This window comes from Micromonospora sp. B9E7 (assembly GCF_039871815.1).
Lineage (GTDB): Bacteria > Actinomycetota > Actinomycetes > Mycobacteriales > Micromonosporaceae > Micromonospora.
Window position 1 is genome coordinate 229902 of sequence record NZ_JBDPLX010000002.1, and the last position, 55230, is coordinate 285131.

Genomic DNA, 55230 nt, shown 5'->3' on the forward strand with positions numbered 1-55230 from the left:
TCGGTGAACCACAGCCGGACGAACCGGATGTCCCGCTCTTCCAGCGTGCGGAGGACGAACTCCTGCTGACGGTCCACTTCCCCAACCCCTCGCGACGCTCATTTGTCCGCATTGGCCGGGCTGTACCCGGCCTGATCGCCCAGTCTTCCCGGGCCTGGTTACGCAGACGTTACGCGAACTGCCGCCGGCCGTCCCCTCACCTCCCGCCCGGCGGGCGGGTGCCCACCGCCGCCGAGCCCGTGCCGCACTGCTCGGCGAGCCCGGAGCCGCACCGCCGGCAAGCCTGGGCCCCACCGCCGACGGCTGCGTCGGCCGCAGCGTGGCGGCCATCTCGTCCGAGGGGTGGGATTCAGCTGCGGAGGCTGGGGCAAGATGAGGACATGCCCACCCTGCGTCTCGCCCTGTCCCAGGTCAACCCGAGCGTCGGCGACCTCGCCGGAAACGCCGACCTGGTCCGCAGCTGGACTCGCCAGGCCGCCGATGCCGGTGCCCAGTTGGTGCTCTTCCCGGAGATGATGCTCACCGGCTACCCGGTCGAGGACCTGGTCTTCCGGCGCTCCTTCGTGGCCGCGTCCCGGGCTGCCGTGGACCGGCTCGCGGCCGACCTCGCCACGGACGGCCTCGGTGAGGTGCCGGTCGTGGTCGGCTACCTGGACGCCGACGGGCCGCCACAGGTCAGCGGGGACGCCGAGCCGGGCCGGGGTGCCCGCAACGCCGCCGCGCTGCTGCACCGGGGCACCGTCGCCGCCCGCTACTTCAAGCACCACCTGCCCAACTACGGGGTCTTCGACGAGGACCGCTACTTCGTCTCCGGTGACACGTTGACCGTGGTGCGGATCGGCGGCGTGGACGTCGCGCTGACCATCTGCGAGGACCTGTGGCAGGCCGGCGGCCCGTTCGCCGCCGCCCGGCGCGCCGGCGTCGGCCTGGTGGTCAACATCAACGGCTCGCCGTACGAGCTGAACAAGGACGACATCCGGCTGCCGCTGGTACGCCGCCGGGCCGCCGAGGCGGGTGCCGCCATCGCGTACGTCAACATGATCGGCGGCCAGGACGAGCTGGTCTTCGAGGGCGACTCGATGATCGTCACCGCGGACGGTGACCTGCTCACCCGGGCCCCCCAGTTCGTCGAGCACCTGCTCGTGCACGACGTCGAACTGCCGGCCGCCACCGACCTGCCGGCCACCGAATCCGTCACGGACGGCATGCGGATCGTGCGCAGCACGCTCGACGGGATTCCGGGCACACCGACCGGGCCGGCCGCCACCGGCGGTCTGATCGAGCCGGTGGCCGACGAGGCCGAGGTGTGGCAGGCACTGGTCCTCGGTCTGCGCGACTACGTCAACAAGAACCGGTTCCCGTCGGTGGTGCTCGGTCTCTCCGGCGGCATCGACTCGGCGGTGGTGGCCGCGTTGGCCGTCGACGCCCTGGGGCCGGACCGGGTGGTCGGGGTGTCGCTGCCCAGCCAGCACTCCTCCGAGCACTCCCGGGAGGACGCCGCCGACCTGGCCAAGCGCACCGGCCTGGACTACCGCGTCGAACCGATCCAGCCGATGGTGGACGGTTTCCTGGCCAACCTGTCGCTGTCCGGCGTGGCCGTGGAGAACCTGCAGGCCCGGGTCCGTGGCGTGATCCTGATGGCGCTGTCGAACCAGGAGGGCCACCTGGTGCTGACCACCGGCAACAAGAGTGAGCTGGCCGTCGGCTACTCCACGCTGTACGGCGACTCGGTGGGCGGCTTCAACCCGGTGAAGGACGTCTGGAAGACGCTGATCTGGCGGCTCGCGAAGTGGCGTAACACGGACGCGGCCCGGCGCGGTGAGACCGCCCCGATCCCGGAGAACTCGATCGGCAAGCCGCCGAGCGCCGAGCTGAGCCCGGGCCAGCTCGACAGCGACAGCCTGCCCGACTACGACGTCCTGGACCCGATCCTGATCGGCTACGTCGACGGCGACCTCGGCCGCGACGGGCTGGTCGAGTCGGGTCACGACCCGGCGATCGTGGACAAGGTGCTGCGGCTGGTGGATACCGCCGAGTACAAGCGACGGCAGTCCGCGCCGGGCACGAAGATCTCGATGAAGGCGTTCGGCCGGGACCGCCGTCTGCCGATCACCAACCGGTGGCGCGAGCACGGCTGAGCCGTACACCGTGGGGTGTCGGGTCGGTGGCACGGGCCGGCACCGCCTCGCGGCGCTGTCCGCGGCGGCCTCGCGTCGCGGTGGAGTGACATCTTGCACTGGGCCCTGCCATCGCCCCGTCTCGCGGTGCGACGATCGCGACGGAACCCGGGGACCGCGCACGCGGCCTCGAGGAAGGGAGACAGAGATGGTGGAGTCCACTCCGAACGAGGTGACCGCGCTCTACGGAGGTCCGGCCACCCGACGGGTCCGCACCCGGGACCTGATCGCCGCCAAGGAACGCGGCGAGCGGTGGCCGATGCTCACCTCGTACGACCAGTACACGGCGTCGATCTTCGACCAGGCGGGCGTCCCGGTGCTGCTGGTCGGTGACTCGGCCGCGAACAACGTGTTCGGCTACGAGACGACCCTGCCGATCACCGCCGACGAGCTGCTTCCGCTGGTACGGGCCGTGGTGCGGGCGACCCGGCAGTCACTGATCGTCGGTGACCTGCCGTTCGGCTCGTACGAGGAGGGGCCGGCCCAGGCGCTGCGCACCGCCGTCCGGTTCATGAAGGAGGGCGGCTGCCACGCGGTGAAGCTGGAGGGTGGCCGTCGCTGCGCCGCGCAGATCGCCGCGATCGTCGGCGCCGGGATTCCGGTGATGGCGCACATCGGCTTCACCCCGCAGAGCGAGCACACCCTGGGCGGCTACCGCGTGCAGGGCCGGGGCGACGCCGCCGACGAGGTGCTCGCCGACGCCCGGGCGGTGGCGGAGGCGGGCGCGTTCGCGGTGGTGCTGGAGATGGTGCCCGGTGAGGTGGCCAAGCGGATCACCCACGAACTGCCGATCCCGACGGTCGGCATCGGCGCCGGCCCCGACACCGATGCGCAGGTGCTGGTCTGGCAGGACATGGCCGGCCTGCGTACTGGGAAGGCGCCACGCTTCGTCAAGCGGTACGCGGACCTGGCCGGCGCCCTCACCGACGCCACCCGCCGTTTCGCCGACGAGGTCCGGGGCGGGGAGTTCCCCGCCGCGGAACACACCTTCTGACGCGGCCGACGGCCTGATCGACTCGGTGCTGCCGAGGTCGGGGTGTGCCCGGGGCAACGGGACACCCCGATCTCAGCAGGTCGTCGCGAGCAGGGGCGTCAGATGTCGGTGACGCGGATGCCGGCGTGTGCCTTGTAGCGCTTGTTGATGGCGATCAGATTGGCGGTGAACGCCTCGATCTGGTGGGCGTTGCGCAACCGGCCGGCGTAGATGCCGCGCATCCCCGGAATCCGGGCGGCGAGCGCCCCGACCACGTCGACCAGCTCGCGGTCCTCGGTGCAGATCAGCACGTCCAGGTCGATCCGGTCGACTTCGGGGTCGGCCAGCAGCGGGGCGCTGACGTGGTTGAACGCCGCGCAGACCCGGGAGTCGGGCAGCAACGCGGCGGCCTGCTGCACGGCGCTGCCCTCGGCGACGGTCAGCGCGTACGGGCCCTGCTTGTCGAAGCCGAGCGGGTTGACGCAGTCCACGACAATCCGACCGGCGAGCGGTTCGGCGAGGGCGGCGACGGTGGCCGCGTGCCCGTCCCACGGCACCGCGATGATCACCACGTCGCTGCGCCGGGCCACCTCGTCGTTGGCCGCGCCGGTGACACTGCCGTTGGCCGGCACACCCGGCAGGGCGGCGATCTCGGCGGCGGACTCGGCGGCCCGCTCGGCGGAGCGGGAACCGATCAGCACCGTCTGCCCGGCCCGCGCGAACCGGTAGGCGAGGCCCCGCCCCTGGTCGCCGGTGCCACCGATGATGCCGACGGTCAGCCCGGACACGTCGGGAAGCGTGCTCGCGTCGTATGCCATGGGTTCATCCTCGCAAACCGTCCGGTCCGGCAGCGCGTCAGGCCGTCGGCGGGCGGGTCGGTCAGGCCAGCTCGAACAGGACGGTGCGGGCCGCCGGGTCGGCGGTGACCAGGCGGACCCGGACCCGTTCGCCGAGCGGTAGTTGGCCGAGGCAGCGGGCACGAACCGGCGGGGTGTCCAGGGCGACGGTGCCGCCGGGCGGTCGGGGGCGGGACCGACCGTTGGGCGGGGCGTCGACGTCGAGGACGGCCGCGTCGAACGTCTCGCCCACCCGGTGCTCCAACACGGCGGCCTCGGCCAGCTCGACCGCACCCCGGGTAGCCGCCGAGGCGGTCCGGTCGGTGCTCGCCATCACTTCCGGCAGCCGGGGCAACGCGGCACGGGCCCAGTCGGGCACCGGCTGTCCCGCGTGCAGCGCCAGGCAGACCTCGGTGGCGTACCGGTCGGCCAGACGCCGCAACGGCGCCGTGACGTGGGCGTACGTGGCTGCCACGCCGCCGTGCTCCGGCTGCTCCGGCAGCGTCCCGTCGAAGGCGGTGTACGCCGCGCCGCGCATCAGCTCGGCCGCCTGGTCGATGAACGCGGCGGCGCGCGGCTGAGAGGCGTCCAGACCGGCGATCACCTGCCCCGGGCCCACCTCGTCCGGCCAGTGCACGCCCAGCGGTGCGGCGGCGGCCCGTAGCCGCTGCACCGCCTCCGGTTTCGGTGCCGGCATGGTCCGCAGCAACCCGATCCGGCCGGCCAGCATGATGTCGGCGGCGGCCATCCCGGTCAGCAGCGAGATCTGGGCGTTGTGCTCCTCCATGGGCACCGGCGCGCGCAGCACCAGCCGCCAACCCTCGCCGTCGGGCTCCAGGTCCTGCTCGGGCAACGGCAGGTTGATCGCGCCACGGCGCAAGCCCCGGGCCGTCAGCCGTTCGCCGATCTCCGGCAGGAGCGCGATCGGGTCGGGTAGCCGGCCGGCCTCGGCTGCCGCCTGCACCCCGGCGTAGTCGAGTTTGGCCCGGCTGCGGACCAGGGCGCGTTCCAGCTCGACCGCCACGGTGCCGCCGTCGGCGTCCAGGTCGATCGTCCAGATCACCGCGGCCCGGTCGTCGTCGGGCAGCAGACTGGCCGCGCCCTCGCTGAGCGTGTGAGGGTGCAGCGGCACGTTGCCGTCGGGCAGGTAGATGGTCTGCCCCCGCCGCCAGGTCTCCGTCTCCAACGCGCCGCCGGGCCGGACGTGCGCGGCGACGTCGGCGATCGCGTACCGCACCCGGTAGCCCCCGCCGGGGCGGCGGGCGAGGTGCATCGCCTGGTCCAGGTCGCGGGAGGTCGCCGGGTCGACCGTGACGAACGGTACGTCGGTGCGGTCGACGGGCGGTCGCGGCGGCGCGCTCGCCGCCTCGTCCGCCGCACGCTGGGCGTCGGGCGGGAACTTCTCGGGCAGGCCGAGTTCGCGGCGCAGCGCGCCGAAGTCGATGCGGGGCGCGAGTACGCGTCGGATGACCACGGGTCAATCCTGACAGCGCCACCGGTGATCCGCTTCCGGTGACTGGCCGAGATGTCCGCCCGGCGAACCCGGGGCGGCCCGCTCAGCCGGTCGCCTTCCGGGCGGTGCTGCGCGTACCCCGGGGGGCGGTGGCGCGTGCGGCGACCGGGCGGGCCGGCGACTTGCGGGCGGTGACCTTGCGGGCCGGGGCCTTGGCCGCGACGGTCTTCTTCGCCGGGGCCTTCTTCGCCGCCGCCTTGCGCGCGGTGGTCGACGAGGTGCCGGTCACCTTCGCGGCGGGGGCCTTCTTGGCCGGGGCCTTGCGGGCGCCGCCGCTGGGTCGGGTGGACGCGGCCTTCTTCGCCGGAGCCTTCTTGGCCGGGGCCTTCTTGACGGCTGCCTTCGTCGCGGCCGTCTTCTTCGCCGCCGTCTTCTTGACGGCGGACGCCTTCGCCGCGGTCTTGCGCGCCGGTGCCGTCGTCGCGGTCTTGCGCGCCGGTGCCTTCGTCGCGGTGGCGGTCTTGCGGGCCGGCGCCTTCGCCGCGGCGGTGGTCCTCTTCGCCGCCGAGGCGGTGGTCTTCTTCGCGGCGCTCACGGTCTTCTTCGCGGCGCTGGTGGTCTTCTTCGCCGTACCCGTGGTCTTCTTCGCGGCGGCGGTGGTCTTCTTCGCGGTCGCGGTGCTCTTGCGCGTCGCGGGCCGCGTCGCGGCGGCGGTGGAGGTGCGGGATGCCGGGGCTCGCTTCGCGGCGACGGTCGTCGTGCGGGTGGTGGTCTTCTTCGCCGGGGCCTTCTTCGCCGTCGTGGCCCTGCTCGTCGTGGTGGTCCTGCTCGTCGTGGTGGCCTTGGTCGCGGCCTTCTTCGCGGGGGCCTTCTTGGCCGCCGTTGTGGTCTTCCTGGCCGGGGCACGCCCCGCGCCGCCGGCCGCCTTGCGTGCCGGGGCCTTCGCCGCCGTCGCACCCGCGGTGGACTTACGGACGGGGGTGGTCCGGCTCGCCGCCGTGTTGCGCTCCGCCGCGGCGGTCTTCTTCGCGGTGGTACGTCGGGCAGCCGGGCGGGTGGTGGCCTGCTGTGCTTCGGCCATCGTGGTTCCCTCCTTGGGGACGTGCTCTCGCGTGCGTCCTCGCGGAGCACGAAATGCCTCGGCGCGAGCCGTCCCGCGCCGCCTACCTGTCCTCCCCGGCCCAACGAGCGTCCTCGGCATCCCACGCTTCGTTCCGCTCCTGCACTCGTTGCAGGGCGTTCTCCGCGTCGGCCGCCGAGTCGTACGGGCCGAGTACGTGCTTCGCCGGACACACGTCGGCGTCCGTCTCGACCCGGTGATGCCGGGTGCACCAGTAGAACTGCCCACCACGTCCGCTGTCGCTCATGGGAATCACTGTGCACCGCGATCCGGCCGGCCGCCACCGGATCGCACAAGTCGCCGACCCTCTCCACAGTAGATATGCATTGCGTCCGTCGGGCCGGAACGGCAAAAGAAGCCCAGGCAGGGACACTTTTCGCTCCGCCGCCGGCCTTCGCCTGACGACGTGGCGTGACGGGACGGCGCTGGCCGGTGGGCTGGTGCCTATGATCGCCGGATGGGAACACCGGACTACATCGTGGGCATGCGCAAGCATGTCGGGCACGAGATGCTCTGGCTGCCCAGCGTCAGCGCGGTGGTCCGCAACGACGCCGGTGAGCTGCTGCTCGGTCAGCGTGCCGACGACGGCCGCTGGTCGGTGATCAGTGGTTTCGTCGAGCCGGGCGAACAGCCGGCCACCGCGCTGGTCCGCGAGGTGCGGGAGGAGACGGGCCTGGAGGTCGCTCCGGTCCGGCTGTCCAGCGCCGTCTCGCATCCGCACACCTACCCCAACGGGGACCGCTGCGAATACCTGAACCTGGGCTTCCTGTGCCGGGTGGTGTCCGGCGTCGCCCGGGTCAACGACGACGAGTCGCTGGCCGTGCGGTGGTTTCCGCTGGACCGGCTGCCCGAGCTGGACAAACACGCCCTGCTGGTGCTCGCGTACGCGTTGCGCGAGAACCAGGTGACCGGGTATCTGGAGCCGGGCACCACCTGGGACGACGTACCCGACTGAGGTTCACACCGGGGTTGCCGCGAGGGCGACCGGTTCGGTAGGGGCGGACCGGGCCGCCCGGATGGTGTACGCGAGCGCGTACGGCGTGCAGGCCAGATAGAACATGGGCTCCACCAGCACCTCGTCGGTGATCAGGAAGATCTCCCAGCGGGTGGGCCGGGGCAGGCCAAAGTTCCAGTCGGTCCAGCAGGAGAAGAGCCACAGCGGTGCCGAGATCCGGTCGACGGAGTCCCCCGCCGTACCCTCGATCACGGGGCCGGAGCCGGGGATGTTGTCGACCACGAGCAGGATTACGGCGAGGTCGGCGACGACGAGCGCGCCGAGGATGCCCAGCCACCAGGCTCCCCGGACTCGGCCGCGCGCGACGAGGTCAGCCGCGGCCCAGAGGACCAGAGTCAGGCCAGCCAGCCAGAGCAGCAGACCGGGTACGGTGCCGGCCATGTTGTCGGGGTCGAGGGTGTACCCGGCCAGGGCCATGACCGCACAGATGGGGAGCATCACCCCGAGCGCGATTCGCAGCGGGCCGCCGAGCGCGCTGTGCCGGGCCCAACGGGCGGCGTACACCGCGAGAAGCGCCGCCAATCCAGCGGTCAACAGCGACCAGAGCGGCAGCTGTACCTGTGGCGGCAGTCCCGCCGACTCGAGGACCACGTTCATCAGCACCGCGCTGGCGAGCACGATCACGGCGCAGGCGAGCGGGGACAGCAGCAGCGCGGCTGCCGTGCGGCGGGCCCGCCGGTGCAGCAGACTGCGGTCGACCACTGGCGCGCCGGCCCGGCTCACCGCGAGGCTCGCGGCGAAGCCGAGCATTTTCGTCCAGCGGCCGGTCTCGGCGAGCACGTGCAGCTCGGCGGCCCACTCGCGGCGCAGGTCGTCGCGGACGTCGACCGGCCAGCGGCGCGCGGCCATCTCCAGCAGCAGCTCGGCAACCCGTCGGCTCACCATGCCGGCGCTCCGGTGGGCTCGGTGCCGCCCCACGAGCGACGGCCGTCGGGGATCGCGGCGCGCAGGTCGGCGAGCGCCCGTCGGGCCTGTGTCACCCCGACTGCGGTGAGCCGGTAGTAGCGGCGGGCCGGCCGACCGGCCGCGACGGGATCGATCTCCTCCCAGTCGGCGGCCAGCCAGCCGGCCTCGGTGAGCCGGTGCAGCACCGGATAGAGGGTGCCGCTGGGCAGGTCGGTCATCCGCATCAGGTCCAGCCCGTAGCGCTGCGCGTCGGGTTCGGCGAGCAGCGCCGCGAGCACCTTGGCGACCGGAATGGTCATCCGCATCCGACCACTGTATCGGAACTCTACATAGGGGTGGGCACCCGTTCGACGGGGATCCACAGCTCGGCGTCCGCCTCGGTGCCGTCCGCGGACACCCGGACCCGGGAGATCTCCGGTCCAGGTCGGCTGCGGTACGGGTTGGACGGAAACCACTGGGTGAACACGTCACGCCACAGGTACTGCACCGCCTGCGGGAACGCACCCGAGGTGGTGAACACCGCCCACGTGCCGGCCTGCACCGGCAACGCGTCCAGGTCCTCCGGCGGGACGGCACCGGTCACCACCCCGTGCCAGTAGTCCAACTCGGTGCCCTCGGCCCGACTGTCGGCGAGGTTGTCGCTGACGTTGACGATCCCCTTCGGCTCCTGATCGGAGAGCGCCTCGATCCGCCCGGTCGTCTCCTTGTCGATGCCCTTGATGAACGCGACGATCGCCGGGTTCATCCCCTCGTGCACCAGCGGGACCCGGGCCTTGCGCCCCACCAGCGCGAACGCGTCCTTGTCGACGATTCGGTACTCCATGCTGCCGCTCCCTTCGACGGTGAGTTTGAAGGACATCCGGGGCTGGGCACGCAGCGCTGCCCCCGTACGCCGAGCCTCTCCGGGCCCCACGCCGTGCACGGCGTGGAACGCCCGGGCGAACGCCTCGGTCGACCCGTAGCCGTAGTGCACCGCGACGTCGAGCAACGTCCGCTCCCCCGCCAGCACGTCCGCCCCGGCGACGGTGAGCCGACGCCGACGGATGTACTCCGACAGCGGCATCCCGGCCAGCGCGGAGAACAGCCGCCGGAAGTGGTACTCCGACGTCAGCGCGATCCGCGCCAGTTCGGCCACCTCGATCTTCTGGTCGAGGTGCCGCTCGATGTACGTCATGGCCTCGTTGAGCCGCTCCAGCACCAGGATCTCCTTCCCTTTCGAGCACTGACGCTAGGTCGAAGGGGCGGTGGCCCACCCGACATCCGGTGCCCGCATCGGTCGGGTCAGCCCGCACCGATCGTCGTGTCGTAGCCTGGCGGACTTTGCTTTCCGAGGAGGTTGACGTGGCCGAGTATCCGCAGAACGTCGTGCAGCGTTTCCACGGCACCCCCGAACAGGTGGACGCCGGCCGGGTGGGCGAGCCGCCGCGGACCTGGGCGTCCGTCGTCATCGAGGAGTACGACGCGGCCTGGGCGCAGCGGTTCGTCGCCCTCCGCATGTCGATCATCGCGGCGCTCGGAGACGCGCCGGTCCCGCTAGCGGGGCGGCTGCTGCATGAACCAGGTGGGCACGGGCTTGGCCAGGGAGCCGACGACCTCCCAGCCGGCCCGGCGGTACAGCTCGACGTTGCCCGGGTTGCTGGTCTCCAGGATCGCCGGGAGTCCGTCGGCGGCGGCGCGATCCAGCCCGGCCCGCATCACGGCCCGGCCCCAACCGCGTCCGGCGCTGTCGGGGTGGGTGCCCAGCACGCCGAGATACCAGAACGGGAAGGTCGGCAGGGCGGCGTGCACCGTCTCGTCGTAGCTCTCGACCCGGGCCAGCACGTCGGCGGGGTACCGGGCTTCCGCCGGCGATCCGTGCCCGGCGGCCGGCGACCCGGCCGGCGCCTGACCCGGTGACCCGGCCGGCGGTTCCCAGATCGCCACGGACGCGCCGCCGCCGATCGTCCAGATGGACGACCGCTGCACCCGCTTGTCGAAGAGGTGCCCGAAGAAGGCGGCGGCGTACCGCGGGTAGGTGTCGTCGTCGGGGAACAGGTAGCGCAGGACGGGGTCCTTGACGAACGCGGCAACCAGGGAGCCGACCACCGCGTCGCGGTCCGCCGGGGTGGCGATGGTGATCTCGGGGATTGTCATGGCAGTCGACGAGATTGTAGGCCGACGCCACCCCACGGACCCGACGCAGGGAGGCAGACTCGTCTCATGAACGTCGATGACTACCGGCAGCACTCCCCGTACAGCGACCCCGGTCGGCATGCCGCACTGCTCGACGCGGTCCCGGCTGACATCGCCTCGGTGGCGGCGACCGTCCGCAACGTGATCGTCCATTACCGCGCTGGTGGCGTCGAGTTGCCCACCGACCGGCTCGAAGAGGTCAACCGCCGCTGGGTGGACCGCATCCTCGACACCGACCAGTCCCGATTTCCGCTGCCCCTGGCCGCCGAGCGTCCGGCCGTCGACCGGGTGGCCGGCTGCTGTCGGGACCACACGCTGCTCTCGGTGGCGGTGCTCCGTCAGCACGGCATTCCCAGCCGCAGCCGGGTCGGCTTCGCCTCGTACTTCGTGCCCGGCTGGCACCACGACCACGTGCTGGCGGAGTACTGGAACGGCCACCGGTGGGTCTGGGCCGACCCGGAGATCGACCCGGCCGGCGACTGGGGGTTCGACGGCTACGACATCGACCCGAAGGCCGGCCTCTTCGACTCGGCGGCGCGGGTGTGGTCGGCGTACCGGGCCGGGACGATCGACCCCGAGGTGTACGGCGTGAGCCCGGAGCTGCCGATCCGTGGCGACTGGTTCATCCACGACTACGTCCTGCTGGAGCTGGCCCACCGGCAGAAGTACGAGCTACTGCTCTGGGACCGCTTCGGCGCGATGACCGAAGACCTCGCCACGGCAGACCTCACTCTCGTGGACGAGATCGCCGCGTTGCTGCTCGCCGCCGACGACGGCGACGAGGCCGCGGAGAAGTCCCTCGCCGACCGGTACGCCAGCGACAGCCGGCTCCGTCCCGGCACGCAGGTGCACAGCATCTCGCCGGTCTCCGGGGCCCTCAGCACGGTCGACCTGCGCCGCTGAGCGGCCCGGGCGGGTGCCGAAGCCCCGGCCAGGGGTTCGACACCCGCCCTACCCGAAGGTGAAGGCGTATGCCGCCGCCCCGGGCTCGCCGAACGTGATCTCCAGGGTCCGCTCGCGGACCGCGTCGTCCTGGCGGACGAGCTGGTAGAGGCGACCGTCCTGGAGCACCCCGGTGCCGTCGGCGTCGACGTCGACGCCGTGGGACGGGCCGGGAGCCGCCCCGTCGAGAAGCACCCGGAACGGGATCGGCCGTCCCGCCCCGGGGGCCAGCACGAGGTGCGCGTCGCGGGCGTGGAACCGGAAGGCGATGCTGCCGCCGGCCTGGTCGACCACCACGCTCTCCGCCCCGATCGTCCACTCCCCCGCCAGCGCCCACTGGTTGAGGCCGAGGCGTTCCGGCAGTTGGTAGGCGCGGCGTTGGTCGAGCGCCGGGCCGTTGGGCGACGCGAAGTGTTCGCCGCGACTGAAACCGAGGTACGTCTCGGGCGTCCGCAGGCTGTCCCAGTCGGCCTCCGCCTCCGGCCCGACACCGTTGACGGGTACGGGATCCCGCTCGACGCCGAGCAGTTGTTGGAGCGCGCGCTCGGACTGCTCGTAGCGTCCCTCGCCGAAGTGCTCGTCCCGGATGACCCCGTCGGTGTCGACGAAGTAGAGCGCCGGCCAGTAGTGGTTGTCGAGGGCCTGCCAGATCGCGTAGTCGTTGTCGACCGCGACCGGGTAGTCGATCGACCGCGCCGTGACCGACCTGCGCACCTGGTCGACCTCGTGCTCGAAGGAGAACTCCGGCGTGTGCACCCCGACGACGACCAACCCGTCGTCGCGGTACGCCTGCGACCAGGCCCGGACGTACGGCTCCTGGCGCAGCCAGTTGATGCAGGTCAGCGTCCAGAAGTTCACCAGGACGACGCGTCCGCGCAGGTCGGCGGGGCCGAGTGGCTCGGAGTTCAACCACTCGGCCGCCCCGTCGAGCGGGGGCAGGTGCACGGCCATCTAGCGAAGCGACCGGAAGGCGGTCCGAAGCTCCTCGGAGAAGATCTTCGGCTGTTCCCATGCCGCGAAGTGCCCGCCCACGTCGAGCTTGTTGTAGTGGATGAGATTGGAGTACGCCTGCTCGGCCCAACTCTTTGGTGCCTCGTACAGCTCGTCGGGGAAGACGCTCACGGCGACCGGGACCTTGACGCCCTTGGCGGCGAAGAACGAAAGCTTGTTCTCCGCGTACAGACGGGAGGCGGAGATCGCGGTGTTCGTCAACCAGTAGAGCGAGATGTTGTCCAGGATGTCGTCGCGGGTCAGGCCCGCTTTGGCGCCGTCGAAGACCTGCGCGATCAGCGCGAGACTCTTCGCGTCGTGGTCGAGCAGGAAGGACGCCAGGCCGACCGGGGAATCCGCCAGCCCGGTCAGCGTCTGCGGACGCGTCGCCATCATGAGGGCGTACGCGACGTGCTTCCAGACGTAGTTGGCTTCCTCGGCGGCACGCATCTCGTCGGCGGACAGGCCGGATGGCAGCGAGCCCATGGCGTTGTTCGCACCGGTGGTGTCTCCCTGGAACAACAGGTCGATCTCGGGTGGGATCGCGCCGGGCATGTTGGTGTGGATGCCGAGCAGTTCCGGAGGTGCCTGTAGGCCCATCTGGTCCACGATGACCGCGCCCCAGTCGCCGCCCTGCGCGACGAACCGCGAGTAGCCGAGGCGCTTCATCAGCTCGATCCAGGCGGTCGCGATCTTCTGCGGGTTCCACCCCGACGTTGTCGGCTTGCCGGAGAAGCCGTGCCCCGGCAGCGACGGGATCACCAGGTGGAAGGCGTCCGACGCGCTGCCGCCGTGGGCGGTGGGGTCGGTGAGCGGTTCGATGATCTTCATCTGCTCGATCACCGACCCGGGCCACCCGTGGGTGACGATGAGCGGCAGGGCGTCCTCGTGCTTGGAGCGCACGTGGATGAAGTGGATGTCCACCCCGTCGATGGTCGTCATGAACTGCGGCACGGCGTTCAGCCGAGCCTCGACCTTGCGCCAGTCGTACTCCTTCTCCCAGTAGCGGGCGACGGCCTGGATGGTCGCGAGTGGCACGCCCTGCGACTGGTCGTCAACCGTTTCCCTGTCCGGCCAGCGGGTGGCGGCGATGCGCCGTTTCAGGTCGTCCAGGTCGGCCTGGGGAATGTCTACCGAGAACGGCCGGATCTCCGTTGTGCCGGGGCGGGTCTTGGTTTTGACAGCCATGCGTGGTTCCTCTCCGTCTAGGTTTACGCCTTGCGAGGAGAAAACGTGGGTCTGTGCGCCATTTCAGAATGGGCAGGCCGCCGCCATATCTCGGAGCCTAGAACGCCGCGCCCGGGGCCCGTGGTGATACGGCGCTCAGGGCGCTGCGACCGCCTGCTCGGCGGCTCGACTGACCTGTTCCCACCCCGCCCAGGTGTCCATTCGGCGGCGGGAGATGTCGAACGCGAGGTCGTACACCATGCTCCCGAGCAGGAGACGCAGCGGCGGGTCGTCGCTGTCGACAAGTCGTAGCAACGCCTCGGCGGCCAGCCGGGGTTCGCTGTCGATCGAGCCTTCCGCCCACTGTCGTTCCAGTTCGGCGCGCAGCGGCGCGTACGCCTCCAGTGGGGTGGTGGCGGCGATGCTGGTGTAGAGGTCGGTCCAGTATCCGCCCGGCTGCACGATGCTGACCGTGATGTCGAAGGCCGCCGCCTCCATGGCCAGGGCCTCGCTCATGCCTTCCAGGGCGAACTTGCTCGCGCTGTACATGCCGGTGCTCGGGAAACCACCGAGCGCGGCGATGCTGGACACCTGCACGATGTGGCCGGACCGCTGGGCGCGCAGGTGCGGCAGCACGGCCTGACCGACCCAGAGCGCGCCGAAGAAGTTGACCTCGAACTGGGCGCGCGCTTCGGCCTCGGTGAACTCCTCGACCATGCCCATCGACATGGTGCCGGCGTTGTTGACGACGATGTCGAGCCGTCCGAAGTGCGCGACGGCGGTGTCCACGGCGGCGACGACCGCCGCCCGGTCGGTCACGTCGAGCGGCAGGGCCAGCAGTCGGTCGGCGTACCGCTCGTCGAAGTCGCCCTGGCCGATGCTGCGGGACGCGGCGACCACCCGGTCGCCACGGTCGAGCGCGGCGTCCGCGAAGGCACGGCCCAGGCCACGGCTTGCGCCGGTGATGAACCAGGTGCGCATGTCGATCTCCCCATTGATCGTTGCGAGACGAGACGGTCCGTCTCGTGTTGATGAGGAGATTAGGCCCCCTGGCCGTCGCAGTCAAGACGAGACGGTCCGTCTCGTCGCTGGTATCGTGTCGTGCCATGACGCCCAACACGGCCCGCCGCAACGAGACGTCGCGGCGCGCCATCCTCACCGCGGCCTTCGACCTGCTCCAGGAGGTCGGGTACGCGAAGGTCAGCATCGAGGGCATCGCCACGCGGGCCGGCGTCGGCAAGCAGACCATCTACCGCTGGTGGCCGTCGAAGGGCGCGGTCATCTTCGACGCCTTCCTCCTGCTCAGCGAGGGCGCCGAGGGCGAGCCACCGACACTGCCGGACACCGGCGACCTGGCCGCGGACCTGAGCCTGGTGCTCCGCGCCACCGTCGAGGAGATGAACGATCCACGGTACGAGCAGCCGATGCGCGCGCTGGCCACCGAGATCACGCTCGACCCCGAGCTGGCAGCGGCGTACGCCGAGCGGTTGGACGGGCCGTTGCGGGAGGCCAAGCGGCAACGCCTGCGCAGTGCCCAGCAGGCCGGGCAACTCGCCGACGACCTCGACCTCGACGTGGCGGTGGACCTGATCTGGGGCCCGGTGCTGAACAGGTGGCTCTACCGCAGCGGTCCGCTCACCACCGAGTACGCCGACCGCGTCGTCACCACCGCCCTCGACGGACTACGCCCCCGCCGATGACCACCGTTTGATCCACTCGGCTGCCCTGAAACCGGTCCATCCCCGGCCACTGGACACCCCGACTTCCTGAAAGCCGAGTGGACCTGGTGAGCCCCGGCGTTGTTGCGCTGCTGGGAGGTGGTGCGGCAACATCAGGCGCCGTGACGGCACCAGGCACGGAACCGCAGAACGACACCCCGGCCAGCACACCCCGGATGAGTCGGCGGGTCCGGCACTGGTTGGCCGGCGCCGGCATCACCGCCCTGGCCGCCGCCCTCGGCATCACCCTCGCCGTACGCGGCGGCGCCACCCCGGCCTGCGCCGCCCCACCGTCGGGGAACACCGTCCACAAGGGAAAGGCCAGCTTCTACGACGCGGGCCGCTCCGGCGGCAACTGCTCCTTCCCGGGCCCGCCGGCGGACCGGCTCTACGTGGCCCTCGGCTCGTCGCAGTACTCCGGAGGAGCGGCCTGCGGCAGTTACCTGGACGTGACGGGCCCGAAGGGCACGGTCCGGGTCATGGTCATGGACCGGTGCGGCGGCTGCGGACCGACGAAGATCGACCTCTCCACCGAGGCGTTCACCCGGATCGCCGACCGGTCCCAGGGCATCGCGTCCGTCACGTACCGGGCGGCGCTCAACCCGCCGCTCGACGGAGGGCTCACCTTCCGGATCAAGGGTGGCGCCTCGCAGTACTGGTTCGCCGTGCAGGTCGGCAACCACGGCAACCCGCTGCGCTCGGTCGAGGCGAAGGGGACCAGCGGCGGCTTCCGCAAGGCCGCCCGCCAGACCGACAACTACTGGACCGTCGAGGGCGGGCTCGGCCCCGGGCCGTACCGCATCAAGGTCACCGACGTGTACGGGCACCAGGCGACGGCCACCGACATCCGGATGGTCACCAAGCAGGTGCAACGCAGCACGGTCTCCCTGGTCAGCCCCGTCACGCCCAGCAGCTCACCCTCGGCCCCGGCCTCGCCGAGTGCTACCGCTTCGCCGTCGCCGACTCCGGCCGAGTCGGTCACGCCGACGGCGACAGTCGAAGCGCTCGCCGGTGGCGCACCGCTGGCCGCTCCCCGCTGCTGACCTCGGCGCACCCCCGCTGACCAGGGAAGGTGCCTCGGTCACCGCGATCTTTGTCCCAGCGGCGGGATACCCTGCCTGCGGTACCTCGAACGCGTGACCGGAGGAGTCGATGCTGGGATGACGGCACAGCGAGCGATGCCCACACAGGACGACGTACTCGGCTACTTCGACCTGCTGTCGAACTGGGGACGGTGGGGCGACGACGACGAGTTGGGCACGCTGAACCACATCACCGACGACGTCCGGCTGGCGGCGGCGCGGGCCGTGCGGCACGGCAGGAGCGTGTCGTGCGCGTGGGAGGTTGCCGTACCGCAGGACATGGAGCGGTCGACGACCACGTGCCCGTGCGCCGCCGACATGCCGGGCGGCGAGAACCTGCCGGCCAGCTTCCACGCCGACCGGCGCTGGGGCTTCTCATCCGAGCGACTCGGCATCACCTTCCACGGCAACACCCTCACCCACCTCGACTCGCCGTGCCACATCTTCTGGGACGGTCAGTTGTACAACGGACGGTCGCACTCGTTGGTCGACCCGGCGACCGGATCGGCGTGGGCGGCCGTCACGGCGGCGGCGAACGGCATCATCACCCGGGGTGTCCTGCTGGACGTCGCGAGGGCTCGCGACGTGCCGTGGTTGGAGCCGGGGCAGGGTGTGTTTCCCGACGATCTCGAGGAGGCCGAGCGTCGCCAGGGTGTCCGGGTGCGGCCCGGCGACGCGGTGCTCCTACGTACCGGTTACGGCCGATTCCGACACGAGGCCGGCACGGCCATCGGTTTCACACAGGCCGGCTGGCACGCGTCCTGCCTGCCCTGGCTGCACGAACGGGGGGTCGCTCTGATCGGCGCGGACACCCCCCAGGACGTCCAACCATCGGGGTACGACGACGTGCTGATGCCGGTGCACGCCGTGAGCCTCGTCGCGATGGGCCTGTGGCTGCTCGACAACTGCGACCTGGAGGCGTGCGCAACGACGGCGGCCGAGCTGAGCCAGTGGGACTTCCACCTCGCAGTCGCACCGGTCCGCTTCGCCGGCACCTCCGGCAGCCCGGTCAACCCGATCGCCACGTTCTGACCGCGGCCCACCGGACACAGAACATCACCACCAGGCTGGACACCATGCCGGTGTTCAAGAAGCACTGACACGGCGTTTCCGACACCGGCCGGGTGCGGCAACCCACCAGGCCGGTGCCTTGGCTCAGAGTCGAGGTGACCGGCGAGGCCGACGGGCCAGGGACAACCACCCGAGAAACCTGGCGTGCATCACGGGCAGATCCGGGCGCAGACCCAGTCCGTACACGTCGTCGATCGCCTCCTGCATCGACGCGGCCAGGTAGAACGCCAGCGCGATCGAATGCCCGTAGAACTCCGCCGCGAGGTCGAGCTGAGCCGGGCCGCACGGCCAGGGCGCGGCACAGTTGCGGCACAGCCATGCCGGGCGCATCGGCAGGTGCGGGCGAGGACGGACGGTCATCCGACCCGCACCGAACGCCGCCGACGTTTGGCGGGCCTGGTGGGCCTGGTGGGCTTGACGGGCAGGGCCTGAAACCGCACGCCCGCCCGCATCACGTACAGCTCGCGTCGCGCCACCGCGTCGCCCGCCGCGTTCAACTCGTAGCCCTCAATCCAGACCCAACCGTCGTACGTATGCCGCTCAGGCAGCTCGCGGATGACGCGCACGAAGATCGGGCGCAGGAACTGCACGCTCGCCGCCGTGGTCAGGTGGACCACGTCACCGGCCGTCATCGTCCCGATCTTCTCGGGTTTGTCGTCGGGCACGGTCTCCCCCTTGGTGCCGTTGGGAAGGGCCGCTCCCGTGAGTGCTCGCCCGTCGGGAGCGGCCCCGCTACGAACGCGACCACCGGATCTCGTGGGCCTGCCAGCCGCGCCGCCTGGTGACACTCTGCTGTGGAGACCGTTACGCTCGGAAGGTGCTTCCGGCGATCGAGATGACCTGGCCTAACAGGGCCTCTGGGTGTGGCACCTCGGGTAGTCGATCTTTGAGTTGAGGAGCGCTGCATGGCTGACGTATCAGGGCCGTTATCGGCGTTCATCGTTGGTGAGGTTCGCCGCGCCCGAGGGGCTTCCGGCATGACGCAAGAGTCATTCGGCCGCGCTGCGGGTTTCAGTGCCTCGCACGTCAGCGCCGTGGAAGGCGGCACGCGCGCGCTGACGATCGACTTCATCAAGGGCGCCGATCGGGCGTTTAACAACGGCGGACTCTTCGAGCGCCTGGCGACGAAGTTCGGCGCACCGTCCTGGTTCCTGCCCTGGCTGGACGCTGAGCGCGAAGCAACACAGCTTCGCTCCTTCGAGCCCAACCTGATCCCCGGCCTACTACAGGTGGAGCACTACGCCCGCACCGTCCTTCGGACAGTCGAAAGCCTCACCGATGACGAGGTCGAGCAGCGCGTGCAGGGGCGCATGAGCCGGCAGGCGGTCCTGACCGGGGAGCGTCGGCCACAGTTTGTCGCCGTGCTGGACGAAGCCGCGATACGGCGCACGGGTGATGGTCTGGGCGGGATCATGGCCCAGCAAGTCGCCCACCTGATCGCGATGGCCGAACTCCCCCACGTTCACGTCCACGTCATTCCGATCGGCAGCGGTCTGCACATCGGGCTGTCCGGACCGTTCGCGCTGGCTCGGTCCAGCGAGGGCGTGTGGGTTGGCCACCTCGAAAACCAGCTTGGCGGGGACGTCATCGACAAGGACGATGATGTGGCTACGCTTCAGGCAAGGTGGGAGAGCATCCGAAACGAGGCTCTACCGCGCCGGCAGTCCATCGACCTGCTGAAGGAAGTTGAGAGCCATCATGGACCTCAGTAACGCCCGGTGGCGCAAGTCCACCCGCAGCGGCGCGAGCGGCGGGAACTGCGTCGAGGTGGCCAGCAACCTGCCCGGTGTTGTGGCCGTGCGTGACTCGAAAGACGTCACCGGACCGGCGCTAACCTTCGGCCCGGCAGCCTGGACCGCATTCGTCGTCCAGATCGCCGAGCGGCCCTAACCGCCGCAGCGCATCGCGTTTCACCCCTGTCGGTTGGGAAGTTACGCCGGTGATGCCCTTAACCTCCGGCGTGCAAGCGGGTTGACTCAATCAGCACGAGCATGGGCAACGACCAGTGAAGCGCGGGTCCCGCCGCGCCTTCATCAGCATCCCCACGTCGGAGCGGAGCTCAGCCCAACGCGGCTTCGTCCGGGAAGCGCTCGCGAAGCGCGGCGATCGTATGGCGCAGGCAGTAATCAAGGCTGTTGCCGTCGACCCTGATCGCCGCACCATTAAGCCGCTGGCCCGAGATCACCACGGTCCAGGGCTTGCGCTCCCGCTCCCCGTCGATCTTGACGAGCCCGACCAGACCCATCTCCCCCAGGTGCGCCAGCAGCTCCGGCACGTACCCATCCCATCCCATTTACGGATGGGACCACGGAGGGCGCTGCGGAAGCCAGCGGGTCGGCCTGGTCTTGTGGTCGGGGCTTCCATCTGTCGCGTGAGTCCGGCGCCGGGACTGACTTGTCGCCGGGTCGCCCCTAAGAACCAGGAGCCATCCCCGGCGACGCCGTGACGGAAGCTGGGCGGGACTGGCCGTCGTCGTGGTGAGGGCTTCCGGCTGCCGCGCCAGCCCAAGACGCGGACTGGCTTGCCACCGAGTCACCCGGCCGGCCGCCAACTCCACCGCCAGCACGTGCCCGGCCCCCCTCCTCCACGTCGCCCACCGCCCACAGAAGGGGCTGCCACGGAGCCCGTACTCACTCGGCCTGCGGAGCCTCGCCAGGCCGCCCATGCCCACACTCCAGGACATTGCCGGACCGGCCGTCGACGACCTGCACCTCGTAGGGGTCGCCAGCGTTCGCCCAGACAATCACGTGATCGGACATGACGCTGACTGAGAATTCGGGATCGACGGCACCGCCAACCACGACAAAGCACTCCTCCGGCTGCAACCAGAAGTCCTCCCCGAAGGGCTCGACGAAGAGGCAGACCACCTGGTCGCCGACGTTACTCACGGGCAGCCTGCGTCTACCATCCACGCCCGGCAGGGGCTCATCCACAACCCGGCACCGTAACGCCTACCTACGCCCGGCCACCCACCGACCGCCGCGCCAAGGAGAGGCACCACTCACCGCCCCATAACGGGGATCAAGAGACCAAGCCGCCTATTCCTGGTCCGTCAAACGGCACCCAGCGGTGACCAAGGTCAACCGACGATACCGACATAGAACCAGCTCAGAGCCTTGATCAGGTCTCTGAGCTGGTGGGCGACGGACGAGTCGACCTGTACGCCGGATTCTGTGCGCGGCGCGTACCCCGAGGGGTTTGCGCCGGCGGCGGTCATCCATCTCGGCCTGCCGTTGCCGACAGGCTCTAGCGGCCTACCCGCAGACATCGGGCGGGCAGCCCTCAAGCGTCTGCGCCGGGTCGTCATCTTGCGGTGACGGCCCTTGCTTGGCCTTGCTCCGGGTGGGGTTTACCGAGCCACCCCGGTCACCCGGGGTGCTGGTGGGCTCTTACCCCACCGTTTCACCCTTACCGTCCCCGTTGGGGTCGGCGGTCTGTTTTCTGTGGCACTGTCCCGCGGGTCGCCCCGGGTTGCCGTTAACAACCACCCTGCCCTGTGGAGTCCGGACGTTCCTCGGCGGCGGGCCGGAGCCCGCCGACGCGACCGCCCGGTCGACTCGTCCGTCGCGCTCTCATCCTAACGACGAGCGTGCTGCCGGTATTGCCGCCCCGCCTGAGCAAGATCGCGCAGCTCAGGGGCGGTCCGGCTAAGCGGGCCCGGAGGGCGACGGCTAGCCTCGTGGGGCTATGGATCTCTCCCACGCCGCGCTGCTGCTCGCCGCCGGTCTCGCCGCTGGCACGGTCAACGCGGTGGCCGGTGGTGGATCGTTGATCACCTTTCCGGCGATGATCGCGGTCGGGTTGCCCCCGGTGCCGGCGAACGTCAGCAACTCCGTCGCCGTGTTCCCCGGGTACGTGGCCAGCGTGGCGGGCAGCCGGCAGGACCTGCCGCGCCCTCGCGCCCTGGCCACGCTGGTGCCGACCACCATTGTCGGCACGATCCTCGGGGCGATGCTGCTGCTGGCCACGCCGGCCCGCGCGTTCGAGCTCGTCGTACCCTTTCTGGTCCTCGGCGCGACAGCGGTCCTGGCCTTTCAGGATCCGCTGCGCCGGCTGGTCGGTCACCCCCGGGATCTTTCGCCACGCCGGCGGACGGTCGCGGTGCAGACGATGGTCGCGCTCGGTGCGGTGTACGGCGGGTACTTCGGCGCGGCCCTCGGGGTGATGCTGGTCGCCGGGCTGGCCCTGGTGCTGGACGCGACCCTGGCGCGGGTGAGCGCGATCAAGAATCTGCTGTCCGCGGTGGTGGGGTTGACCACGCTCGTGGTGTTCGCCCTGTTCGGCCCGGTGAACTGGGCGGCCGTCGCGGTGGTCGCTCCGGCGACGCTGATCGGGGGGTACGCGGGCGCTCGGCTGGTCCGCCGGCTGCCGCCGGTGCTGCTCAAGTCGGTGATCGTGGTGTTCGGTACGACGATCGGCCTCTACCTGCTCTGGCGCGCCCTGAACTGACCCGCCCGACGCCCTCGACGCCTCGACGCCTCGACGCCCCGACGCCCCGACGCCCCGACGCCCGCCCAAGATTCACGCAACTTCGGGGAAAGTGCTGCCTCGACGTCGATTGAGGCAGCACTTTGCCCGAAAGTGTGCGGATCTTGGGTGGGCGCGGGCGGGCGGATCTTGAGGAAAGGCCCGCGCTCAGTACGTCTCGCCTACCGGTTCCTCTGGGGCGTTCTCCGCACCTGCGGCAGCGCGGTTCCAGCGGGACCAGAGGACCCGCTCGCCGTAGCCGGCGGCCATCAGGTGCGCGAAGGCCAGGTAGACGAGGACACCGACGGCGAGCACCCCGAAGCCCACCCAGAACGGCAGCGCCAGTGAGTGTTCGGCGAGCTTGCCGGAGATGATCGGGGCCGGCGCGGCGGCACCCCAGCGGACCAGGTTGAACGCGCCGGTGGCGACCCGCCGGTCGCTGGAGCCGAGGCCGAGGGCCAGGTCGGTGAGGTTGGCGTTGGCCAGCCCCATGCAGAGTCCGGCGAGCACGAGGACCACGAGCGACTCCGCGGTGCTGGTGGAGGTGGCGAAGAGGGCCATGCAGACCAGCAGCCCGGCGATGGCCACGCCGACGGTCTGCACGGCGCCGATCCGGTGGGCCAGCCGGTGGCCGATCACCAGGATGCCGGTGGCCAGGCCGAGACCCCAGCCGGTGAACGCCAGCCCCAGCGGGATGATGTCCAGCTTGAGGAAGAGCGGCGTGTAGCCGAGCACCACGAAGAACACGAAGTTGTACGCGGCGGTCAGCGCGCAGAGGGCGACGAACGCCGGCCGGCGGAAGGTGGCGAAGATCTGGCCGACGCGTACCGGGGGTTGCCGGTTGGTGGGTTCGCGGAGCTTGCGGGACGCCACGCCGAGGGCGAGGACCATGAAGACACCGCAGACGAAGAACGGCAGCCGCCAGCTGACCTCGCCGAGCAGGCCGCCGATCAGCGGGCCGACGGCGAAGCCGAGACCGAGGGCGGTCTCGAAGAGGCCGACCACCCATTCCCGGTCGACGGCCAGGTTGACCAGCACCACCATGGCGGTGGCGAAGAACATCGCGTTGCCCAGCCCCCAGACGCCGCGCAGCACGGAGAGCTGCACGATGGTGTCGCTGAACGAGGCGAGGATCGCGGCGACACCGACCACCGAGACACCGGTGATGAGCACCGGCTTGAAGCCGAACCGGCCGCTGGCCAGCGTCGCCGGGATCATGCCGACGGCCATGACCGCGATGTACGCGGTGAACAGCAACTCGACCTGCCAGGCGCTGACGCCGATCTCCTCGCCGATGGCGGGCAGGATCGGGTCGACGACGGCGATGCCGGCGATGGCGAGGAAGGCCACCAGCGTGGTGGCGTAGATGGCACTGCGGTTCGGTTCGGAACGCCGATCCACTCCGACTCCCAAGATAGCTGTATCGTACAGGTACTTATTCTGTATCATACAGCTATGAGCGACGACCATGACGAGAGCACCCTCGGCCGCATCGAGACCGAGGTGGCCCTGCTGATGCGCTTCGGCGAGGCGACCCGGCGGGCCACCGGCACCGCCGAGCACCGGGTGCTCGACCGGGCCGCGTACGTGATCCTGCGGCACCTGGACAACGCCGGCCCGCAGAACGTCTCCGCGCTCGCCGCCCAACTCAACCTGGACGGCTCGACCGTGACCCGGCAGGTGTCCGCCCTGCAACGCGACGGCCTCATCGTCCGCGCCCCCGACCCGACCGACGGTCGCGGCACGGTCATCTCCCCCACCGCGGCCGGCCTCCAGCGGATGGCCGCCGTGCAGACCGCGCGCACCCGGCTCTACGGCGACATGCTGGCCGACTGGAGCGACGAGGACCGGGCCACGCTGGCCACCCTCCTGGGCCGCCTCAACCAGGCCCTGGTGTCCCGCAACCGCCGCCGCTGACCCTGCGTGCGGCAGGGCGGCGGCCCGACAGAGCGGCCCGACAGGGCGGCCAGGCGGCAGGGCGGCCCGGTGCGACCAGGCGGCAGGGCGGTGTGCGGTCGGGCGACGTGTGGTGGATGAGCGCTTTGGAGTTGATGTCGCAAACGAATCACCGCCGGGAGACAGACGTGTGATTCGTTTGCGACATCAGCTCCAAAGCACCTGAAAGACATCGACCAAGGCCGGCCGGACAGCACGCGGGCAGGTCCGGGCGCGCTGGTCGGCGGCGGGCGCCCGAAGGCCGCTCACCCGGCCAGGCCGATACAGCACCGAAGCGCACCCACCCGGCCAGACCGAAACAGCATCCGAAGGACGCCCGGCCACCGATTTCCAGGTCGGTGGCCGGGCGTACGAGCGGTCAGGCGACCGGTTCGCGGGCCGAGTCGGCGTCGCGCTCGGTGCCGGGGGTGACCCGGGGGTCGCCCTCGTCGGCGAAGTAGTCGTCCGACGTGGTGCCGTCGACGCCTTCGGCCACCTTGGCGGCCCGCAGCGCCAGCGTCACCAGCGCCGCGACGGCCAGGTTGACCACCACCGCCACGATGCCGACGTAGATCGTCTTGGTGGTGTCGAAACCGAACTCCGACAGCGGGAACGCGGAGCCGCCGAAGTGCTTCCGGGTCGGACTGGCCACCTGGTAGAGCATCCACATGCCGAGGCCCATACCGACCGCCCAGCCGGCGATCAGGCCGGTGCGGTGGAACCAGCGGGTGTAGAGGCCCAGCGCCACCGCCGGCAGCGTCTGGAGGATGATCACGCCACCGATGAGCTGGAGGTCGATGGAGAACTGCGGGTCGAGGAAGACGATGCAGGCGACCGCGCCGACCTTCACCACCAGCGAGGTGATCTTCGAGACGTTCGCCTCCTGGGCCGGGGAGGCGTCCCGCTTCAGGTACTCCTTGTAGATGTTGCGGGTGAACAGGTTGGCCGCCGCGATCGACATGATCGCCGCCGGGACCAGCGCGCCGATGCCGATCGCCGCGTACGCGACGCCGGCGAACCAGTCCGGGAACTGCTGGTCGAACAACAGCGGCACGATGGTGTTGTTGTCCACCGAGCCGGCCGAGTTGCCGGGCAACGGCTTCACACCGGCCGCGATGGCCATGTAGCCGAGCAGGGCGATCAACCCGAGCAGCAGGCTGTACGCGGGCAGCGCCGACATGTTCCGCTTGATCACGTCGCGGTTCCGGCTGGCCAGCACACCGGTGATGCTGTGCGGGTAGAGGAAGAGCGCCAACGCCGAACCGAACGCCAACGTCACGTACTGGAGTTGGTTGTTGCCGTTGAGCAGGATGCCGTCGTTCGGGTTCGGCGAGGCGTCGAACTTCGCGTCCGCGGCGGCGAAGATGTCCCCCCAACCGCCCAGCTTGTACGGCAGGTAGATGACCGCCACCAGGATGACGATGTAGATCAGGCTGTCCTTGACGAACGCGATCAGCGCCGGCGCGCGCAGCCCGGACTGGTACGTGTACGCGGCCAGGATGGCGAACGCGATGATGATCGGCAGGTGCCGGGCCAGCGCGTTGTCGCCGGTGACCCCCATCGTCTTGAGCACCGCCTCGATGCCGACGAGCTGCAACGCGATGTACGGCATGGTGGCCACGATGCCGGTGATCGCGATCAGCAGCGCCAGCACCGGCGAGTCGAAGCGCTTACGGACGAAGTCGGCCGGCGTGACGAACCCGTGCCGGTGCGACACCGACCAGAGCCGGACCAGCACCAGGAACACCAACGGATAGATCACGATGGTGTACGGCACGGCGAAGAACCCGGCCGCCCCCGCTCCGAACATCAGCGCCGGCACCGCCACGAAGGTGTACGCGGTGTAGAGGTCGCCGCCGACCAGGAACCAGGTGATCCAGCCGCCGAAGCTGCGCCCGCCCAGCCCCCACTCGTCCAGGTGCGCCATGTCCTTCGGGGCGCGCCAGCGGGCGGCCACGAAACCCATCGCGCTGACCAGGAGGAACAGCAGGGAGAAGACGATGATCTCGGTGAGATGGTCACGCCACATCAGCGGCCTCCCCGCTTCTTGGTCATCTGGTACACCAGCGTCGTGGTGCCGACGCCGAGCAGGATGAACGCCAGTTGCAGCCAGTAGAAGCGCGGGAACCCGAAGACCCGGGGCGAGTCACCGTTGAAGAAGGCCGGGACCAGCGGCACCACGATGGGGATGAAGAGCAACCAGTTCCAGGGGCTGTGGTCCTTCGCCCTGGTCGGCGCCGTAGCGGGCGCCTCCGGTTCCGGTGCAGCCATCTGACACACCTCCGGGGAGTCGAGGCTCTCGATGTAACGGCCGGAGGCTACGACTTTGTGACGGCCGTCACGCGACCCGTTCGGAGGGTGCTGCGCCGAACGGCTGGCCGGCTGCGCCGAACGGCGCGACCGACCAGCCGAAGGGTGACCGGCTCAGAGAGCCGCGAGGTGGGAGGTGTCGTTGACCGTACGGACGGCGACGCCGCCGTCGGGCCACATGTCGAGCACCGAGATGCCGGCCGCGTCCAGGAAGAGCCGGTGCAGGAACCCGTCGCCGGCGGCGAGGGCGTCGCGCAGCACCAGCTTGATCGGCGAGACGTGCGAGACGACCACCACTGTCTCCCCGGGGTACGCGGTGAGCAGCCCGGCGACGACACGGTGCGCGCGTTCGGCGACGTGGGTGAACGACTCCCCACCCGGCGGGGCGATCCGGGGCGAGGCGAGCCAGGCGTCCATCTCCCCCGGCCACTGCTGGCGCACCTCGGCGAAGGTGCGCCCCTCCCACTGGCCGAAGTCACACTCGATCAGGTCGTCCTCGGTGCGCACCGGCACGTCACCGAGCGCCCCGGCGATCGCCGCTGCGGTGGCCGTACACCGGGACAGCGGTGAGCTGAGCACGGCCGCGACGGACGGGGCCAGCGCGGCCACCCGAGTGGCGGTTTCGCGGACCTGGGCCCAGCCCTTCTCGGACAGTGGCACGTCGCCGCGACCGGAGTAGCGGCGCTGCTCGGTGTACTCGGTCTCACCGTGCCGGACCAGGATCAGCCGGGTGGCAGTGAAGGTCGGCCGGGGTTCCCAGGACGCCGGGGCGGTCGCCGGGTCACTGCCGGTCGTCGGCGTCGCCGGAGGTTGGCCCGTCGTCGGGGTCGACGTGGGTCGGCCGGCGGCGGCGTCCATGGCGGCGTTGGCGAGCGCGTCGGCGTGCCGGTTCTGGTCGCGGGGGATCCAGGCGAACCGGACCGCGGCGAAGCGGCCCACCAGCCCGGCCGCCTGGGCGGCGAGGGGTCGCAGGCCGGGGTGCTTGATCTGCCACCGGCCGCACATCTGCTCGACCACCAGCTTGGAGTCCATCCGGACGTCCACCTCGGCGGCACCCAGCTCGGCGGCGGCGGTCAGCCCGGCGATCAGCCCCTGGTACTCGGCGACGTTGTTGGTCGCCGTGCCGAGCGACTCGGAGCGCTCGGCGAGCACCTCGCCGGTCTCCGGGTCACGGACCACCGCCCCGTAGCCGGCGGGGCCGGGATTGCCCCGGGACCCACCGTCGGCCTCGACGGTGACCACGCGCGGCGCCACGACCTACAGACCCGACTCGTTGGTGCGGACCATGATCCGTCGGCAGTCCTCGCAGCGGACCACGTCGTCCGGGGCGGCCCCGCGGATCCGGGCCAGGTCGGCACCGGAGAGCTCCAACCGGCACCCACCGCAGCGGCCCGCGGTGAGCAGCGCGGCACCCAGCCCGGTGTCCTCGCGGATCTTGTCGTAGAGCTTGACCAGGTCGCCCGGGAGGTCGGCGGCGAGCGGCTGACGGGCGCCCCGCTTGAACTCCTCCTCCTTGGCGATCTCGGCCATCGCCTCGTCGCGGCGCTGCTCGGTCGCGGCCCGCTTGTCGCGGGCGTCGGCCAACCGCTGCTCCACCCCGTCGAGTACGCCCTGCGCGGTCTCCCGCTGCTCCATCAGCTCCAGCTCGGCGTCCTCCAGGTCGCCCTGGCGCCGGTTCAACGAGACCAGCTCGTGCTGGAGCGCCTCCAACTCGCGGGCCGGCCCGGTGCCGGAGGCGAGTCGGTTCTCGTCCTTCTCCTTACGGGCCCGGACCTGCTCGACGTCCTTCTCCAGCCGGGCGATGTCCCGGTCCAGGTCGTCGACCGCCACCTGGGCGCGAACGCGCTCGTCCTCCAACGACGACAACTCCCGGGCCAGCGCCTCCAGCTCGGCCCGCTCGGCAAGCGTTCGCCTGCGGTGGGCGAGCTGGGCGAGGTTGGTGTCGATCGCCTGGAGGTCGAGCAGGCGGCGCTGCACCTGAGGGTCAGCCTTCACGGTCGGGCTCCTTGTCGTCCACAACGGGTGCGGCGGCGTGCACTGTCCACGGGTCGGTATCCAGGTCGGACACCAGCGTCTCGACGCCCAGCGCCTCCCGGAGGAGGGCGGCCAGGTCGTCCAGCCACGGTCGTTCGGTCGCCCAGTGGGCGGCGTCGATCAGGGCGGGACCATCGGCGGCGAGGTGCTCGCCGGCCGGGTGGTGCCGCAGGTCGGCGGTGAGGAATGCGTCCACCCCGGCGGCGGTCGCGGCGCCGAGGAAACTGTCCCCCGACCCGCCGCTGACGGCGAGGGTACGAACCATACGCTTGGGATCCCCCGCAGCGCGAACTCCCCAGGACGTGACGGGAAGCACGGCGGCGGCGTGCCGGGCCAGCTCGGCGAGGGTCATCGGCTGCGGCAGTTCGCCGACTCGACCGAAGCCCCGGTCGTCGCCGTGGGCCGGCGATCCGGGCGCGGGTCGTAGCAGCGGACGCAGCCCGGTCAGCCCGAACCGGGCGGCGAGGGCGTCGGAGACGCCGGGGGCGGCCACGTCGGCGTTGGTGTGCGCCGCGTAGAGCGCCACCCCGGCTCGGATCAGATCGTGGATGATCCGCCCCTTGAAGGTCGTCGGAGCGACCGACGAGACGCCGCGCAGCAGCAGGGGATGATGCGAGACGATCATGTCCGCGTCGGCGGCCAGCGCCTCGGCGACCGTCTCGGGCACCACGTCGACGACACAGAACACCCGGCGCACCGGGGCGGACGGCTCGCCGAGCACCAGGCCCACCCGGTCCCACTCTTCGGCCCAGGCCGGCGGAAAACGCCGTTCCAGCTCGGCCACCACCTCGGCCACCGTCGGCGCGGATCCGCTTGTGCTCACGGCGGGCCAGCTTACCGGCGCGGGGACCGTCGGGCGGTGACGCCCGCCCGGCCGCGTCGACCAGAAGTCCCGCCGTCGAGCCCTAGGCGGCGTTCGCGCCGACGGTGTGCAGCGCGGCCAGCGGCTTCGCCCACGGGAAGGCGGACAGGTGCTGCTCCCCCATTCCCGGCGGGTGCAGCGCGACCACGTGATCACCGAAGAGCACCGTGACACCCCACTCGGCCAGCCGGGCCACCCCGGCCCGAAACGCCGGATGGGCGGCCATCGCCACGTTGGTGTACGGCACCGCCACGATTGGGATGCCCTTGCCCTGCGCCTCGACCAGCAGGCCGAGCGCAAGGGTGTCGGCGATCCCGGCCGCCCACTTGTTGACCGTGTTGACGGTGGCCGGGCAGACGATCATGGCGTCGGCGGGCGGCAGCACATCCGGGTCACCGGGATTCTTGTAGTGCGTCCGCACCGGATGCCCGGTCTGCCGAACCAGTGCCGACCGGTCGACGAACTTCGCGCCGTCCGGCGTGGTGACCACGCAGACGTCCCAACCATCCTGTTGGGCGAGGTCAACCAGGAGGCCGACGTGGCGTGCCAGCGGCGAACCGCAGGCGATGACGTAGAGCACCTCGCGGTGCCCGTTGTTGTGCGCTGCACCGGCCATCACACCGGCTCCGCGCTCATACCCCTACTCCCATGTGCTCAGCCAACTCCGCTACCGGAGAAGGCGGCGCACCACGTGTGCGACGAAGGACGTCCGACATCACCTCGTGCGCGATCGGCCGGCAGCGGATCTCCGACGGGGCGAGCCGATCGCCGAGCAGCAGCATCTCGCCGGCGTTCGCCACGTCGCCGATCTGGGCGTACCCGCGGGCGATGTCGAGCAGGTGGTGGGCGCGGCGCTCGGGCAGCAACGCGTTGAAGGAGGGCTCCGCGATGCGCAGCTGGTGCACCTCGACGGCCCGACCACCGTCGCCCAACTCCACCGCGGCGGCGGCCCGGTGCAGTTCGACGTTCGTCGGCCCGAACGACGTCCAGTAGTGGTTGTAGTCGCCACCGAGCAGGGTGGCGGCCTCCTGCGCGCAGTTGATCAGGTCGTCGACGCTTGCCGTGTCGCCGATCCGCGACGCGGCCATCGCACCCTGGAGCAGCAGCATCCCGTAGACGGAGAGCCGGGCCGGGGAGACCTCGTTGCCACCGCCCGGGGCCAGCCGGTTGGCGATCTGGACGTTCAGCTCCAGCGCGGGCCGGGCCCGACCCATCGCGACCAGCGCGTTGCAGACCCGGGTGGTGGCGATCCCGGCCAGCAGCGGGTCGTCGGCCCGCTGGGCCACCGCCATCGACCGGTCGGCGGCCAGCCAGGCGAGCTCACACTCGCCGAGCTTGCGCAGCACCGAGGAGGCGATCTGGTAGACCTGCCCGAGCAGGTGGGCCGCCTCGACGGCCCGCTCACCGCCGTACGCGGCGTCGGCCGCCTGGGCGTCCCGCAACAGCTTGGGCAGCGCACGGGTGAGCATCCCGTAGCGGCCGTACTGGTAGGTGAGCCAGGCGTGGTTGACGGCCTTGCGCATGTCGTCCAGCGGTGGCGGGGAGGGCACCGCGTCGAAGTACGCGCTCATCGAGTCGTAGCGCTCCAACGCCGCCCGGATCTCCTGCACCTCGACCTGGTCGATGCAGTTCAGCGCGTCGGTGCGGCGCTCCGGGTCCTTGCCCATGAGGAGTTGGACGTCCACCTGGAGGATGTCGGCGATCTCGTAGAGGACGGAGAACTTGTCCAACCGACGGACGCCGCGTTCGACCTTGTCCACCCAGCTCTTCGACTTGCCCAGCCGGTCCGCGAAGACCTGCTGCGACATCTTGCGCCGCCCGCGCCAGTAGGCGACCCGCCGTCCTATGGGTAGCTCGTCCATCTCCCCATCCTCCCCTGCGCGACGGCCGATCGAGCCGAAGCGATGTCCATGGGCGCGGCGGCCTTCGTTCACTTTCACGTTTCCGCTGGTCGCACAGGATGTACGTCAGCCGGACAGCCAGTCCTCGTACTTTTCGTGCAAGTTGCACGAGCCGTTCGTCAACCTCAACGATCGTGGGTTACGGCAGTGACGGTGCTCGACATGGGACCTGGCGAACGCCGGGCCCGACGAGGGGAGATGGCACACATGTGGGGGAACGTCGTACCGCGCGTCGCCGAACTGTCGCCGCTGGAACGGGTCCGGCTGCGCCGGGTCGCCATGCGGTACGCCGCACACGGTTGGCAGGTCACCCCGGGTGCCTGTCTGGCCCGCAGCCGCTTCGTCTGCGGCCGGGCCGGCTGCCCCACCGTGGGCTGCCACCCCGCCCTGGAGAACTGGGAGCTGGCCGCCAGCGCCGACCCGGCCCGGGTGGCGACCTGGTGGCGGAACCGCCCGCACGGGGTGCTGCTGCCCACCGGCCGGGCCTTCGACGTGTTGGAGGTGCCCGCCAACCTCGGTCGGCTCGTCCTCGACGCGGTGCAGATCCACCCGGCCGGCACCGGCGTACGCGGACCGGTGCTGGCCACGCCCACCGGGCGGTGGATGTTCCTGGTCCGCCCCGGCGACCCGCTCCGGCCGGAGTTGGAGCACTGCTTCCACGTGGTCCGGCACGGGCCGGGCTCGTGGATTCCCGCGCCACCCACCCGGCTGCCGGAGGGCACGGTCCGCTGGGCGGTCGCTCCCGAGCAGGCCCGCTGGCAACTTCCGGACTCGTACCTCGTGCAGAACACGTTGATCGGGGCGCTGCGCGCCACCGGGGTGACGCTCGCCCCCGACCTGATACCCGGTCACCTGCCGCTGCCCCGACGAGGAATGTGAGGGAAGGCCCGTCCGACGATTCCATCCGGTGCCCGACAGCGTCGCCGGGGCGTCCGTCCTCGTTGACAGGGGGACGGCGCGAACGCGCGCCACGATCGGGGGAAAGATGTCCACGGACGACAGAGCGTCCCATCCCGGCGGCACCGAACCGCCCCGGCGCGGCCAGCGACGACACCGCTGGGCCGGCACCCGACCGTCCGGCTCGCGCCCCGGCCGCCCCCGCCCCACCGGCTCTCGTCCGGCCGGCACCCACCGCCCGCTCCGCTAGGCCAGCGGGACGCTGGCGGAGTAGTACTGGCGGGCGTCGTCGGTGACGACGGCATGGGTGTGGTCGTCCAGGCGGTCCAGCCAGCCACGACCGGCGGCCCCCATGGCCAGGGCGGCGGTGGCGTACGCGTCGGCCACCCCCAGGTCCGTGCCGACGACGGTGACCGAGCGCAGCCCGTTGGCCGGCGCACCACGGCGCGGGTCCAGCACGTGCCGACCCCGCTCGTAGACCCCTGAGGTGGCCACGGCCAGATCGGTCCCGGTGAGCACCAGACAGGTCGCCATCGCGTCCCACGGGTGCCGGATGCCGATCCGCCACGGCTCCCCGGACGGGGACCTGCCCCGCACCCGCACATCGCCGCCGGCGTTGACGCAGTGGTTGCCGGCACCGGCGGCGAGCAGCCGATCCGAGGCGACCTGCGCCGCCCAGCCCTTCACGAACCCGGACGGGTCGAGCCGCCCGGTGGCGTACGCGTCGAAGAACCCGTCGGTGGCACCCCACAGGTCGGCGCAGGCCTCCAGCACGAACCGCAGGTCCGCCGACGCCTCGGAGAGCAGCACCTCACCCCGGTCGAAGCGGCACACCTCGCTGTCCGGCTTGTACGTGCTGAACCGGGCGTCCACCTCACGCATCCAGGCGAAGACGTCGTCGGCCAGCTCACGTGCACGCGCCGGCGGCAGGTCGTCGGCGAGGTCCAGGGTGATCGCCGTACCCATGATCTGCTCGACCCGGCACAACCCCGGACGGGTCAGCGCGGCCCGCACGTCAGAACGCCTGCTCGATCGCGGAGCGCAGCGACTGCTTGTAGGAGTTGCTGGTCTCGGTGGCACCGGAGACGGTGTTGAGGTTCGCGTTCTGCTTGCGCACCACCTCGCCGCCGGTGCCGTCGTACGCGCTGCTGACGTCGCCGCTGTGGATGTCGGATTCGCCCCCGCTGGGCAGCGACAACGCGACGGCATCGACGATCCGGTTGCCGGAGACGACGATCTGCACCTGCACGTACCCGTACTCGTTGTCGAAGCCGGCGCCGGTGACCCGGCGGTTGGTCGACTGGGGCGGCTTGGTGGTGCGCGGCGCGCTGGGGGCCTTGGTGGTCTTGGTGGTCGACGGGCGGGCGGTGGTCTTGCCGGGCTTGGGCGACACCGGCGCGTCGGCGCCCTTCGACGGCGTCGGCCCGCCGTCGGCCGGGTCGGTGCCTGACGCGGCCGGGTCGGCGCTCGGGTCGGCGTCCTGCCCGGTGGGGTCGACCGGTTGTGCGGTCGGCAGGTTCTGGGCGACCTGGTTGGTGGCCGGGGAGCCCTTGAAGACCACCAGCGCGGTGGTGCTGGCGGCGAGGCCGGTGATCGCGAGGAACGCGCGACGCATGGGATGCCCTTCCTACAGCTCGAACGTGGCCAGGTGGATCTGCCGTCGGGGCACGCCGGCGCGGCGCAGCGCGCGCACCGACTGTTCCACCAGCCCGGGCGGCCCGCACAGGTAGACGTCGCGCCGGGCCACGTCGGGCACCAGCTGACGCAGCCCGTCCGGGCTCATCAGCTGACGGGGGCCGGGGTCGTCGCGGGAGCCGATGACGTACCAGACGGAGGTGTCCCGCTCCTGGGCCAGCCAGTCCAGTTCGCGGTTGAGCAGCACGTCGGCCGGGGTACGGGCCCGGTAGATCAGGGCGGCGCCCGGAGGCAGCTCCTCCAACATGGCCCGGATCGGCGTGATGCCGCTTCCGCCGGCGATCAGCAGGGCCCGCTCCCGGACCCGGTGCGCGGCGGTGAAGGTGCCCGACGGGCCCTGTGCCCAGACCCGGGTGCCCTGCTCCAGGTCGCGCAGGTCCGCGGTGTGCGTGCCGACCACCTTGACGGTGAGCCGCAGCCAGCGACCGTTCGCGGCGGCGGAGACGGAGAACGGGTGCGACTGCCACCAGCAACCCCGGGTGAGGAAGCGCCAGCGGAAGTACTGGCCACCGAGCATCGTCAGCCGGCCGAGGCGCTCGCCGGTGAGGTAGATGGAGATGGTGTCCGGGCTCTCGGCGACCACGTCGGCGACCCGCAGCTTGTACCGCAGGTTGAACGCCAGCGGCGCGATCACCCGCCCCCAGAGCAGGGCGGCGACCACCAGCAGGTAGAGCGCGATCCAGCCGGTGCGTACCGGACCCGGTTTGTACAACTGCGCACCGTGGGTGAACTGGTGGCCGAAGCCGAGCAGCAGGATCAGGTAGCTGGACAGGTGCAGCGCGTGCCACAACTCGTAGGGCAACGCGCGGCGGATCGCCCGGACGCTGCTGAAGCCGACCAGCATCATGATGCCGGTGGCGACGAACGCCGAGACCATGTCCTCGTAGTCGCCGAGCAGCGTGCCGACCTCGGCGAGGATCGACTGGTTCCGCAGGTCCGCGTAGCCGACGAGGATCAGCGACATGTGCGCCAGCACGGCGACCAGCAGCGTTGCTCCGACGTCGCGGTGCCAGCGGGCCATCTGCTCGCCACCGATCCACCGTTCCAGCACCGGCAGCCGGCTCATCATCAACACCTGCACCAGCAGCAGGTACCCGGCGATCAGACCGGTGATCCGACCGGCCGCCGTGACGGTGGCGGCGGTGCTGCGCAACGAACCGGCGGGCGTGCCCAGCCACCACGGCAGCACACTGGCGATCAGGCCGACCAGGAGCAGCACGCCCAGCAGCCGCCGGCCGCCGGGACCGCGCCGGTCCGGGATCTGCGGGGGTACGGGGGCAGCCGACCGGCCGCCGTGCCGGGACGAGGTCCCGGTACGACGGCCGGCGGCGTGGGTGTGCGGGTACGTCACGCGTACAGCTTCATCGGGGCGTACTTCTGGCGGGGGAAGACCTTCTGGACCTCCGCGTTGGTGAGCCCGAACCGGCCCTGGGCCACCGCGCCGTACACGTTGAACATGTTGTTGTACTCCGGCACGTCACCGGAGTCCAGCTTGTCCAGACCGTTCCAGGTGCCGAGCAGGGAGCCGGCCAGCTTCTTGCCGGACAGCACCGTGACCACCCCACCGTGCCCGTGGTCGGTGCCGCCGGTGTTCGAGCCGACCCGGCGACCGAACTCGCTGGAGACCATGATCGTCACGTCGGCGGCCTGCGGGCCGAGGTCGGTGAAGAAGGCCGCCATCGCGCTGGCCAGCTCGTTCAACCGGCGGTGCAGTTGGCCGCCGGCACTGGTGCCCTGGTTCTCGTGGGTGTCGTAGCCACCCATGCCGACGGTGGCGACCCGGACGTTCGCGCCGCCCTTGATCAGCTGGGCGAGCTGCTTGAACGCGTTGCCGACGCCCTCGTACTTGACGCCCTCGACCGGCTCGTACGGCTTGGCGGCCAACTGCTGGGCGGTGGCCAGCGCGCCCATGCCCTCCTGCACGGCCTCCTCGACCGGGTGGTTGATCCCGGTGAAGAGCCCCTTGATGGCCTTCTCGGTCGCCGCCCGGTACCGCTGGTCGCCGTTGAGCCGCAACGATCCCACGCTGTTCAGCGACAACGCGCCGTTGGTGCCGACCAGCGAGCGGGGCAGCGTGCTGCCGATGCCGACGCTACGGAACGCGGTGCCCTTGCCCAGGTGGTCGACCAGACCGTCCAGCCAGCCCCGGCCGCCGGTCTCGTTGGGCAGGCCACCCAGGTTGCAGGCGTCCGCGGCCTGGAAGTGGCTGCGCGACAGCCGCTCGTCCGAGGTCCCCGGGATGAAGCCCAGCTGACCGGCCGTGAGCCACTTCTCCAGCGGCTTGAACGCGCTGGTCAGCTTGAAGCCGCGGTCCAGAGCCAGCGAGTCGTTGCCGAGCAGCAGGTCGGGACGGGCCTTGGCGAGCACGGCGTCGTTGTTCGGCGCGACCAGGCTCAGCCCGTCCAGTCCGCCGTAGAGGAAGACGTGGATCAGGGTGCCGGTCTTGGTCGCCGCGAACGACGCCGACGTGGTTACGAACTGGGCGGTGGCCAGGGCGGTGGCGGTGGCCGCGGCACCCGCGACGAAGGTCCGGCGGGTGACGCCACGACCGTCCTGCTGGGCCTCCTCCAGGTTCTCCAGAGTGCGGTAACGGTCGCTCTCGGCGGCGCTCTCGGCGGCGACGATGTCCGCCTCCGCGCGCAGCAACGCCTCGGCCGGGTTGTCGGCCAGCCGCCGCACGTCGGGGCATTCGGGGTGCAGGGGGAAAGAGTTGTACACAGTCTTCTCCATCGGGTGCCTCACCGGAGGTGGTGCTGGGGGGAAGCGAGGATCGCCCGCGCGACGGCGGTGATGGCCCCGTTGAACGTGGCGTCGACCTTGGCGGTGGCGGCGACTCCGGCCACACCGAGGATCAGGTTCTTCTCCCGGGTGCTCAGCTTCTGACCCACCAGGCGCTGGGAGAGCGCGTCCACGTACGCCCCGGCGGTCGCCGGCGGCTTGGCGACCAGCTTCTCCGGCGCCGTGTACGTGAAGGCGGTGCGGTAGCCGGCGACGATCTCGCCCGCCTCGTTCCACCCGTTGACCATGGTTCCGGCCGACGTCCAGGCGACGTAGACGTCCGGGTAGCCGTCCGGGGTGGGCTGACCCATCGGGTAGTGGCCCAGCTCGCGCAGCTTGTCGTGGATCTGCCGCAGACCCCGCGCGTACGGAGTGCGCTTGCTGTCGCCGTTGTTGTGCTTCGGCGACGCTTCCGGCGAGACGCCCAGGGTGCGGTACGTGGCGACCAGGTACTCCATCGGACGGCGCACCTTCTGGCCCACGCCGGCCCAGAACTCGGTGGAGCAGAACATCGCCATCAGCACCGGCTTGATCAGGCCGTTGTTGGTGGTGTAGATCTTGGCCAGGCGGTCCACCAGGGACTTCGGCGGGGTGTCCGAGACGAACCGGGTCGCCAGGCTCTGCGCCACGTACCTCGCGGTCGACGGGTGCAACGCGATGTAGGTGATGTACGCGTCGATCGCCGCGTCGGCCTTCTTCGGGTCCGACGAGTTGTTCGCGTGGCTGAAGCCGAGGATCTTCACCTTGCCGACGTAGTGCTGTTCCGGCTTGAAGACGTACTTGCCGTCCTTGTCGATGCCACGGCCGGTCTGCAACATGGCGGCCTGGCGCACGTCCGGCTCCTTGTAGCCGCCGTCGACGCCGACCGAGTAGAGCTCGAGGTTCTCCCGGGCGAGGTTCTCGTTGATCGCGTCCTTGCGGGAGTCCTTCTGGTTCAGGTAGATCAGCAGCGCCGGGTGCTTGTTCGCGGCGATCAGCATCTCCGGGTAGCTGCCCAGCGCGTGCTTGCGCACGACGTCCTGGTCGAACGAGTTGCGGTAGACCTCGCCCCCGTCGAAGTCGGCGGCGACGTGCAGGAAGTCGTTCCAGAAGTCGACCATCACCTCGAACAGCTGGCGCTTCGACCAGATCTGCCGGGCGATGGTGGCGTCGACCATCTCCCGCTCCGGCTGGGCGCCCTGCTCGTTGAGCTGGTCCCGCTGGGTCCGCAACTGCTGCACGCTGAGCTTCTGGGTGGGCAGCTCGGCGAGCTTCAACTCGGCCTTGCTCGGCGCGATCTTGTCCGGTTCCATCTGGGTGCGGATCCAGGCGTCGATGCCCTGCTTCTTGATGTCGGCGACCACCTCGGGGGTGGGCCCGAAGGTGGCCCGCCGGGCCAGGTGCAGGATCGGGTCCTTGGCGAGCACCGTCTTCACGGTGACCTCGGTCGCCGCCGCGGCGGCGGCCGGCCCGGAGAGGGTCCGTCCGCCGGCCGGCGCGTTCTTCTTCAGCGCCTCGCCAGCCCGGGAGCCCATATAGCTCTCGTTCTGCTCCGTGTAGGTACGCACCGTGCTGGGCTGCTGGCCACTGGGCCGCGCGGCGGTGCCGTCGGTCACCGTGCTGCCGGTGGCGTCACCGGCAGCCTCGTCACCGAAGATGCCGCGGAGCTGCGGGGTCATGGCGAGCGCCGCGCCACCGGCGACGACGGCCGCGGTACCGCCGAGGGCCACCATCGCCTTACGTCGGCCGACCTTGCGACCCGACTCGTCATCGTCGTCCAGAGTGGGCAGTCCGGTGCCGGACCCCGCCGGAACCGGGCGACCGAGCCCCTCCGGGCCGACCCACTGCGGCCCGCGTGGGGCGGGAGCGGGTTGTCCGGCGTGCGCGTAACCCTCGCCGTACTGCTCGCGGGGGTCGGCCTGTGCGGGGTAGCCGCCCTGATAGGGGTGGGGCGAGTCGTACCCGTAGGGCGCGGACGCGGTGGGGTCGCCGTAGCCGTCCGCGTTGTGGTGCTGGCGTCCGTCCCAACCGCGGTCGTCCCGCGGTCGACGTGGTGGCACATTCTGGTCGGCCATGTACCAATCCCGATTTCTGATGAGCGCCGGAAGCTGCGACCGGGCAGGTGCGGCAGGTGCGGCGACTGTTGCCTGAGGGGGTTGCTACGGCAAGGTAACCAAGCCCTCAGGGCCCTTCAAGGTGGGCCGAACACCCTCGTGAGGGCACTTAAGACAGCCCTCAGTGCGACGTCTACGACCGCCGGCGGGCCGGGGCCGGACGCAGACCTTCTCAGCAGGGCGGACGTGCGGCAGCCGGGTACGGATCGGACCCTGCCGCCGTACGCGACACTTTCCGCGTCGTTCACGACCACAGACAAACTTAAGGCTCAGGTAAGCCGGACATGAGGCGACCTCGCGATGGTCGCCGCTCCGGACGCCACCCGGCCTCGCGAGGAGGAAAAGTAGCGGCAGCGGGCGAGCGTGAGCCGCCACCGCAGCGGGTATGCCGCCGAACCGCTGAACGCGTGAGGGGAAGGCAGCGCCATGCTCAGCAAAGAGGATCAGCGCAGGTTCGACCAGATCACCCGTCAGCTCCGCGAGAGCGACCCGGCGTTCTTCAACCGGCTGGACCACCGGGTCCGGGCCCGCAGGGGCCGTTACCTGATGTTGTTGACCATCGTGCTGTGGGCGTCGCTGCCGGCGATAGCCGTGTTCGCCGGTCGGTTGACCGGCGCGATCTGCGCGGTGGTGCTGGTGGTCAATGCCGCGATCATGTGGCGGTTCCGCCGTCGTTGGACGTGACGGCTCACCGGTCGTCCGGGCCGAACGCCCGGTACGCGCGACGTAGCCGTTCGAGCAGTCCGGGCCCCCCGATGGCGGGGGCCGGCGCTCCGAGCTGGCGTAGCAGCAGGTCGGGGCCGGTCACCAGTCGAGGTGGCCGATCCGGCAACGGCACCGGCGGCAGCCAGAACCGGTCTGCCGCCTCCGGTAGCGGAGTGGTCAACAGCCCGACGAGCGCGCGGGACGCGCCGACCGGGGCCACCGTCGACTGGTCACCGTCCGGTTCGGACGGTGCGTCGACCGTCTCGGGCAGCGCAACCGCGCCGGTGGCCTCCACCCGCCGGGCGCGCAGCTCGTCCAGCAGCTGCGTGCGGGACCGACCACGCCAGTGCAGCAACTCGAACGGGTCCGCGTCGAACGCCTCGGCCAGCAGGTAGAACGTCGCCGCGAGGTGCTTGCACGGGACCGCGAAGTCGGGGCAGTTGCACCGTTGGGTCAGCTCGTCCACGCCGGCCGGGAACAGCGGCGCGCCGGCGGCGACGAACAGCTCCTCCAACTCGTCGGGGAGGTCTCCGGCGAGCAGCCGGGCGCTGAAGAACGCCTGCCCGGCCAACTCCTCCTCGATTCGGGACCAGAGCGCGTCCGGGAACGGCCGCAGCGCGATGGACACCTGGTACGGCTTCGGCCGGGAGCCCTGCACCACCGCGCTGACCCGGCCGGGTGCGATGTCGAGCGTCAGCACCTGGCCGGCTCGCGCGTACGAACGGCCACGGGTCAACCGGGTGCCCAGCGCGAACGACTCCAGCACCTCCAGGAAGCGCCGGGACCACCAGGAGCGCCCGATGGCACCCCGGGCGCTGCGCGCCCGCAGACCCCCGTCGACCCGGCGGGGACGCCCGTAGTCGGCGAACCGGTCGGTGCTCACGCCGGCGCTCCCCTCGCTCACTCCACCACCGCCCCGGCCTCCAGGGCGAACAACTCCCGCAACTGGCCGGTGGACAGCTCGGTGATCCACTGCTCGCCGGTGCCCACCACCCGCTGGGCGAGGGCGCGCTTGTCGTTGATCATCGCGGCGACCTTCTCCTCCACCGTGCCGGCGCAGACGAACTTGCGGACCTGCACCCGACGGCGCTGCCCGATCCGGAACGCCCGGTCGGTGGCCTGGTCCTCCACCGCCGGGTTCCACCACCGGTCCACGTGCACCACGTGGTTGGCCGCCGTCAGGGTGAGGCCGGTTCCGCCGGCCTTCAGGGAGAGGACGAACAGCGGCGGGCCGTCCGCCGACTGGAAGCGCTGCACCATGGCGTCCCGCTCGGCCTTCCCGAGCCCGCCGTGCAGGAACAGCACCTCCCGGCCGAACCGCGCCGACAGGTGCCCGCGCAACATCGCACCGAACTCGGCGTACTGGGTGAACAGCAGCGCCCGCTCCCCCGCCGCCAGCACCTCCTCCAGGATCTCGGTCAGCCGGGCCAGCTTGCCGGAGCGCCCCTCCAACGCCGAACCGTCGCGCAGCAACTGGGCGGGGTGGTTGCAGACCTGCTTGAGCCGGGTCATGGTGGCCAGCACCAGGCCACGTCGTTCGATGCCGTCACTGGTCTCGATCCGGGCGAGCATGTCATCCACCACCACCCGGTACAGGGCGGCCTGCTCGGCGGTGAGGTTGCAGAGCACCTCCATCTCCAGCTTCTCCGGCAGATCCGAGATGATCGACGAGTCGGTCTTGAGCCGGCGCAACACGAATGGGCCGGTGATCCGGCGTAGCCGCTCGGCGGCCTCGGCGTCGCCGTTGCGCTCGATCGGCTCGGCGAACCGCTTGCGGAACGTCGCCGCCGGTCCGAGCAGACCCGGGTTGGCGAACTGCATGATCGACCAGAGGTCGGCGAGTCGGTTCTCCACCGGCGTACCGGTCACCGCCACCCGCTGCCGGGCCGGCAACGCGCGGACCGCCTCGGCCTGCCGGGTCGACGCGTTCTTGATCGCCTGCGCCTCGTCCACCACCACCCGGTGCCAGTCGATGCCGGCCAGGTCGGCGGCGTCGCGGGCGGCCACCGAGTAGGTGGTGAGGACCAGGTCCGCGCCGTGCGCGGCCGCGGTGAACTCCGCTCCGCGCGCCCGCTCCGCCCCATGGTGTACGTGCACCCGCAACGTCGGCGTGAACCTCGCCGCCTCCCGCTGCCAGTTGCCCACCAACGACATCGGACAGACCAGCAGGGTCGGGCCGGCCTCCGGTGGGTCCCCGGCGAGCAACGCGAGCAATTGCACGGTCTTGCCCAACCCCATGTCGTCGGCGAGCACGCCACCCAGCCCGAGCGAGCGCAGGAAGGCCAGCCACGCCAACCCCCGCTGCTGGTACGGCCGCAGCGTCCCCTGGAAGCTCGGCGGCGGCTCCAGCGGGGTGAGCCGGCGCTCGACCGCACCGGCGAGCAGGTCGCCCAGCGCCCCGTCGGCGGTCACCTCCAACACCGGCAGCGCACCGGTGGCCTCGCCGTCGGCCAGCCCGAGGCGGAGCAGGTCGGCGACTGTCAACTCACCGGCGGAGCGGAGCAGGCGCAGGCCGGCGGCGAGCCGACCCGGATCCAGCTCCACCCACCGGCCACGCAGCCGCACCAGCGGAGTCTTCATCTCGGCCAGCGCCGCCAACTCCTCAGCCGACAGCGGCTGGTCACCGAGTGCGACCTCCCAGCGGTAGTCGACCAGGGCGTCCAGACCGACACCGGCCTCGGCGCCACTCACCGTGCCCGGCGCGGTGCGGCTACGGGCACGCAGGCGGGCGCCGAGCCGGGCCGACGGGCGCTGCCACCAGGACGGCAGCAGCACCCCGAACCCGGCCGCGTGCAGCACCGGGGCACCCTCGCTGAGGAACCGGTGCGCCCCCTCGACGTCGAGCTCCATCACCTCCGGAGCGGCGGTACGCAGTGCGGCGTCCAGGTCCGGCCAGAGCCGGCTGGCCCGTCCCAACTCGGCGAGCAGTGTCTCCTGCGGGCTGCTCGTACGCCCGGTCAGTCCACCGAGCGTCTGCGGCGCCCGCCAGACCTGCCCGGCGTCCACGTGCAGGCCGGGCTCGTCGGCCGCCTGCAACCCGAACTCCAACCGCCACCGCCCGCCGCCGGACGACTCGGCCGACGCCGGCACGATGTCGGTGGGCGCCGGGCGGGTGGCCAGGATCGGCTCGGTGACCTCGTCCGGGGCCGGCTCCACCAGCCGGAAGCTGGCCCGTACCGGCCCGCCGGCGGCGTCCCGCTGCCAGACGTCCAGCTCTTCGCGCAGCGTGGACAACGCCGTGGGATCGACGGTGAAGTCCCGCTGCGGGCCGGCGAGCGCGGCCAACCAGGCCGGTGCCGGGCCACCCGGCCGCAGCCCTCGGGCCAGGGTGGTGCTCGCCAGCGCGGCCCGCGCGGCGGCGTCGGTCAGCGCGTCGAGCGCATCCGCGACCACCTCGGCCGCAGTCAGCTCGCTCCCGCCCGAGCCGCTGACCACCCCGGCAGTGCCGGCCGGGGTGGTGCTCGGGGTGGGTGGCGGAGCGGGCGCGGTGGGCGTTGGTTGAACGGCAGCGACATCGGACCGCACGACGGCGGCTCGGGCGGCTGGAGGCAGGGCCAGCGCCAGCGATCGCGCCCAGGCGGCGTCGGTGCCGGTCAGCAGCGGCCGCCAGACCGCCCGCGCCGACAGCCGCGCAGCACCACCCGACGAAACCCCGGCAGCCGTGGTGCTCGCCGCCGTCGTGCTGACACCGGGCAGGACGCGGCCACGGGTCACCAGGTCGGCGGCGAAGTCGGCCAGCTCGGCGAGGTGCCGCAGGGTGGCCCCGGGCACCGCCGGGAGGTCGTCCAGGGCGCGTAGCAGCGACAGCGCGTCGTCCGGGGCGTACACCAGGATGGGGACCCGCCAGCCGGCCAGGGTGAGCCGGCCACGGGCCGGGGGTGCGACGGTGGTCCGGATCAGCTCGGGCGAGTCGGTCGGCGCGCCCGCTCGGGTGGGCAGGGTGAGCAACGCGGTGTCCGGCCGGCTCGGCTCGGCGGCGTCGGCGAGGACGGCGACCAGGTCGGTGTGCCCGGCGGCGAAGGGGTGTGGGCGTTCCCGGGCTGGTCGGCCCGAGCGCGCGGCGGGAATCGGCGCCGCGCTGTCCTCGGCCCAGACGGCGAGGCCGCCGGTGGAGCCGTCGCCGGGCAACCACAGCCCGTGGATGACCTGCACCTGCTCCCCCTCGTCGCCGCCCGCGCCCCAGAATAGGCGGCCCGCCAGGACAGAAGACCGCAGCCATCGCCGAACGGGCGCCCGCACGGCAGCCACCGGGCATCGTCGCGGAGTCGGACGTGATCGACTCGACATCGCTGATATCGCGGTATCCGAGTCGGCCGGACACCCCGACTTCGCCGAACCCGTGTTGATCTTGAGGGGTGGTCTGGGGGCGGCCCGGGGGTCAGATCGCGCCGGACTCGCCGTCGGTCAGCTCGCGCAGGATGTCCGCGTGACCCGCGTGCCGGGCCGTCTCCTCGATCATGTGCACCAGGATCCAGCGCAGCGACACCTCGCCGAGCTGTGGGTGCGGCACCACATGGTCGAGGTCGAGGCTCGCGGCGACCGCCCGGGATCGGGCGCAGGCCCGCTCGTACGCCTCGACGAGCGCGGCAACGCTGTCCTGGTCGCCGAGGGTGAAGCTCGCCACCGCGTCCTCTTCCGAGGTCAGGTAGACGTCGCCGGGCTCGGGTGCCAGCAGGGTCGGGAACCAGTTCCGCTCGACCAGGGTCAGGTGCTTGACCAGCCCGGCGAGCGTGGTGGCCGAGGGCACCAGCCGGCGGCTGGCGTCGGCGTCGGAGAGACCGCGCAGCTTGCGCAGCAGCACCCCACGGTGGAAGTCGAGGAACGAGCTCAGCACCGCGCGTTCGTCGCCGGTGCGGGCGAGCACCGGACCGAGCGATGGATCGATCGTCTGCTCCATCCGCCGACCCTAGCCACGAAGCGGGGCCCTCGCTGCCCCGCTATCCGCTGCGGACCGGCGGCACGACGGGCAGGATGGGCGCATGGCTTCATCCGTGCAGATCCTTCTCGTCGGCGGCACGGCGGACGGGCAGACCATCACCGTCGAACTGGACAGCAACGGCCGCCCCCCGCTGACCCATCACCATGTCGGTCCGGGTGGGCTGGCCGAGGCGCAGATCTACGAGTTGGAGACCGCCCGCGACGAGGCCCGCGAGTGGCGCTACCGGTGGACCGGCCCGGCGGTGTGACCGCCCCGGCTCAGACCCGGGTGAGGCTCTGGCTGCGCAGGCTCTCCAACACGCCCCGGGTGACCTCCGAGGTGCCCCGCGCCTGATCGCACACCTCCGCCACCCGTCGCGCGGTGGCCTCGGCGCGTTGCTCCCGCTCGTCCCACAACCGGTCGACCTCGGCCAGCAGCGGCCCCTCGACCTCCCGCTCCACGCCGCGCAGGGCCGGCACGCCGAGCCGTTGGGCCAGGTCGAAGACCTTACCGGCGTACGGCAGGGGCAGGAACGGTGTGCCGACCATCGCCGCGAAGATCAGGAAGTGCAGGCGCATGCCGACGGCCAGGTCGAAGTGGCGCATCAGCCCGAGCACCTGCTGCGGCGAGTAGGTGCCGTGCAGGATTCGACCCCGATCGGCCGCGACCATGTGGGACAGCACCCCGTGGGCGTGCCGGATGTCGTCGCGTTCCATGGGCACGAACAGCACGCACGCGTCGATCCGGTGCACCAGGAAGTCGCCGATCTGGGCCAGCAGCCGGTGATAGCCGTCCACGTCCAGCCGTTCGGCGGCCCGCCCCGGCTCCCGCACGCTTATCCCCACCAGCCGCTGGCCGACCGGCACACCCTCCTCGGCCAGCAGGTGGGCGGGGAAGTCCTCCGGTTGCAGGAGGAACGCCGGGTCCGCGGTGACCGTGATCGGGTTCAGCAGCCCGGCCTCCTCCAGCACCATCCGGGACTCCTGGTCCCGCACGGTCACCTGGACGGCGCTGGAGAGCGTCTCCCGGACCATGCCGGTGTCCACCGCCTCGCCGAGCGGCCCGACCCCCACCGCGTACGTGATCAGCGGCAGGCCCCGCTCCTGGGCGACCCGGACGACCCGCAGATAGCGACGGGCCTCCCGGTCGTAGAGGATCCCTCCCCCGCCCAGGATGAGCAGGTCGAGCTGGGCCAGCACCAGCGCGGAGTCGGTACGGCTGACGCCCTCCCAGGGCACCGCCTCGACGTCGGGGTGGGCGGCCCGGGTGTGCTCCGGGTTCCGGGAAAAGACGATGATCCGGGCGTTGGGTTCCTGCGTGCGCAGATCGGTGAGCAGGCCGGTGAGGATCGCCTCGTCGCCGAGGTTTCGCCCCCCGTACGAGCCGAGCACCCCGATGGTCAGTCCGCCGCCGTGCGTCATCCGTCGCTCCTCCCCAGGTGCGGTCCGCGCCGGTTTCCCGCTGGGTAGGTGAACAGTCCTGCCGGGGGGACCGTCCTGGGTCGAAGCCCAGACCGCGGTAGAGCCCGATCGCCACGGTGTTCGTCCCGAAGACGTTCAGCCCCAACTCGGGTACGCCGCGTTGGGCGAGTTCGACCTCGATGGGTCGGATCATCCGCCGCGCGTACCCGCGTCCCCTGATGTTCCGGGTGCACCTCGACGTTGTGGATCCACGCCTGACGTGAGCCGGCTGCGGCAGGCACGGTCACCCAGACCCGGCCGCGGACCGGCGACGATGGTGCCGTGCGGATCGCCCACGTCAGCGACAGTCACCTCGACAACCCGGAGGGGTGGCGACCTCGGTCGGCACCACCGTGGCGCTGCTGCGCGTCGCCGGGCACCGGGTCGTGCTGCACTGCCCTGGCCCCCTGTTCCGGCGTCGCCGCCGACCGGGCGAGGTGCCCTCGCTGGCGATGCCGACCCGCCCCTACCGGCTGGCCCTGCCCCGGCCACCGCACGCGCCGGCGGACGTGGTGCACGTGCACACCACCGGTCCGCTCGGCGTCGCCGGCCTGCGGTGGGCCGCCGCCCGGGGCGTACCAACCGTGCTGACCTGGCACACCGACCTGGTCGCGTACGCGGCGCACTACCCGGAGATCCCGATCGGGGCCGCGTACGCGGGCCTACGGCTGGGCCTGCGTTGGCGCGCGCGGGACCTGTGGGCGCTCGGCCGCCCCGGCCCTGAGCGGCAGACCCGACTGGCGGAACTCGGGCGGTGCCTGCTCGCGCACACCGGTGTCCTGATCGCGCCCTCGGCGAAGACCGCGACGATGATGGCGGCGATGGCGGGGCGTACCCCGATCGTGGTCCTGCCGACCCCGGCCGCCGCGCCGCACGCCGACGCCGACGACCGGCGGCGGCTGCGGGCCCGGCTGGGCATCCCGACGGACGTGCCGGTACTGCTCGCGGTGGGCCGGGCCACGCCGGAGAAGAACCCGGAGCTGCTGCTGGCGGCGTTCGCCCAGGTCCGCCGGACGTTGCCGGCGGCCCGCCTGGTGCTGCTGGGCGCCCGACGGCACCGGTTCGCGATCCGCCGCGTGGCCCACCGGCACGGGGTTGCCGGCGCGCTGCACCTGCTGCGCCCGGTGCCTCACGACCGGGTCGGCGCCCACTACCGGGCGGCGGACGTGCTCGCGTTCACCTCGACCACCGACACCCAGGGTCTGGTTCTCTCCGAAGCCGAGGCGTACGGACTGCCGGTGGCCATGGTGGACACCGCGCTGGTCGAGCGGCCCGGCACCGGCACCACCCGACCCGTCGCCGAACCCACCCCGGCGGCGTACGGCGCGTTGCTGACCCGGCTGCTGACCGAGCGGGAGCTGCGCGCGACTGTGATCCAGGACGGTCGGGCGGCGGTGGCGGCCTGGTCCGGCGAGCGCTACCTGGCCGAACTGGTCAAGCTGTACGCGACACTGCCGCCACCCTCAACGCCCTGGCCGCCGTGCACCTGACCCGCCGCCGTCAAGCACGATGAGGCGGCAGCCGGTCAGGGTGCCGCGAGCGCCGACTCCAACTGGCTCGCGAGCTGCGCCAGGTCGCGCAGACGCAGGTCGCCGTCGAGCCGTTTCAACGCGGCGGTCATCGCGCCCGCCGCCCGCCCGGCTCGCAGGCCGACCTCGGCGTCCTCGACGACCAGGCACCGCGCAACGGGTACGTCCAGCAGCGCGGCCGCCCGCAGGTAGCCCTCCGGGTCCGGTTTGCCGACCCGCACGTCCTCGACCGTCACCAGCACCGGAGCGACGATCCCGGCCGCGCCGAGCCGCGCCTGAGCCAGCCGGACGTCGGCGCTGGTCACCACGGCCCAGGGCAGCCCCAACCGGGCCAGTGTGTCCAGGATCTCGTGCGCTCCGGGGGTGGCGAGCACGTCGGACAGGTCGTCGTACTGAAACGCGAGCTGCCGCGCGGCAGCTGCGGCAACCGCGTGGTCGTCGAGCGCGGGCAGCAGCCGGCGGACGGTCCGGTCGGCAGGGCTGCCGTGCGCTATGGCCAGCGCCGCAGCAGGCTCGACGGCGTACTCGGCTGCCCATCGCTCCCAGGCCCGCTCGACGGCCGCGTCGGAGTCGACCAGGGTGCCGTCCATGTCGAACAACACCGCGCCGATGCCTGCCAGCCCCACGTCCACCCTCCCCGAGTCACCCGCCTGACGGACCACCCTCTCCCGCCTCCATGATCCGCGCAACTTCGGTGATCCTGCTGTCTCACCGACGGTCGAGGCAGCAGGATCGGTGACGTTGCCCGGATCTTGAGCGTCAGCCCGGCTCGTCAGGCGTCGGGGTCCAACACCGGGCGTACCGCGTCGACGAACGAGATGCGGCGACTCGTTCGCACCCCGATCGCCGTCAGCCAGCGCTCCCGGTGCCGGTCGCGCAGCGGCGCGTTCGCGTCACCCGGCTCGTCGCGGAGCCGGCGCTGGTCGGCGTACTCGACGGTGAGGCTGGTGAGCACCGACCGGGCCACCGAGTCCACCTCCGCCGGGCCCTCCAACAACACCAGGTTGTACGCCTCGTCCAGGGCGCGCATCGCCGCGTACGCCTCGTCGTAGCCGGGCACCGGCTCACTCCCGCCGGCTTCGAGCCATCGCCGGTCCAACTGCCGGTACGCCTGGTCGCAGGCGCTCAGGAACCCGACGTACGCGTCCCGGCGGAGGTCGTCCCGACGCGTTGCCCGGCGCTCGACGCTCTCCTGCCGGGCCACGGTGAGCTGGTGGGCCAGTTGCCGACGGGTGCTGAGCGCACCGACCAACCCGGTCAGGGCGGCGGCTGCCAACGTGGACAGTGAGGTGATCAGCGCGACGGCTACGGTGTCCTGCACCGGCCCATCATGGCGGTGCCCAGAGCGGAGGCCGTCGCCGGCACCGAGCCGGTGCGGTACCGCCGGACGTCAGGGCAGCTCGTAGCCGGCTTCCTCGACTGCGGCGCGTACCTCGGCGATGTCGAGAGGCCGATCGCTCGTCACCGTGGCGGTGTCGCGTTCGACGTCCACCGCCACGGCGGTGACACCGGGAATCCGTTCGAGCTCCTCGGTGACGAAGCCTGCGCAGTGCCCGCAGGCCATACCGATCACCCGATAGCTGCTGACGGTCATGCCGGCAACGACCTTCGGCCGGGCGCCTCTGGCTCTGAGCTGACCTCGGCTGGGGCGGCACCGCTGGCCTTGACGGGGACCGATCGGGTGAGCATGTGCGCCCGGCGCATCCGCCCATCCGCGGCGAACTGCCCGAAGAAGTGGACGTCGACACTGCCCTCGCGCTTGGCGGTCTGGAAGTGCAGTGTGTAGCGGGCGGCGATCCGGTCGCCGTCTGCTATCGCCTCGTGCACCTCCCACCGGGCGCCGGTCTGGTGCTTCCGCGCCGGGCGGGTGTGTGCGATGAGCTTGGCGCGGTCCATCAGGTTGCCGTCGGCAACCTGCACAATGTCGGGCGTGTGGTACCGGTCGACGACCATCGCGGGATCCTCGTCACCGCGAACCAGGTCGCCCATGAAGGAGGTGAAGAAGTTGGCGATGAACTCCTTCGGATTGATGCCCTCGAGACCGCTCATGTCACCACCGTCAGCTCGCGATTCGGCGAATCTTTACGGCTTGTAAAATATCGACCTCCGGAAAATTTGGCAAGGTGTAAAAGATGAGTGGCTCAGCGGACCGCAACCGACGCGCCGACGCCCGCCGCAACAGCAGCTCGATCCTCGACGCGGCAGTCCGACTGCTCGACGCTCAGCCCGACGCGAGCCTCGACGCCATCGCCAGCGCCGCCGGGGTGACCCGGCAGACCGTCTACGCCCACTTCCCGTCCCGCGAGCACCTGATGGCAGCCGTCGTCCGACGGATCACCGACGAGGCCGTCGCCGCGATGGACGCCGCCGAGCCGGACAGTGGATCCGCCACGGACGCGCTGATCCGCGTCCTCGAAGCCGGCGCCCAGACCGCCGGGCGCTATCCGGTCCTCCTCCAGCAGATCGCGTCACTTCCAGTGAGCCCGCACGTGGACGAGGAACGCCACGCGCCGGTCGCCGACCGGATCAACCGAGTGATCCAACGCGGTCAGGCGAGCGGCGAGTTCGACAAGGGACTACCGGCCGGCTGGCTGGCCGCTGTCACCATCAAGATCGGCCACGCCGCGGGCGAGGAGGTCGACGCCGGCCGGATGTCCCGGGCCGAGGCCGCCAACGCGCTGCGTACTGCCCTGGTCAGGCTGCTGCGCTCCGGAGGGTGAGCAGGGCCGGGCCACCGGGCCACCGCCGCCGGCTACGAGCCAGCGCCGGCCCAACTGCCGGTACGCCTGGTCGTACGGGTGACACCGGACCGGCGACCGGAACCGGTGCCACCCCTCAGCCGTCGTCAGACAATGGCCTTGAAGCTGGCCCAACCATATCGGGGGACGGTCCGCATCAACGCGCCGCCGGACAACAGCCCCGCAGCATCACCGGTGTACAACCGCATGTCACCGCTGCCGTCGATACCAGCGACGTCGGCCCGACCGTCACCGTTGAAATCACCGCCCGTGATGGCCTTGAAGTTCGCCCACCCACCTCGGGGGACGGTCCACATCAACGCGCCGCCGGACAACAGACCAGCACCATCACCCGTGTACAACCGCATGTCACCGTTGCGGTCGATACCAGCGACGTCGGCCCGACCGTCACCGTTGAAATCACCACCCGTGATGGCCTTGAAGTTCGCCCAACCACCCGGCTGAGCCGTCCACATCAACGCCCCACCGGACAACAGACCAGCACCATCACCCGTGTACAACCGCATGTCACCATTGCCGTCGATACCAGCGACGTCCGCCCGACCATCACCGTTGAAATCACCACCCGTGATGGCCTTGAAGCTGGCCCACCCACCTCGGGGGACGGTCCACATCAACGCACCGCCGGACAACAAACCAGCACCATCACCCGTGTACAACCGCATGTCACCATTGCGGTCGATACCAGCGACATCGGCCCGACCATCACCGTTGAAATCACCACCCGTGATGGCCTTGAAGTTCGCCCACCCACCTCGGGGGACGGTCCACATCAACGCCCCACCGGACAACAGACCAGCACCATCACCCGTGTACAACCGCATGTCACCGCTGCCGTCGATACCAGCGACATCCGCCCGACCATCACCGTCGAAGTCACCGGAGCGGGGCAGGGAGGCGTTCTCGGTGATCCAACCGACCAGGTCGTCGACCCGGGTCTCGACCGCGCCTCGCCGGGTTTCGGTCTCGGCGTAGCAGCCCCCTTGCCAGGACGTGTGATGGAGACCGACGAGTTCGAGACGCCCGCCCGCCTCGCGCACCGCCGGCCCGCCCGCGTCACCCTTGCAGAGGGCCGCCTCCGGGGTGAGCCCCGTGATCGCGAAGTTGGTGGTGCCGGCGCTCTCGACGGTGAACTGCGCGGTGTGCAGGGAGTCAGGCACCCACTCGGTGGCCGTACGCCCATACCCTGCCGCGGTCAGCACCTGGCCAGGGGCGGCCGGAGACGTGGAGGGAGTAATCGGAGCGATGTCCCTGACCGCCCGGGCGAGCTTGACGAGGACGAGGTCGCGGTCGGTGCGCGGCACGAGGGTGCTGACCGCGACCACGTGCCCGGTGGTCGTGGTCAGGTCGGCGCGGCCGACGGTGACGGTGGCGGGCTTGGCCGGGGCGCCAGGTGCCGGGGCCTGGCCGTCCACCGCAAAGCAGGACGCGGCAGTGACGACCCACCACGCATTGATCAACGCGCCGGTACAGGAACGGTCCCCGGTGTCGACCTTCGCTACGAAACCGAGGTCGAGCCCGGCAGCCGGCACGGACCCCACGACCGCCTGTGCCGGCGCACCGACGAGGACACTGACCGCAAGCGCCGGAGCGACCAGTTTGAGAATCGTGCTGATGCGATAACGCTTCTGTGACAAGGCATCCCCCGTGACGTCCCCGCTCAAGGCTGGCCCTTGCGGCGCTCCGACCCTAGTTCACTTTCTGATCGGAGACTGCCCCGTAGCGTGACCACCGGGGGGCGACGCGCCTGGGCGGTATCGCACCCACGCGGGACCTCGGCGGCCGACCGCCGAACCCAGCCGGGGTTCGCGAACCAGTCGACCGCCTCCCACGGCGGCCCGGGTGATCGCCCGGACAGCTCGAGCGAGACGTGCAGGGTGAAGGGGTGGGCGCGGCAGGTTTCGAACCTGCGACCCCCCGCTTGTAAGGCGGGTGCTCTCCCACTGAGCTACGCGCCCGGATCGCCCGTGCGGCGGGCCGGTGGTGGGCAAGCTTACCCTGCCCGCCACCGGCCCGGGCGCACGGCGTACCCGGTCAGATGGCCGCTTCGGCGATGGCCTTGCGCCAGCCCTGCTGGTCGCGGGCCTCGCCCGGGCCGTTCATCTCGGCGAAGCGGACCACGCCGGTCTTGTCGATGACGAAGGTGCCCCGGTTGGCGAAGCCGGCGATGTCGTTGAAGACCCCGTACGCCTGGGCGACGGCGCCGTGCGGCCAGAAGTCGGCCAGCATGGGGAACTGGTAGCCCTCGCGGTCAGCCCAGATCTTGTGGCTGTAGACCGAGTCGACGCTGACGGTCAGCACCTGGACGTCGTCGTTCACGTACTCGTCGAGGTTGTCCCGCACCTCGTGCAGCTCACCCTGGCAGATGCCGGTGAACGCGAGCGGGTAGAAGACCAGCAGGACGACACGCCTGCCCCGGAAGCCCGAGAGCCGGACCTCCTGGTTGTTCTGGTCCTTGAGTACGAAGTCGGGTGCCTCGGCACCAACCTCGATGGGCATGCGGACCTCCTCGGCTCGGTCAGGGAGACGGCACAAGGTGCCACCCGACGGCGCGGACCGCCGGGCGTGCGAAGCGACGTGGGCTACTTCTTGGCCTTGGCCCCTCGCCGCAGCACCAGACGTGCCCCGCTCCAGTCCCGGCCGGCGTTGACGGTCGAGGTCTGCTGCAGGCCGGCGGTGGGTGCGGACTCCGCGACCTCGCTCGGCTCGACGTGCCCGTCACGCCCCGCCTTCGGGGTGAGAAGCCACACGACACCGTTGTCGGCCAGCGGGCCGAGGGCATCGACGAGAAGCTCGAAGAGGTCACCGTCGCCGTCGCGGTACCAGACCAGCACCGCGTCGACCACCTCGTCGGTGTCCTCGTCGACCAGATCTCCACAGCGGTCGGTCAGGGCGTCTCGGAGATCCTGGTCGACGTCGTCGTCGTACCCCATCTCCATGACGACCATCCCCGGTTCGATCCCGAACCGGTCCGCCAGGCTGCGTACCCCGTCGGCGGCCTGACCAGCGGTCGCGCTCACTGTCGCGTGCCTCCTCATCTCGTGCCTGCTCGCGGCGTCGGTGCGACGCCGTCAGGCAAAGTCCACACAGTTGTGCGCCCCTGCGCAAGTGGCGCACCGGGTGGAACGGAATTTACCGTGCCAGCAGCGTACGGGCACCGTCGGTAATGGCTTCCGTGGAGACCAGAACGTGACGTGCTGCCGGACCTAATGGTACAAACGAGTCAACTCCCGCCACTCGACGCGCGGCACCGACATATCCGGCGTCGACCAGCGCGGCGATCACACCCTCGCCGACCCCGCCGGAGCGGCGCGTCTCGTCCACGACCAGCACCCGCCCGGTCGCCGAAGACTCCCGGATGATGTCGGCCACCGGCAGCGGGGCCAGCCAGCGCAGGTCCACGACCCGGGTGCCGACCCCCTCCTCGGCGAGGACGGCCGCAGCCCGCAGCGACATCCGCACGCCATTACCGAAGGTGATGATGGTCAGGTCGTCCGCCGAGCCGACCTGGTAGACCCGGGCCCGGCCGATCGGCACGTGCCCGGCGACCCACGCCCCCGGCTCGGGATAGCCGGCCAGCCACTCCCCGTCGCCCTCGGCGTACAGGTCGCGGGTGTGGTAGAGCGCGATCGGCTCCACGAACACGCACACGCTGCCGTCCACCGCCGCGCTGGCCAGGCAGGTCCGCAGCATGGGCGCGGCGTCGTCCGGGCGCGCCGGCACCGCGACCACCAGACCGGGCACATCACGGAGTACGGCCACCGAGTTGTCGTTGTGGAAGTGCCCGCCGAACCCTGCCTGGTACGCCAACCCGGCCACCCGCACGACCATCGGGTTGCGGAACGCGCCCTGCGAGAAGAACCGCATGGTGGCCGCCTCACCACGGAGCTGGTCCTCGGCGTTGTGCAGGTACGCCAGGTACTGGATCTCCGGCACCGGCAGCACCCCGGCCAGCCCCGCGCCCAGCCCCAACCCCAGCACCGACGTCTCGTCCAGCAGGGTGTCGAAGACCCGGGCCGGCCCGAAACGGTCCCGCAGCCCCTTCGTCACCCCGTACACGCCACCCTTGGCGGCCACGTCCTCACCGAAGACCGCCATCTGCGGGTGGTCGAGCATCCCGTCGGCGAGCGCCGCGTTGATGCTCTGCGCCAGCGTCATCGGACCGGTCAGCTCCGGCGGCTTGCCGCCGAACGCCTCCGCCCGGGCACCCGCGCCCGGCCCGCTGGCCCGCGCCGCGGCGTCGGCCACCGCCCGCGCCACCCGCACCGGACGGCGGGGCGCCAGCGCCGACACCACGTCGGCCGCCGACGCCAGCTTCGGCTCGCCCAGCACCTCCTCGGCCAACCGGCGTACCTGCCAGCCGGTCTCGTCGTACCGGGCCAGCAGCTCCTCGCCGGTCGCCACGCCGGCGTCGACCAGCAGCCGCGCGGTGGCGGCCACCGGGTCCCGGTCCAGGTCCTCGGCCAGCTCGGCGGGGCTCCGGTACGCCGACTCCGCGTCCGCACCGGCGTGCCCCATCAGCCGGACGGTGCGCAGGTGCAGCACGGCCGGCCGCCGGTTGCGGCGTACCCAGGCCGCGGCCTCCGCCGCCACCTCGTACGTCCGCACGGGGTCGGCCCCGTCGGCGCTGAAATAGCGGATGCCGGGCTTGGCCCGCAGGGTGGCCTCCACCCAGCCCTCCGGTGACCGGACGCTGATGCCCAGCCCGTTGTCCTCGCAGACGAAGAGCACCGGGATGCGCAGCCCGGCGTGGTCGTACCACCCGGCGGTGTTGAAGGCGGCCGTGGCGCTGGCGTGGTTGACCGAGGCGTCGCCGAACGAGCAGACCACGATCGCGTCCGGCGGCCACGGGACGTGTGCGGCGCCCGCCCCGCTGCCGACCCGCACCCCGGCCCCGGCACGCCGCCCGGCGCTGTCCAACCGGCGCAGCCGTTCCACGGCCAGTCCCATCCCGACCGCGCGAGGCAGGTGCGAGGCGATGGTGGAGGTGGTCGGCACGATGGCCAGGTCGGCCCGGCCGAACACCTTGTGCCGGCCGCCGGCGATCGGCTCCTCGCGGGAGGCGACCATCCCCCGCAGCACGTCCCGGGCCGCGTCCGCGTACGCGGCGAACCCGCCGACACTCGCTGGGGCCAGCTCAGGCCCGGACGGATCGGGATCGGTGGTCGTGTCGGCGGCCGCGGTCGGCGCTGGACCGGGGCTCGGCTCCCGATCACTGGTCGGCGCTGGATCGGCGGCGGACCCCGGGTCGCTGGTCGGCGCTGG

At 71.3% G+C, this 55230-nt stretch carries 57 protein-coding genes, 1 tRNA gene and 1 other RNA gene (2 of these 59 running past the window's edge); 16 read left to right on the forward strand and 43 right to left on the reverse strand.

The genetic code is table 11. The annotated features are described in order from the left end of the window. A protein-coding gene (gene glnA, locus ABGB10_RS03710) for a type I glutamate--ammonia ligase (protein ID WP_347659407.1) crosses the window boundary here: on the reverse strand, positions 1–77 show its beginning. Its footprint begins 1273 nt before the window's first position; the window shows 77 of its 1350 coding nt (coding positions 1–77); it begins with the start codon at positions 75–77; the stop codon falls past the left edge of the window. A 303-nt stretch (positions 78–380) separates the two neighbouring features. On the opposite strand from glnA, the gene ABGB10_RS03715 reads away from it, so the two are divergent. Beyond that, on the forward strand, positions 381–2138 hold the full coding sequence (locus tag ABGB10_RS03715) for an NAD+ synthase (RefSeq protein ID WP_347659408.1): 1758 nt from the start codon (positions 381–383) through the stop codon (positions 2136–2138). Positions 2139–2325: 187 nt separating this feature from the next. Then, complete coding sequence (gene panB / locus ABGB10_RS03720; protein WP_347659409.1) at positions 2326–3171, forward strand: 3-methyl-2-oxobutanoate hydroxymethyltransferase; 846 nt, start codon at positions 2326–2328, stop codon at positions 3169–3171. A 98-nt stretch (positions 3172–3269) separates the two neighbouring features. Here the strand turns inward: panB and npdG are convergent, their stop codons facing one another. The 4 genes from npdG to ABGB10_RS03740 form a co-directional block, all read right to left on the reverse strand. Then, positions 3270–3968: an NADPH-dependent F420 reductase gene (gene npdG, locus ABGB10_RS03725; RefSeq protein ID WP_145779608.1), complete on the reverse strand. Its 699-nt coding sequence runs from the start codon at positions 3966–3968 to the stop codon at positions 3270–3272. A gap of 61 nt (positions 3969–4029) precedes the next feature. Next, complete coding sequence (locus ABGB10_RS03730; RefSeq protein WP_347659411.1) at positions 4030–5460, reverse strand: RNB domain-containing ribonuclease; 1431 nt, start codon at positions 5458–5460, stop codon at positions 4030–4032. An 82-nt stretch (positions 5461–5542) separates the two neighbouring features. Beyond that, entirely contained in the window at positions 5543–6520 is a 978-nt protein-coding gene (locus ABGB10_RS03735) for a histone (RefSeq protein ID WP_347659412.1), read from the reverse strand. Between the two features lie 82 nt (positions 6521–6602). Next, on the reverse strand, positions 6603–6806 hold the full coding sequence (locus ABGB10_RS03740; RefSeq protein WP_109820768.1) for a hypothetical protein: 204 nt from the start codon (positions 6804–6806) through the stop codon (positions 6603–6605). Positions 6807–7016: 210 nt separating this feature from the next. Here ABGB10_RS03740 and ABGB10_RS03745 point away from each other — a divergent pair, with 210 nt between their 5' ends. Continuing rightward, entirely contained in the window at positions 7017–7514 is a 498-nt protein-coding gene (locus ABGB10_RS03745) for an NUDIX domain-containing protein (RefSeq protein WP_347659413.1), read from the forward strand. Between the two features lie 3 nt (positions 7515–7517). On the opposite strand, the gene ABGB10_RS03750 is transcribed toward ABGB10_RS03745, so the two are convergent. The 4 genes from ABGB10_RS03750 to ABGB10_RS03765 all read right to left on the reverse strand — a co-directional run bounded on the left by ABGB10_RS03750 (position 7518) and on the right by ABGB10_RS03765 (position 10613). Then, the gene (locus ABGB10_RS03750; RefSeq protein WP_347659414.1) at positions 7518–8459 is read right to left on the reverse strand and encodes a hypothetical protein; all 942 of its coding nucleotides are present in this window, start codon (positions 8457–8459) and stop codon (positions 7518–7520) included. Next, on the reverse strand, positions 8453–8785 hold the full coding sequence (locus tag ABGB10_RS03755) for a helix-turn-helix transcriptional regulator (RefSeq protein ID WP_347659416.1): 333 nt from the start codon (positions 8783–8785) through the stop codon (positions 8453–8455). Before ABGB10_RS03755 ends, ABGB10_RS03750 begins: the two co-directional genes overlap by 7 nt. Before the next feature lie 20 nt (positions 8786–8805). Further along, complete coding sequence (locus tag ABGB10_RS03760; protein WP_347659417.1) at positions 8806–9678, reverse strand: AraC family transcriptional regulator; 873 nt, start codon at positions 9676–9678, stop codon at positions 8806–8808. Positions 9679–10013: 335 nt separating this feature from the next. Then, positions 10014–10613, reverse strand: a complete 600-nt coding sequence (locus ABGB10_RS03765; RefSeq protein ID WP_347659418.1) for a GNAT family N-acetyltransferase — start codon at positions 10611–10613, stop codon at positions 10014–10016. 66 nt (positions 10614–10679) lie between these two features. Between ABGB10_RS03765 and ABGB10_RS03770 the strand changes: the two genes are divergently transcribed. Further along, on the forward strand, positions 10680–11555 hold the full coding sequence (locus tag ABGB10_RS03770; protein ID WP_347659419.1) for a transglutaminase domain-containing protein: 876 nt from the start codon (positions 10680–10682) through the stop codon (positions 11553–11555). 48 nt (positions 11556–11603) lie between these two features. Here the strand turns inward: ABGB10_RS03770 and ABGB10_RS03775 are convergent, their stop codons facing one another. The 3 genes from ABGB10_RS03775 to ABGB10_RS03785 all read right to left on the reverse strand — a co-directional run bounded on the left by ABGB10_RS03775 (position 11604) and on the right by ABGB10_RS03785 (position 14732). Then, complete coding sequence (locus tag ABGB10_RS03775) at positions 11604–12545, reverse strand: redoxin family protein (protein ID WP_347659420.1); 942 nt, start codon at positions 12543–12545, stop codon at positions 11604–11606. Then, a complete protein-coding gene (locus ABGB10_RS03780) occupies positions 12546–13772 on the reverse strand; it encodes an epoxide hydrolase family protein (protein WP_347659422.1) in 1227 nt (408 codons plus the stop codon). Between the two features lie 135 nt (positions 13773–13907). Beyond that, the gene (locus ABGB10_RS03785) at positions 13908–14732 is read right to left on the reverse strand and encodes an SDR family NAD(P)-dependent oxidoreductase (RefSeq protein WP_347659423.1); all 825 of its coding nucleotides are present in this window, start codon (positions 14730–14732) and stop codon (positions 13908–13910) included. 125 nt (positions 14733–14857) lie between these two features. On the opposite strand from ABGB10_RS03785, the gene ABGB10_RS03790 reads away from it, so the two are divergent. From ABGB10_RS03790 to ABGB10_RS03800, 3 genes are all read left to right on the forward strand, one after another. After that, positions 14858–15451: a TetR/AcrR family transcriptional regulator gene (locus tag ABGB10_RS03790; RefSeq protein ID WP_347659424.1), complete on the forward strand. Its 594-nt coding sequence runs from the start codon at positions 14858–14860 to the stop codon at positions 15449–15451. 140 nt (positions 15452–15591) lie between these two features. Beyond that, entirely contained in the window at positions 15592–16512 is a 921-nt protein-coding gene (locus ABGB10_RS03795) for an expansin EXLX1 family cellulose-binding protein (RefSeq protein WP_347659425.1), read from the forward strand. A gap of 117 nt (positions 16513–16629) precedes the next feature. Continuing rightward, positions 16630–17583 carry a cyclase family protein gene (locus ABGB10_RS03800; RefSeq protein ID WP_347659427.1) on the forward strand — a complete coding sequence of 318 codons (954 nt, stop codon included), beginning with the start codon at positions 16630–16632 and terminating at the stop codon, positions 17581–17583. A 123-nt stretch (positions 17584–17706) separates the two neighbouring features. On the opposite strand, the gene ABGB10_RS03805 is transcribed toward ABGB10_RS03800, so the two are convergent. Together ABGB10_RS03805 and ABGB10_RS03810 are read right to left on the reverse strand one after the other, a co-directional pair. Continuing rightward, positions 17707–17982: a hypothetical protein gene (locus tag ABGB10_RS03805; protein WP_347659428.1), complete on the reverse strand. Its 276-nt coding sequence runs from the start codon at positions 17980–17982 to the stop codon at positions 17707–17709. Next, on the reverse strand, positions 17979–18254 hold the full coding sequence (locus tag ABGB10_RS03810) for a hypothetical protein (protein WP_347659694.1): 276 nt from the start codon (positions 18252–18254) through the stop codon (positions 17979–17981). Before ABGB10_RS03810 ends, ABGB10_RS03805 begins: the two co-directional genes overlap by 4 nt. A gap of 273 nt (positions 18255–18527) precedes the next feature. Between ABGB10_RS03810 and ABGB10_RS03815 the strand changes: the two genes are divergently transcribed. Next, on the forward strand, positions 18528–19334 hold the full coding sequence (locus ABGB10_RS03815; protein ID WP_347659429.1) for a helix-turn-helix transcriptional regulator: 807 nt from the start codon (positions 18528–18530) through the stop codon (positions 19332–19334). After that, on the forward strand, positions 19321–19512 hold the full coding sequence (locus ABGB10_RS03820; RefSeq protein WP_347659431.1) for a DUF397 domain-containing protein: 192 nt from the start codon (positions 19321–19323) through the stop codon (positions 19510–19512). Before ABGB10_RS03815 ends, ABGB10_RS03820 begins: the two co-directional genes overlap by 14 nt. Positions 19513–19681: 169 nt before the next feature. On the opposite strand, the gene ABGB10_RS03825 is transcribed toward ABGB10_RS03820, so the two are convergent. The 3 genes from ABGB10_RS03825 to rnpB all read right to left on the reverse strand — a co-directional run bounded on the left by ABGB10_RS03825 (position 19682) and on the right by rnpB (position 21182). Then, entirely contained in the window at positions 19682–19897 is a 216-nt protein-coding gene (locus tag ABGB10_RS03825; RefSeq protein WP_347659432.1) for a hypothetical protein, read from the reverse strand. 355 nt (positions 19898–20252) lie between these two features. After that, on the reverse strand, positions 20253–20555 hold the full coding sequence (locus ABGB10_RS03830) for a hypothetical protein (protein WP_347659433.1): 303 nt from the start codon (positions 20553–20555) through the stop codon (positions 20253–20255). A 211-nt stretch (positions 20556–20766) separates the two neighbouring features. Beyond that, an RNA gene (gene rnpB / locus ABGB10_RS03835) (RNase P RNA component class A) lies at positions 20767–21182 on the reverse strand. 127 nt (positions 21183–21309) lie between these two features. Between rnpB and ABGB10_RS03840 the strand changes: the two genes are divergently transcribed. Next, entirely contained in the window at positions 21310–22071 is a 762-nt protein-coding gene (locus ABGB10_RS03840; RefSeq protein ID WP_347659434.1) for a sulfite exporter TauE/SafE family protein, read from the forward strand. Positions 22072–22257: 186 nt separating this feature from the next. Here ABGB10_RS03840 and ABGB10_RS03845 read toward each other — a convergent pair whose 3' ends face one another. After that, entirely contained in the window at positions 22258–23490 is a 1233-nt protein-coding gene (locus tag ABGB10_RS03845) for an MFS transporter (RefSeq protein ID WP_347659435.1), read from the reverse strand. 54 nt (positions 23491–23544) lie between these two features. On the opposite strand from ABGB10_RS03845, the gene ABGB10_RS03850 reads away from it, so the two are divergent. Next, the gene (locus tag ABGB10_RS03850; protein ID WP_347659436.1) at positions 23545–24006 is read left to right on the forward strand and encodes a MarR family transcriptional regulator; all 462 of its coding nucleotides are present in this window, start codon (positions 23545–23547) and stop codon (positions 24004–24006) included. A 397-nt stretch (positions 24007–24403) separates the two neighbouring features. On the opposite strand, the gene ABGB10_RS03855 is transcribed toward ABGB10_RS03850, so the two are convergent. The 7 genes from ABGB10_RS03855 to ABGB10_RS03885 all read right to left on the reverse strand — a co-directional run bounded on the left by ABGB10_RS03855 (position 24404) and on the right by ABGB10_RS03885 (position 31092). Further along, positions 24404–26053: a sodium:solute symporter gene (locus ABGB10_RS03855; RefSeq protein ID WP_347659437.1), complete on the reverse strand. Its 1650-nt coding sequence runs from the start codon at positions 26051–26053 to the stop codon at positions 24404–24406. Then, positions 26053–26295, reverse strand: coding sequence for a DUF3311 domain-containing protein (locus ABGB10_RS03860; RefSeq protein WP_347659438.1), 243 nt, complete (start codon positions 26293–26295; stop codon positions 26053–26055). Before ABGB10_RS03860 ends, ABGB10_RS03855 begins: the two co-directional genes overlap by 1 nt. Positions 26296–26448: 153 nt before the next feature. Beyond that, entirely contained in the window at positions 26449–27588 is a 1140-nt protein-coding gene (locus ABGB10_RS03865) for a bifunctional RNase H/acid phosphatase (RefSeq protein WP_347659439.1), read from the reverse strand. Between the two features lie 3 nt (positions 27589–27591). After that, positions 27592–28329 carry a C4-type zinc ribbon domain-containing protein gene (locus ABGB10_RS03870; protein ID WP_347659440.1) on the reverse strand — a complete coding sequence of 246 codons (738 nt, stop codon included), beginning with the start codon at positions 28327–28329 and terminating at the stop codon, positions 27592–27594. Continuing rightward, positions 28319–29191: a Nif3-like dinuclear metal center hexameric protein gene (locus ABGB10_RS03875; RefSeq protein ID WP_347659442.1), complete on the reverse strand. Its 873-nt coding sequence runs from the start codon at positions 29189–29191 to the stop codon at positions 28319–28321. The genes ABGB10_RS03870 and ABGB10_RS03875 overlap by 11 nt, the downstream gene beginning before the upstream one ends. An 82-nt stretch (positions 29192–29273) precedes the next feature. Beyond that, positions 29274–29846: a flavoprotein gene (locus ABGB10_RS03880; protein WP_347659443.1), complete on the reverse strand. Its 573-nt coding sequence runs from the start codon at positions 29844–29846 to the stop codon at positions 29274–29276. Positions 29847–29862: 16 nt separating this feature from the next. Then, positions 29863–31092 (reverse strand): helix-turn-helix domain-containing protein, encoded by a 1230-nt coding sequence (locus ABGB10_RS03885; protein ID WP_347659444.1) that lies wholly within the window; start codon positions 31090–31092, stop codon positions 29863–29865. A 246-nt stretch (positions 31093–31338) separates the two neighbouring features. Between ABGB10_RS03885 and ABGB10_RS03890 the strand changes: the two genes are divergently transcribed. Continuing rightward, on the forward strand, positions 31339–32010 hold the full coding sequence (locus ABGB10_RS03890; RefSeq protein ID WP_347659695.1) for a bifunctional DNA primase/polymerase: 672 nt from the start codon (positions 31339–31341) through the stop codon (positions 32008–32010). A 264-nt stretch (positions 32011–32274) separates the two neighbouring features. Here ABGB10_RS03890 and ABGB10_RS03895 read toward each other — a convergent pair whose 3' ends face one another. From ABGB10_RS03895 to ABGB10_RS03915, 5 genes are read right to left on the reverse strand one after another with little or no spacing between them, the layout of a single operon-like run. Next, positions 32275–32994 carry an FAD:protein FMN transferase gene (locus ABGB10_RS03895; protein WP_347659696.1) on the reverse strand — a complete coding sequence of 240 codons (720 nt, stop codon included), beginning with the start codon at positions 32992–32994 and terminating at the stop codon, positions 32275–32277. 49 nt (positions 32995–33043) lie between these two features. After that, entirely contained in the window at positions 33044–33643 is a 600-nt protein-coding gene (locus ABGB10_RS03900; RefSeq protein WP_347659446.1) for an FMN-binding protein, read from the reverse strand. 12 nt (positions 33644–33655) lie between these two features. Continuing rightward, positions 33656–35074 carry a ferredoxin reductase family protein gene (locus ABGB10_RS03905; RefSeq protein ID WP_347659447.1) on the reverse strand — a complete coding sequence of 473 codons (1419 nt, stop codon included), beginning with the start codon at positions 35072–35074 and terminating at the stop codon, positions 33656–33658. Continuing rightward, complete coding sequence (locus ABGB10_RS03910; protein WP_347659449.1) at positions 35071–36453, reverse strand: DUF1501 domain-containing protein; 1383 nt, start codon at positions 36451–36453, stop codon at positions 35071–35073. The genes ABGB10_RS03905 and ABGB10_RS03910 overlap by 4 nt, the downstream gene beginning before the upstream one ends. An 8-nt stretch (positions 36454–36461) precedes the next feature. Then, the gene (locus ABGB10_RS03915; protein WP_347659450.1) at positions 36462–38555 is read right to left on the reverse strand and encodes a DUF1800 family protein; all 2094 of its coding nucleotides are present in this window, start codon (positions 38553–38555) and stop codon (positions 36462–36464) included. Positions 38556–39020: 465 nt separating this feature from the next. Here ABGB10_RS03915 and ABGB10_RS03920 point away from each other — a divergent pair, with 465 nt between their 5' ends. Continuing rightward, the gene (locus tag ABGB10_RS03920; RefSeq protein WP_278140953.1) at positions 39021–39278 is read left to right on the forward strand and encodes a DUF3040 domain-containing protein; all 258 of its coding nucleotides are present in this window, start codon (positions 39021–39023) and stop codon (positions 39276–39278) included. A 4-nt stretch (positions 39279–39282) separates the two neighbouring features. Here the strand turns inward: ABGB10_RS03920 and ABGB10_RS03925 are convergent, their stop codons facing one another. The 3 genes from ABGB10_RS03925 to ABGB10_RS03935 all read right to left on the reverse strand — a co-directional run bounded on the left by ABGB10_RS03925 (position 39283) and on the right by ABGB10_RS03935 (position 44196). Next, a complete protein-coding gene (locus ABGB10_RS03925; protein ID WP_347659451.1) occupies positions 39283–40182 on the reverse strand; it encodes an SWIM zinc finger family protein in 900 nt (299 codons plus the stop codon). 17 nt (positions 40183–40199) lie between these two features. Continuing rightward, positions 40200–43451: a DEAD/DEAH box helicase gene (locus ABGB10_RS03930; RefSeq protein ID WP_347659452.1), complete on the reverse strand. Its 3252-nt coding sequence runs from the start codon at positions 43449–43451 to the stop codon at positions 40200–40202. A 226-nt stretch (positions 43452–43677) separates the two neighbouring features. Beyond that, entirely contained in the window at positions 43678–44196 is a 519-nt protein-coding gene (locus tag ABGB10_RS03935; RefSeq protein ID WP_347659453.1) for a DinB family protein, read from the reverse strand. Between the two features lie 82 nt (positions 44197–44278). On the opposite strand from ABGB10_RS03935, the gene ABGB10_RS03940 reads away from it, so the two are divergent. Next, positions 44279–44485, forward strand: a complete 207-nt coding sequence (locus ABGB10_RS03940) for a hypothetical protein (protein ID WP_347659454.1) — start codon at positions 44279–44281, stop codon at positions 44483–44485. A gap of 10 nt (positions 44486–44495) precedes the next feature. Here the strand turns inward: ABGB10_RS03940 and ABGB10_RS03945 are convergent, their stop codons facing one another. Continuing rightward, a complete protein-coding gene (locus ABGB10_RS03945) occupies positions 44496–45638 on the reverse strand; it encodes a polysaccharide pyruvyl transferase family protein (RefSeq protein ID WP_347659455.1) in 1143 nt (380 codons plus the stop codon). Positions 45639–46006: 368 nt separating this feature from the next. Here ABGB10_RS03945 and ABGB10_RS03950 point away from each other — a divergent pair, with 368 nt between their 5' ends. Continuing rightward, positions 46007–47167 (forward strand): glycosyltransferase, encoded by a 1161-nt coding sequence (locus ABGB10_RS03950; protein ID WP_347659456.1) that lies wholly within the window; start codon positions 46007–46009, stop codon positions 47165–47167. A gap of 35 nt (positions 47168–47202) precedes the next feature. Here ABGB10_RS03950 and ABGB10_RS03955 read toward each other — a convergent pair whose 3' ends face one another. The 4 genes from ABGB10_RS03955 to ABGB10_RS03970 all read right to left on the reverse strand — a co-directional run bounded on the left by ABGB10_RS03955 (position 47203) and on the right by ABGB10_RS03970 (position 49255). Further along, the gene (locus ABGB10_RS03955) at positions 47203–47832 is read right to left on the reverse strand and encodes an HAD-IA family hydrolase (RefSeq protein ID WP_347659457.1); all 630 of its coding nucleotides are present in this window, start codon (positions 47830–47832) and stop codon (positions 47203–47205) included. A 146-nt stretch (positions 47833–47978) separates the two neighbouring features. Beyond that, on the reverse strand, positions 47979–48527 hold the full coding sequence (locus ABGB10_RS03960; RefSeq protein ID WP_347659458.1) for a hypothetical protein: 549 nt from the start codon (positions 48525–48527) through the stop codon (positions 47979–47981). Positions 48528–48596: 69 nt separating this feature from the next. Further along, positions 48597–48800 (reverse strand): heavy-metal-associated domain-containing protein, encoded by a 204-nt coding sequence (locus ABGB10_RS03965; RefSeq protein ID WP_347659459.1) that lies wholly within the window; start codon positions 48798–48800, stop codon positions 48597–48599. Then, positions 48797–49255: a nuclear transport factor 2 family protein gene (locus ABGB10_RS03970; protein ID WP_347659460.1), complete on the reverse strand. Its 459-nt coding sequence runs from the start codon at positions 49253–49255 to the stop codon at positions 48797–48799. Before ABGB10_RS03970 ends, ABGB10_RS03965 begins: the two co-directional genes overlap by 4 nt. 83 nt (positions 49256–49338) lie before the next feature. On the opposite strand from ABGB10_RS03970, the gene ABGB10_RS03975 reads away from it, so the two are divergent. Next, on the forward strand, positions 49339–49926 hold the full coding sequence (locus ABGB10_RS03975; RefSeq protein ID WP_347659461.1) for a TetR/AcrR family transcriptional regulator: 588 nt from the start codon (positions 49339–49341) through the stop codon (positions 49924–49926). Positions 49927–50051: 125 nt separating this feature from the next. Here ABGB10_RS03975 and ABGB10_RS03980 read toward each other — a convergent pair whose 3' ends face one another. From ABGB10_RS03980 to ABGB10_RS04000, 5 genes are all read right to left on the reverse strand, one after another. Then, positions 50052–51602 (reverse strand): FG-GAP-like repeat-containing protein, encoded by a 1551-nt coding sequence (locus ABGB10_RS03980; protein WP_347659462.1) that lies wholly within the window; start codon positions 51600–51602, stop codon positions 50052–50054. Between the two features lie 249 nt (positions 51603–51851). After that, a tRNA-Val gene (locus ABGB10_RS03985) sits at positions 51852–51923 on the reverse strand. 76 nt (positions 51924–51999) lie between these two features. Continuing rightward, positions 52000–52464: a peroxiredoxin gene (locus ABGB10_RS03990; RefSeq protein WP_347659464.1), complete on the reverse strand. Its 465-nt coding sequence runs from the start codon at positions 52462–52464 to the stop codon at positions 52000–52002. Positions 52465–52547: 83 nt separating this feature from the next. Further along, positions 52548–52985 (reverse strand): DUF3052 domain-containing protein, encoded by a 438-nt coding sequence (locus tag ABGB10_RS03995; protein ID WP_007463483.1) that lies wholly within the window; start codon positions 52983–52985, stop codon positions 52548–52550. Between the two features lie 112 nt (positions 52986–53097). Further along, positions 53098–55230: the 3' portion of a thiamine pyrophosphate-dependent enzyme gene (locus tag ABGB10_RS04000; RefSeq protein ID WP_347659465.1), read on the reverse strand. Its footprint extends 387 nt past the window's final position; the window shows 2133 of its 2520 coding nt (coding positions 388–2520); the start codon falls outside the window, past its right edge; it ends in the stop codon at positions 53098–53100.

Coding starts and splice junctions, on each gene's coding strand:
- ABGB10_RS03715 (WP_347659408.1), top strand. CDS start 381: ATGCCCACCCTGCGTCTCGCCCTGTCCCAGGTCAACCCGAGCGTCGGC.
- panB (WP_347659409.1), top strand. CDS start 2,326: ATGGTGGAGTCCACTCCGAACGAGGTGACCGCGCTCTACGGAGGTCCG.
- npdG (WP_145779608.1), bottom strand. CDS start 3,968: ATGGCATACGACGCGAGCACGCTTCCCGACGTGTCCGGGCTGACCGTC.
- ABGB10_RS03735 (WP_347659412.1), bottom strand. CDS start 6,520: ATGGCCGAAGCACAGCAGGCCACCACCCGCCCGGCTGCCCGACGTACC.
- ABGB10_RS03740 (WP_109820768.1), bottom strand. CDS start 6,806: ATGAGCGACAGCGGACGTGGTGGGCAGTTCTACTGGTGCACCCGGCAT.
- ABGB10_RS03745 (WP_347659413.1), top strand. CDS start 7,017: ATGGGAACACCGGACTACATCGTGGGCATGCGCAAGCATGTCGGGCAC.
- ABGB10_RS03750 (WP_347659414.1), bottom strand. CDS start 8,459: ATGGTGAGCCGACGGGTTGCCGAGCTGCTGCTGGAGATGGCCGCGCGC.
- ABGB10_RS03755 (WP_347659416.1), bottom strand. CDS start 8,785: ATGCGGATGACCATTCCGGTCGCCAAGGTGCTCGCGGCGCTGCTCGCC.
- ABGB10_RS03765 (WP_347659418.1), bottom strand. CDS start 10,613: ATGACAATCCCCGAGATCACCATCGCCACCCCGGCGGACCGCGACGCG.
- ABGB10_RS03770 (WP_347659419.1), top strand. CDS start 10,680: ATGAACGTCGATGACTACCGGCAGCACTCCCCGTACAGCGACCCCGGT.
- ABGB10_RS03775 (WP_347659420.1), bottom strand. CDS start 12,545: ATGGCCGTGCACCTGCCCCCGCTCGACGGGGCGGCCGAGTGGTTGAAC.
- ABGB10_RS03780 (WP_347659422.1), bottom strand. CDS start 13,772: ATGGCTGTCAAAACCAAGACCCGCCCCGGCACAACGGAGATCCGGCCG.
- ABGB10_RS03785 (WP_347659423.1), bottom strand. CDS start 14,732: ATGCGCACCTGGTTCATCACCGGCGCAAGCCGTGGCCTGGGCCGTGCC.
- ABGB10_RS03790 (WP_347659424.1), top strand. CDS start 14,858: ATGACGCCCAACACGGCCCGCCGCAACGAGACGTCGCGGCGCGCCATC.
- ABGB10_RS03800 (WP_347659427.1), top strand. CDS start 16,630: ATGACGGCACAGCGAGCGATGCCCACACAGGACGACGTACTCGGCTAC.
- ABGB10_RS03805 (WP_347659428.1), bottom strand. CDS start 17,982: ATGACCGTCCGTCCTCGCCCGCACCTGCCGATGCGCCCGGCATGGCTG.
- ABGB10_RS03810 (WP_347659694.1), bottom strand. CDS start 18,254: ATGACGGCCGGTGACGTGGTCCACCTGACCACGGCGGCGAGCGTGCAG.
- ABGB10_RS03815 (WP_347659429.1), top strand. CDS start 18,528: ATGGCTGACGTATCAGGGCCGTTATCGGCGTTCATCGTTGGTGAGGTT.
- ABGB10_RS03820 (WP_347659431.1), top strand. CDS start 19,321: ATGGACCTCAGTAACGCCCGGTGGCGCAAGTCCACCCGCAGCGGCGCG.
- ABGB10_RS03840 (WP_347659434.1), top strand. CDS start 21,310: ATGGATCTCTCCCACGCCGCGCTGCTGCTCGCCGCCGGTCTCGCCGCT.
- ABGB10_RS03850 (WP_347659436.1), top strand. CDS start 23,545: ATGAGCGACGACCATGACGAGAGCACCCTCGGCCGCATCGAGACCGAG.
- ABGB10_RS03855 (WP_347659437.1), bottom strand. CDS start 26,053: ATGTGGCGTGACCATCTCACCGAGATCATCGTCTTCTCCCTGCTGTTC.
- ABGB10_RS03860 (WP_347659438.1), bottom strand. CDS start 26,295: ATGGCTGCACCGGAACCGGAGGCGCCCGCTACGGCGCCGACCAGGGCG.
- ABGB10_RS03880 (WP_347659443.1), bottom strand. CDS start 29,846: ATGGCCGGTGCAGCGCACAACAACGGGCACCGCGAGGTGCTCTACGTC.
- ABGB10_RS03885 (WP_347659444.1), bottom strand. CDS start 31,092: ATGGACGAGCTACCCATAGGACGGCGGGTCGCCTACTGGCGCGGGCGG.
- ABGB10_RS03890 (WP_347659695.1), top strand. CDS start 31,339: ATGTGGGGGAACGTCGTACCGCGCGTCGCCGAACTGTCGCCGCTGGAA.
- ABGB10_RS03895 (WP_347659696.1), bottom strand. CDS start 32,994: ATGGGTACGGCGATCACCCTGGACCTCGCCGACGACCTGCCGCCGGCG.
- ABGB10_RS03900 (WP_347659446.1), bottom strand. CDS start 33,643: ATGCGTCGCGCGTTCCTCGCGATCACCGGCCTCGCCGCCAGCACCACC.
- ABGB10_RS03910 (WP_347659449.1), bottom strand. CDS start 36,453: ATGGAGAAGACTGTGTACAACTCTTTCCCCCTGCACCCCGAATGCCCC.
- ABGB10_RS03915 (WP_347659450.1), bottom strand. CDS start 38,555: ATGGCCGACCAGAATGTGCCACCACGTCGACCGCGGGACGACCGCGGT.
- ABGB10_RS03920 (WP_278140953.1), top strand. CDS start 39,021: ATGCTCAGCAAAGAGGATCAGCGCAGGTTCGACCAGATCACCCGTCAG.
- ABGB10_RS03935 (WP_347659453.1), bottom strand. CDS start 44,196: ATGGAGCAGACGATCGATCCATCGCTCGGTCCGGTGCTCGCCCGCACC.
- ABGB10_RS03940 (WP_347659454.1), top strand. CDS start 44,279: ATGGCTTCATCCGTGCAGATCCTTCTCGTCGGCGGCACGGCGGACGGG.
- ABGB10_RS03945 (WP_347659455.1), bottom strand. CDS start 45,638: ATGACGCACGGCGGCGGACTGACCATCGGGGTGCTCGGCTCGTACGGG.
- ABGB10_RS03965 (WP_347659459.1), bottom strand. CDS start 48,800: ATGACCGTCAGCAGCTATCGGGTGATCGGTATGGCCTGCGGGCACTGC.
- ABGB10_RS03970 (WP_347659460.1), bottom strand. CDS start 49,255: ATGAGCGGTCTCGAGGGCATCAATCCGAAGGAGTTCATCGCCAACTTC.
- ABGB10_RS03975 (WP_347659461.1), top strand. CDS start 49,339: ATGAGTGGCTCAGCGGACCGCAACCGACGCGCCGACGCCCGCCGCAAC.
- ABGB10_RS03990 (WP_347659464.1), bottom strand. CDS start 52,464: ATGCCCATCGAGGTTGGTGCCGAGGCACCCGACTTCGTACTCAAGGAC.